Origin of the sequence: Streptomyces sp. NPDC044984, assembly GCF_040646935.1 — a bacterium.
Taxonomy (GTDB): domain Bacteria; phylum Actinomycetota; class Actinomycetes; order Streptomycetales; family Streptomycetaceae; genus Streptomyces.
Genome location: NZ_JBEZBE010000008.1, coordinates 1 through 56395 on the forward strand (window position 1 = coordinate 1; position 56395 = coordinate 56395).

The 56395-nt window shown below is 73.1% G+C and carries 51 protein-coding genes (1 of these 51 cut by a window edge); 27 read left to right on the forward strand and 24 right to left on the reverse strand.

What is annotated here, in order from left to right; all coding sequences use genetic code 11:
• From AB0A94_RS10815 to AB0A94_RS10825, 3 genes are all read left to right on the forward strand, one after another.
• Positions 1–534, forward strand: a 534-nt coding sequence (locus AB0A94_RS10815) for a cbb3-type cytochrome c oxidase subunit I (protein ID WP_361742010.1), incomplete at its 5' end; no start/stop codon positions are given.
• Positions 531–881: a hypothetical protein gene (locus AB0A94_RS10820; RefSeq protein WP_361742013.1), complete on the forward strand. Its 351-nt coding sequence runs from the start codon at positions 531–533 to the stop codon at positions 879–881. The genes AB0A94_RS10815 and AB0A94_RS10820, both read left to right, overlap by 4 nt.
• A gap of 168 nt (positions 882–1049) precedes the next feature.
• Positions 1050–2306, forward strand: a complete 1257-nt coding sequence (locus AB0A94_RS10825) for a YncE family protein (protein ID WP_361742015.1) — start codon at positions 1050–1052, stop codon at positions 2304–2306.
• Between the two features lies 1 nt (position 2307).
• Here the strand turns inward: AB0A94_RS10825 and AB0A94_RS10830 are convergent, their stop codons facing one another.
• The 3 genes from AB0A94_RS10830 to AB0A94_RS10840 all read right to left on the reverse strand — a co-directional run bounded on the left by AB0A94_RS10830 (position 2308) and on the right by AB0A94_RS10840 (position 7020).
• Entirely contained in the window at positions 2308–4281 is a 1974-nt protein-coding gene (locus tag AB0A94_RS10830) for a translation factor GTPase family protein (RefSeq protein ID WP_361742018.1), read from the reverse strand.
• A 163-nt stretch (positions 4282–4444) separates the two neighbouring features.
• Positions 4445–6112, reverse strand: a complete 1668-nt coding sequence (locus AB0A94_RS10835; RefSeq protein ID WP_361742021.1) for a multicopper oxidase domain-containing protein — start codon at positions 6110–6112, stop codon at positions 4445–4447.
• 407 nt (positions 6113–6519) lie between these two features.
• Positions 6520–7020: a metallophosphoesterase gene (locus tag AB0A94_RS10840; RefSeq protein WP_361742024.1), complete on the reverse strand. Its 501-nt coding sequence runs from the start codon at positions 7018–7020 to the stop codon at positions 6520–6522.
• A 210-nt stretch (positions 7021–7230) separates the two neighbouring features.
• Between AB0A94_RS10840 and AB0A94_RS10845 the strand changes: the two genes are divergently transcribed.
• Positions 7231–9168, forward strand: a complete 1938-nt coding sequence (locus AB0A94_RS10845; protein WP_361742026.1) for a glycosyltransferase family A protein — start codon at positions 7231–7233, stop codon at positions 9166–9168.
• Positions 9169–9357: 189 nt separating this feature from the next.
• Here AB0A94_RS10845 and AB0A94_RS10850 read toward each other — a convergent pair whose 3' ends face one another.
• The 4 genes from AB0A94_RS10850 to AB0A94_RS10865 all read right to left on the reverse strand — a co-directional run bounded on the left by AB0A94_RS10850 (position 9358) and on the right by AB0A94_RS10865 (position 14970).
• On the reverse strand, positions 9358–10161 hold the full coding sequence (locus AB0A94_RS10850; protein WP_217134249.1) for a class I SAM-dependent methyltransferase: 804 nt from the start codon (positions 10159–10161) through the stop codon (positions 9358–9360).
• Between the two features lie 360 nt (positions 10162–10521).
• Complete coding sequence (locus tag AB0A94_RS10855; protein WP_361742030.1) at positions 10522–11589, reverse strand: glucose-1-phosphate thymidylyltransferase; 1068 nt, start codon at positions 11587–11589, stop codon at positions 10522–10524.
• A gap of 419 nt (positions 11590–12008) precedes the next feature.
• A complete protein-coding gene (locus tag AB0A94_RS10860; protein ID WP_361742033.1) occupies positions 12009–12428 on the reverse strand; it encodes a CBS domain-containing protein in 420 nt (139 codons plus the stop codon).
• Between the two features lie 100 nt (positions 12429–12528).
• On the reverse strand, positions 12529–14970 hold the full coding sequence (locus AB0A94_RS10865) for a SpoIIE family protein phosphatase (RefSeq protein ID WP_361742036.1): 2442 nt from the start codon (positions 14968–14970) through the stop codon (positions 12529–12531).
• A gap of 230 nt (positions 14971–15200) precedes the next feature.
• On the opposite strand from AB0A94_RS10865, the gene AB0A94_RS10870 reads away from it, so the two are divergent.
• A complete protein-coding gene (locus tag AB0A94_RS10870; RefSeq protein WP_361742039.1) occupies positions 15201–17345 on the forward strand; it encodes a SpoIIE family protein phosphatase in 2145 nt (714 codons plus the stop codon).
• 128 nt (positions 17346–17473) lie between these two features.
• Here the strand turns inward: AB0A94_RS10870 and AB0A94_RS10875 are convergent, their stop codons facing one another.
• Positions 17474–18730, reverse strand: a complete 1257-nt coding sequence (locus tag AB0A94_RS10875) for a S1 family peptidase (RefSeq protein ID WP_361742042.1) — start codon at positions 18728–18730, stop codon at positions 17474–17476.
• A 567-nt stretch (positions 18731–19297) separates the two neighbouring features.
• Here AB0A94_RS10875 and AB0A94_RS10880 point away from each other — a divergent pair.
• The 6 genes from AB0A94_RS10880 (at position 19298) to AB0A94_RS10905 (ending at position 26815) form a co-directional block, all read left to right on the forward strand.
• Positions 19298–19513, forward strand: a complete 216-nt coding sequence (locus AB0A94_RS10880) for a type A2 lantipeptide (protein ID WP_361742045.1) — start codon at positions 19298–19300, stop codon at positions 19511–19513.
• A 111-nt stretch (positions 19514–19624) separates the two neighbouring features.
• Complete coding sequence (locus tag AB0A94_RS10885; protein WP_361742048.1) at positions 19625–20431, forward strand: HlyD family efflux transporter periplasmic adaptor subunit; 807 nt, start codon at positions 19625–19627, stop codon at positions 20429–20431.
• Positions 20428–22650, forward strand: coding sequence for an NHLP family bacteriocin export ABC transporter peptidase/permease/ATPase subunit (locus AB0A94_RS10890; RefSeq protein WP_361742051.1), 2223 nt, complete (start codon positions 20428–20430; stop codon positions 22648–22650). Before AB0A94_RS10885 ends, AB0A94_RS10890 begins: the two co-directional genes overlap by 4 nt.
• A 1-nt stretch (position 22651) precedes the next feature.
• Positions 22652–25474, forward strand: coding sequence for an NHLP bacteriocin export ABC transporter permease/ATPase subunit (locus tag AB0A94_RS10895; RefSeq protein ID WP_361742054.1), 2823 nt, complete (start codon positions 22652–22654; stop codon positions 25472–25474).
• Between the two features lie 124 nt (positions 25475–25598).
• Positions 25599–26609 carry a Ppx/GppA family phosphatase gene (locus AB0A94_RS10900; RefSeq protein WP_361742057.1) on the forward strand — a complete coding sequence of 337 codons (1011 nt, stop codon included), beginning with the start codon at positions 25599–25601 and terminating at the stop codon, positions 26607–26609.
• 29 nt (positions 26610–26638) lie between these two features.
• Complete coding sequence (locus AB0A94_RS10905) at positions 26639–26815, forward strand: hypothetical protein (RefSeq protein ID WP_361742060.1); 177 nt, start codon at positions 26639–26641, stop codon at positions 26813–26815.
• Positions 26816–27117: 302 nt separating this feature from the next.
• On the opposite strand, the gene AB0A94_RS10910 is transcribed toward AB0A94_RS10905, so the two are convergent.
• Both AB0A94_RS10910 and AB0A94_RS10915 read right to left on the reverse strand, forming a co-directional pair.
• Complete coding sequence (locus tag AB0A94_RS10910) at positions 27118–28284, reverse strand: alpha/beta hydrolase (protein ID WP_361742063.1); 1167 nt, start codon at positions 28282–28284, stop codon at positions 27118–27120.
• A 354-nt stretch (positions 28285–28638) separates the two neighbouring features.
• The gene (locus AB0A94_RS10915; protein ID WP_361742066.1) at positions 28639–29247 is read right to left on the reverse strand and encodes a flavodoxin family protein; all 609 of its coding nucleotides are present in this window, start codon (positions 29245–29247) and stop codon (positions 28639–28641) included.
• Positions 29248–29326: 79 nt separating this feature from the next.
• On the opposite strand from AB0A94_RS10915, the gene AB0A94_RS10920 reads away from it, so the two are divergent.
• Genes AB0A94_RS10920 through AB0A94_RS10930 form a run of 3 tightly spaced genes read left to right on the forward strand, consistent with a single transcriptional unit; the run spans position 29327 to position 31194 of the window.
• On the forward strand, positions 29327–30340 hold the full coding sequence (locus AB0A94_RS10920; RefSeq protein ID WP_361742069.1) for an iron-containing redox enzyme family protein: 1014 nt from the start codon (positions 29327–29329) through the stop codon (positions 30338–30340).
• Positions 30330–31016: a HemK2/MTQ2 family protein methyltransferase gene (locus AB0A94_RS10925; RefSeq protein ID WP_361742072.1), complete on the forward strand. Its 687-nt coding sequence runs from the start codon at positions 30330–30332 to the stop codon at positions 31014–31016. Before AB0A94_RS10920 ends, AB0A94_RS10925 begins: the two co-directional genes overlap by 11 nt.
• Positions 30997–31194 carry a CDGSH iron-sulfur domain-containing protein gene (locus tag AB0A94_RS10930; RefSeq protein ID WP_030226631.1) on the forward strand — a complete coding sequence of 66 codons (198 nt, stop codon included), beginning with the start codon at positions 30997–30999 and terminating at the stop codon, positions 31192–31194. The genes AB0A94_RS10925 and AB0A94_RS10930 overlap by 20 nt, the downstream gene beginning before the upstream one ends.
• A 158-nt stretch (positions 31195–31352) precedes the next feature.
• Here AB0A94_RS10930 and AB0A94_RS10935 read toward each other — a convergent pair whose 3' ends face one another.
• Positions 31353–31787, reverse strand: a complete 435-nt coding sequence (locus AB0A94_RS10935; RefSeq protein ID WP_361742075.1) for a subtilase-type protease inhibitor — start codon at positions 31785–31787, stop codon at positions 31353–31355.
• 324 nt (positions 31788–32111) lie between these two features.
• Between AB0A94_RS10935 and AB0A94_RS10940 the strand changes: the two genes are divergently transcribed.
• The 3 genes from AB0A94_RS10940 to AB0A94_RS10950 all read left to right on the forward strand — a co-directional run bounded on the left by AB0A94_RS10940 (position 32112) and on the right by AB0A94_RS10950 (position 34655).
• Entirely contained in the window at positions 32112–32669 is a 558-nt protein-coding gene (locus AB0A94_RS10940) for a hypothetical protein (RefSeq protein ID WP_361742078.1), read from the forward strand.
• 35 nt (positions 32670–32704) lie between these two features.
• Positions 32705–33397: an alpha/beta hydrolase gene (locus AB0A94_RS10945; protein ID WP_361742081.1), complete on the forward strand. Its 693-nt coding sequence runs from the start codon at positions 32705–32707 to the stop codon at positions 33395–33397.
• 88 nt (positions 33398–33485) lie between these two features.
• Entirely contained in the window at positions 33486–34655 is a 1170-nt protein-coding gene (locus tag AB0A94_RS10950) for a lactate 2-monooxygenase (protein WP_361742084.1), read from the forward strand.
• Positions 34656–34822: 167 nt separating this feature from the next.
• Here the strand turns inward: AB0A94_RS10950 and AB0A94_RS10955 are convergent, their stop codons facing one another.
• The 4 genes from AB0A94_RS10955 to AB0A94_RS10970 all read right to left on the reverse strand — a co-directional run bounded on the left by AB0A94_RS10955 (position 34823) and on the right by AB0A94_RS10970 (position 40006).
• Positions 34823–36463 (reverse strand): RICIN domain-containing protein, encoded by a 1641-nt coding sequence (locus AB0A94_RS10955; RefSeq protein WP_361742087.1) that lies wholly within the window; start codon positions 36461–36463, stop codon positions 34823–34825.
• Positions 36464–37018: 555 nt separating this feature from the next.
• Entirely contained in the window at positions 37019–37396 is a 378-nt protein-coding gene (locus AB0A94_RS10960; RefSeq protein WP_217134275.1) for a toxin Doc, read from the reverse strand.
• Between the two features lie 3 nt (positions 37397–37399).
• On the reverse strand, positions 37400–37645 hold the full coding sequence (locus tag AB0A94_RS10965) for a hypothetical protein (RefSeq protein WP_361742090.1): 246 nt from the start codon (positions 37643–37645) through the stop codon (positions 37400–37402).
• A gap of 117 nt (positions 37646–37762) precedes the next feature.
• Positions 37763–40006 (reverse strand): glycoside hydrolase family 9 protein, encoded by a 2244-nt coding sequence (locus AB0A94_RS10970; protein ID WP_361742093.1) that lies wholly within the window; start codon positions 40004–40006, stop codon positions 37763–37765.
• Positions 40007–40238: 232 nt separating this feature from the next.
• On the opposite strand from AB0A94_RS10970, the gene AB0A94_RS10975 reads away from it, so the two are divergent.
• From AB0A94_RS10975 to AB0A94_RS10985, 3 genes are all read left to right on the forward strand, one after another.
• Entirely contained in the window at positions 40239–42614 is a 2376-nt protein-coding gene (locus AB0A94_RS10975) for a SpoIIE family protein phosphatase (RefSeq protein WP_361742096.1), read from the forward strand.
• Between the two features lie 13 nt (positions 42615–42627).
• A complete protein-coding gene (locus AB0A94_RS10980) occupies positions 42628–43275 on the forward strand; it encodes a DUF4232 domain-containing protein (protein ID WP_361742099.1) in 648 nt (215 codons plus the stop codon).
• 295 nt (positions 43276–43570) lie between these two features.
• Positions 43571–44014 carry a nitroreductase family deazaflavin-dependent oxidoreductase gene (locus tag AB0A94_RS10985; protein WP_361742102.1) on the forward strand — a complete coding sequence of 148 codons (444 nt, stop codon included), beginning with the start codon at positions 43571–43573 and terminating at the stop codon, positions 44012–44014.
• An 80-nt stretch (positions 44015–44094) separates the two neighbouring features.
• Here the strand turns inward: AB0A94_RS10985 and AB0A94_RS10990 are convergent, their stop codons facing one another.
• Positions 44095–45024 carry a cation diffusion facilitator family transporter gene (locus AB0A94_RS10990; protein ID WP_361742649.1) on the reverse strand — a complete coding sequence of 310 codons (930 nt, stop codon included), beginning with the start codon at positions 45022–45024 and terminating at the stop codon, positions 44095–44097.
• A gap of 137 nt (positions 45025–45161) precedes the next feature.
• Here AB0A94_RS10990 and AB0A94_RS10995 point away from each other — a divergent pair, with 137 nt between their 5' ends.
• A complete protein-coding gene (locus AB0A94_RS10995) occupies positions 45162–46187 on the forward strand; it encodes a glutathione S-transferase C-terminal domain-containing protein (RefSeq protein WP_361742105.1) in 1026 nt (341 codons plus the stop codon).
• Between the two features lie 77 nt (positions 46188–46264).
• Complete coding sequence (locus AB0A94_RS11000; protein ID WP_361742108.1) at positions 46265–46558, forward strand: DUF4235 domain-containing protein; 294 nt, start codon at positions 46265–46267, stop codon at positions 46556–46558.
• 39 nt (positions 46559–46597) lie between these two features.
• On the opposite strand, the gene AB0A94_RS11005 is transcribed toward AB0A94_RS11000, so the two are convergent.
• Complete coding sequence (locus AB0A94_RS11005) at positions 46598–46990, reverse strand: VOC family protein (protein ID WP_361742111.1); 393 nt, start codon at positions 46988–46990, stop codon at positions 46598–46600.
• Positions 46991–47315: 325 nt separating this feature from the next.
• Between AB0A94_RS11005 and AB0A94_RS11010 the strand changes: the two genes are divergently transcribed.
• Complete coding sequence (locus tag AB0A94_RS11010) at positions 47316–48347, forward strand: 7-epi-alpha-eudesmol synthase (RefSeq protein ID WP_361742114.1); 1032 nt, start codon at positions 47316–47318, stop codon at positions 48345–48347.
• Between the two features lie 43 nt (positions 48348–48390).
• Here AB0A94_RS11010 and AB0A94_RS11015 read toward each other — a convergent pair whose 3' ends face one another.
• Genes AB0A94_RS11015 through AB0A94_RS11035 form a run of 5 tightly spaced genes read right to left on the reverse strand, consistent with a single transcriptional unit; the run spans position 48391 to position 52621 of the window.
• On the reverse strand, positions 48391–49626 hold the full coding sequence (locus tag AB0A94_RS11015; RefSeq protein ID WP_361742117.1) for a cytochrome P450: 1236 nt from the start codon (positions 49624–49626) through the stop codon (positions 48391–48393).
• A complete protein-coding gene (locus AB0A94_RS11020; protein WP_361742120.1) occupies positions 49623–50228 on the reverse strand; it encodes an ATP/GTP-binding protein in 606 nt (201 codons plus the stop codon). The genes AB0A94_RS11015 and AB0A94_RS11020 overlap by 4 nt, the downstream gene beginning before the upstream one ends.
• Complete coding sequence (locus AB0A94_RS11025; protein ID WP_361742123.1) at positions 50209–50580, reverse strand: DUF742 domain-containing protein; 372 nt, start codon at positions 50578–50580, stop codon at positions 50209–50211. The genes AB0A94_RS11020 and AB0A94_RS11025 overlap by 20 nt, the downstream gene beginning before the upstream one ends.
• Positions 50577–50987: a roadblock/LC7 domain-containing protein gene (locus tag AB0A94_RS11030; protein WP_030821389.1), complete on the reverse strand. Its 411-nt coding sequence runs from the start codon at positions 50985–50987 to the stop codon at positions 50577–50579. Before AB0A94_RS11030 ends, AB0A94_RS11025 begins: the two co-directional genes overlap by 4 nt.
• Entirely contained in the window at positions 50984–52621 is a 1638-nt protein-coding gene (locus tag AB0A94_RS11035) for an ATP-binding protein (protein ID WP_361742127.1), read from the reverse strand. Before AB0A94_RS11035 ends, AB0A94_RS11030 begins: the two co-directional genes overlap by 4 nt.
• Before the next feature lie 368 nt (positions 52622–52989).
• Here AB0A94_RS11035 and AB0A94_RS11040 point away from each other — a divergent pair, with 368 nt between their 5' ends.
• From AB0A94_RS11040 to AB0A94_RS11050, 3 genes are all read left to right on the forward strand, one after another.
• The gene (locus AB0A94_RS11040) at positions 52990–53370 is read left to right on the forward strand and encodes an anti-sigma factor antagonist (protein WP_361742130.1); all 381 of its coding nucleotides are present in this window, start codon (positions 52990–52992) and stop codon (positions 53368–53370) included.
• Positions 53371–53500: 130 nt separating this feature from the next.
• Positions 53501–54163 carry a DUF4230 domain-containing protein gene (locus AB0A94_RS11045; protein ID WP_361742133.1) on the forward strand — a complete coding sequence of 221 codons (663 nt, stop codon included), beginning with the start codon at positions 53501–53503 and terminating at the stop codon, positions 54161–54163.
• Positions 54164–54222: 59 nt separating this feature from the next.
• On the forward strand, positions 54223–54771 hold the full coding sequence (locus AB0A94_RS11050; RefSeq protein WP_361742136.1) for a VanZ family protein: 549 nt from the start codon (positions 54223–54225) through the stop codon (positions 54769–54771).
• Positions 54772–54798: 27 nt separating this feature from the next.
• Here AB0A94_RS11050 and AB0A94_RS11055 read toward each other — a convergent pair whose 3' ends face one another.
• Positions 54799–55062 (reverse strand): hypothetical protein, encoded by a 264-nt coding sequence (locus AB0A94_RS11055; RefSeq protein ID WP_361742138.1) that lies wholly within the window; start codon positions 55060–55062, stop codon positions 54799–54801.
• Positions 55063–55116: 54 nt separating this feature from the next.
• Positions 55117–55926, reverse strand: a complete 810-nt coding sequence (locus tag AB0A94_RS11060) for an SDR family oxidoreductase (protein WP_361742141.1) — start codon at positions 55924–55926, stop codon at positions 55117–55119.
• Between the two features lie 320 nt (positions 55927–56246).
• Between AB0A94_RS11060 and AB0A94_RS11065 the strand changes: the two genes are divergently transcribed.
• Positions 56247–56395 carry the start of an HAD family hydrolase gene (locus tag AB0A94_RS11065; RefSeq protein ID WP_361742144.1) on the forward strand. It continues 508 nt past the right edge of the window, so 149 of the gene's 657 nt are visible here — the first part of the coding sequence; its start codon is at positions 56247–56249; its stop codon lies beyond the right edge, outside the window.

Genomic DNA, 56395 nt, shown 5'->3' on the forward strand with positions numbered 1-56395 from the left:
CCGCCGCTGGACTTCCACGTCTCGGACAGCTACTTCGTGGTGGCGCACTTCCACTACGTCGTCTTCGGCACGGTCGTCTTCGCGATGTTCGCCGGCTTCCACTTCTGGTGGCCGAAGTTCACCGGCAAGCTGCTCGACGAGCGCCTCGGCAAGATCACCTTCTGGACGCTGTTCGTCGGCTTCCACGGCACGTTCCTGGTCCAGCACTGGCTGGGCACCAACGGAATGCAGCGGCGGATCCCGGACTATCTGGCGGCGGAGGGCCTGACGACGCTCAACACGTTGTCGACCGTCTTCTCGTTCCTGCTCGGCATGTCGATGCTGCCGTTCTTCTACAACCTCTGGAAGACGGCCAAGTACGGCGAGCCGGTCGGCGTCGACGACCCGTGGGGCTACGGCCGCTCGCTGGAGTGGGCGACCTCCTGCCCACCTCCGCGCCACAACTTCGTGGAACTCCCCCGTATCCGCAGCGAATCCCCCGCCTTCGACCTGCACCACCCCTCGGAGTCCGTGAGGGAGTTGAGTCTCCAGTGACCGGCCGGGACGGCTCCTTCGTGGACATGGAGGCCCTGCTGAACGAGATCGAGGGCCATCTCCTCGTCGACGCGGCCCGCGCCGAGGCCCGCACGGCGGCGGCGGAGCTCACCGCCGGCCTCGACTGGCTGACGGAACGCCAGCGGGAGGAGGTGGCACGACGGTTCACCGAACGGCACCTGGCCCTCAGCCGGGCGTCGTGGCAGCGGACCGCCCGGCGGGGTGAGGAGCTGCGGGCGCAGTACGAGACCCGGTACCGCCATCTGCGGCAGCGGCTGCTGGGCTGGGTGCTCCTGGGCTGCGCCCTGGTCTTCGGGGCCGTCCTCGTCGCCCTGTCGGCCGGTTAGGGAGTCACCCGCGCGCGTGCCGGGCGCCGCGGGTGAGGGCCGCCGCGCCGGACGCCGACGGCATCTGATTTTGTCGTGTACGCGCTCTTGTCGCGGGCGGCCCTCTTCCTTACTTTTCAGTAAGTTGCTTTTCAGGGCACGTGATTCCGGATTGTGGGGAGAGCCGTCATGCCGGTCCGCAGAACCAGGCACCTGTGCGCCATCGCCGCCGCCCTCGCCCTCACCGTCGCCGCCCCCGCCGCGGCCGCCACCGCCGCCGACTTCTCGACCGCCCTGCGCGAGGTGCTGTTCGTCGGCAACAACTGGGACGGCACCGCCGACGTCATCGAGTCCACCGGTGACTTCGCGCGGATCGGCCGGATCGACGTCATCCCGGACAAGGCCGAGCGGATGGCCGAGATCAACGCCGACCCGATCCGCTGGATCTACTTCATGGCGATCCGGAGCGGCGTCGGCGAGGGCCACGACCAGTTCGTCGACGACATGTACTCCACCCCGGACGGCACCTCGGTGGTGGCCTCCCGGCCGAGCTTCGCCGACGTGGTCTCCCTCGACCTCGCCACCGGACGGGTCAACTGGCGCTTCCCGGTGTCGGGTTACCGCTCCGACCACATGGCGGTCTCCCCCGACGGCAAGCGGGTCGCCGTCTCGGCCTCGACCTCCAACACGGTGCACGTCCTGGACATCGCGACCGGTGACGAGCTCGGCTCGTTCAAGACCGGCGACAAGCCGCACGAGAACGTCTTCAGCAAGGACGGCAAGTACATCTGGAACATGTCCATCGGCGAGGTGAACACCGCGCTCGACGCGCCCTGGTTGGACTGGACGAAGGGCGACCGCCGGGTCACGGTCGTCGACGCGACCACGTTCCGGCAGGTCAAGACGATCGACATGCGGGACCGGCTCGACGCGATCGGTCTGGAGGACCACTCGGACGCGGTGCGCCCGGCCGCGTTCTCCCCGGACGAGTCGAAGCTGTACTTCCAGGTGTCGTTCTTCAACGGCTTCTTCGAGTACGACGTCGCCACCGACCGGATCACCCGTACCAAGACCCTGCCGGAGAACCCGGCGACCAGCGACGACCGCACCACCTGGGTCAACGACTCCCGTCATCACGGCATCACCATGAAGCCCGACGGATCCAAGCTGTGCGTGGCCGGCACCATGGACGACTACGCGACCGTCGTCGACCGCGCGACCCTCCAGCAGGGGCCGCTCGTCACCGTGTCCAAGCCGTACTGGGCGACCGTCAGCGGTGACGGCAAATCCTGCGTGGTCTCCGAGAGCGGCGCCGACCGGGTCACCGCCATCGACTTCGCGACCGGCGAGAAGACCGTGTCCGTCCCCGTCGGCGACCACCCGCAGCGGGTGCGCCTCGGCCATGTGGAGGCCGGCTGGCCGGGCGCGGAGGACGGGCCGCGGTGACTCAGCCGGTCACCCTCCGCACCACGTTCAGCAGGTACTCCTTCCGGTTCAGCGGGTTGTGGTCCGTGCGCGGGCGCCGGGGCGGCGTGCCGCGGGTGACGGGCGCGTAGTGCGCGAAGGCGCTCTCCAGCTCGCCCTCGCCCCGGGTCAGTCCCGGCAGCCGCTGCTCCAGCTCGTGCACCCGGGCCGCCGGCACCGTGCCGTCCAGGACGCAGAGTCCGCCCCGGGTCCGCGTCGTACGCGGTACGGCGCCCAGCCCGGACAACACCGGCAGCAGGGCGCCGAGGCTGTCCGCCGGGGCCTCGAGCCGGAAGCGGTGCACCGGCTCGCACACCGCGGTCCCCGCCCGCCGCAGGGCCTCGGCCAGGACGAGCGGGGTGACGCCCCGGAAGTCGGCGCCGGTGCTCGACATGCTCTTGTCGAAGCCCTGGTGGGCGTGGCTCTGGCGGGGGCAGTAACCGGAGTGGGTCATGGTGACCGCGCAGTCGGTGACCTGCCAGCCGTGCAGGCCCTGTCCGAGCGTCTCGCGCACGGTGTCCTCGACCGCCTTGAAGAAGGCGTACGGCATCGCGCCCAGCTCCACCTCCAGCCGGAAGTCCACGCCCGAGCCGAGCGGTGCGGGGTCGACCCGCAGCCCGACCGTGGCGAGGAAGGGGTTGGCGTCCTCGCCGATGGACTCGACGGCCGCCCCGGATCCGGCCGGCCGCTCGATGCACAGCGGTGTCGTCCCGCGGAAGGTCACGTCGAGCCCGTACTCCTCGGCGAGGGTGGCCTGGACGACCTCCTTCTGGACCTCGCCGTAGAGCGACACGGAGGTCTCGCGCCGCCGCTCGTCGTGGCGCAGGGCGATCAGCGGGTCCTGTTCGGCGAGCTGGGTGAGCGCGAGGTGCAGCGCGCCGGGGTCGGTGTCCGGTGCGGGCACGACGACGGTCTCCAGGGTGGGCGGCGCGAAGACGTGCCCGTACTCCTCGCGGGGTTCGCCGATCGCGTCGCCGACGCGGATGTCCGCCAGTCCCCACAGCCGGGCGATCCTGCCCGCCGGCACCGCGTCCGTGCGCGTGTCGGTGCCGCCGTCGAAGACGCTGATGCCGGTGATCCGGCCCTCCGCGGCACCGGCGGGCCCGAACGGGATCCGGTCGCGGGTGCGCAGCGTGCCGGAGAACATCCGCGCGTAGGCGACCTTCTCCCCCGCCGGCCCCCGTTCCACCTTGAACACCGTGCCGGAGACCGGCCCGCCGGGGTCGCCGCCGGCCGGCGGGAGCAGCTCCTCGACGCCGGCCAGCAGCGCGTCGACGCCCGCGCCGGTGAGGGCGGAGCCGAAGTAGACGGGGTGGACGAGGGCCCGCCGGGTCTGCTCGGCCAGCGCCGTCCGCAGACGGGTGTCCGTGAGGGCCCCGTCCACGAACTCGGCGAGCAGTCCGTCGTCGTGGTCGGCCAGGACGTCGAGGGCGGCCGGGGAGAGGGCGGGAGCGAAACGGGCCTCGGGCGTGCCGAGCCGGCCGGTGGTGCCCATGGGCACGATCGCCGGGGTGAGGCGTGCCGAGACCGCCCGGAGCAGCTCCGCCTCCCGGGCCCCGCGCCGGTCGATCTTGTTGACGAAGAGCAGGGTCGGGATGGACAGCCGCCGCAGGGTCCGCATCAGCACCCGCGTCTGCGCCTGCACGCCCTCGACGGCGGAGACGACCAGCACGGCGCCGTCCAGGACGCCGAGCACGCGCTCCACCTCGGCGATGAAGTCCGGGTGACCGGGCGTGTCCAGGAGGTTGACCGTGACGTCGTCGAGCGGGAACGAGACGACGGCGGACTTGATGGTGATGCCCCGCCGCCGTTCCAGCGCGAGGGTGTCGGTGCGGGTGCTGCCGTCGTCGACGCTGCCGATCTCGTCGGTCACGCCGGCCGAGTACAGCAGCCGCTCGGTCAGACTGGTCTTACCGGCGTCGACATGGGCGAGGATGCCGAGGTTGAGCAGGTGCACGAAGCGTCATGTCCTTCGGAGAGCGGGCTGTTCCTTCCTGGGGGGACATGAACGATGCGCGCATTGCTTCTCCTCGGAACGTGGCTGCGGTGTCCCCGGCAGTGCAGCAGACCGGCGGGGACCCCCGCAACGCATTAAGCCGGTACGACGGTGAGCAGGGGCGTCAGACGATCTCGATGTTGGCCATCATGCCCATGTCCTCGTGTTCGGCGTTGTGGCAGTGGAAGAGGAAGCGGCCCCGGTGGCCGTCGAAGCGGGTGATGATGTCCGCCGTCTCACCGGGGCGCAGCGAGACCGTGTCCTTCAGGCCGGCGTCGTGCGGCAGCGGCGCGCGCCCGTCGCGGGAGAGCACCCGGAACCCCGTCTGGTGGAGGTGGACCGGATGGTGGACGTCGGCGGTGAGGCGCCACACCTCGACGGCACCGCGCCAGGTGTGGACGTCGGTGCGCGACGGGTCGAACGGCTCGCCGTTGACGAACCAGCCGCGCCCCTGTTCCGCGTGCCCGGCACGGAAGGTGAACCGGCGGACCGTGGCCACCTGCGCACGCCGCCAGGTGGGCAGGTCGTCGCAGAGCACCTCGGGGATCGTGCTGTGGTCGGACGCCGCGCGTGCGACACGGAACGCCATGACGTCGCGGGTGCGTCCGCTGCCGAGCAGGTTGCGCAGGCGCACCCGGCTGCCGGGCGGCAGGCCCGCGAAGTCGATGACCACGTCGTACCTCTCCGCCGGCGCGATGGGCAGGTCGGTGAGGGTGACGGGGGCGGCGAGCAGCCCCTGGTCGGCGCCGATCTGCACCAGGTCGAGCCGGTGCCCGTCGTCCGTGACGGCCTCCAGCCGGTAGTGGCGGGCGTTGGACGCGTTGACCAGCCGCAGCCGGTGGCGTACGGCGTCGACCTCGTGGACGGGCCACGGCGCCCCGTTGACCACGATCACGTCGCCCAGGACGCCGGCCGCGTAGGGCTCGGTCACCCCGGGCCGGTCGCGCAGCTCCGGATCGAGGGCCGGGTAGGCCAGGGACCCGTCGGCGGCGAACGCCCGGTCGGCGATCATCAGCGCCAGCTCCCGCTCGCCGCGGGGCAGGTCCAGGGCGTCCTCGACCGCGTCCCGGACGATGTGCATGCCGGTCAGGCCCCGCCAGATCGCCGGAGCGGTGAAGTCCATCCGGTGGTCGTGGTACCAGAGCAGCGCGGCACGCTGGTCGAGCGGGTACGTGTACTCCCGTGTCACCTGGCTCGTCACCGCGCGCGGGTCGTGCGCCATGTGCGCCTCGCCGTGGCGGCCGGACGCGGGGTCGGACCAGCCGTCCGGGAGGACGAGGTCGGTGGGGTAGCCGTCGGACCCGGCCGGGGTGCGTCCGCCGTGCAGGTGCACCACGGTCGGCACGGGAAGTTCGTTGCGGTGCCGCACGGTGACCGGCCGACCGCGACGGGACTCGATCGTGGGGCCGGGGTAGGTGCCGTTGTAGGTCCACAGCGTCGTCGTCACCCCCGGCAGGATCCGGGCGGTCACCTGGCGCTGGGTGATCTCGTACCGGTCGGTGTCCCCGGAGGTGTCGGCCGGCGCCAGAACGGGCGGGATCGGCAGGGGCACGGTGTAGGGCTCGGGCAGCGGTAGGGCGCTGCGCAGCTGCTCACCGGTGCTGCCGTGGCGGCGCGGCGCGGCGGCGGCGTCCGTGGCGCCCGCCGCGACCAGCCCCAGCGCGGCGCCGAGCCCGAGGACCCTGCGTCGCGTCAGCTCCGTGCCGGGCGCGGTGTCCCGGAGAAGGGTCCGAGGGGGCTCGGCGCCGTACGGGTCGGTGTGCGGCCCCCGTGGGGTCGACTGGTCAGACATGGGTGCACTCCCGGCGCGACGTGTTCGCGCGTGCGTGGTGGATGGTCGCGGCGCGCAGCACGCCGAGGGGTGCGCGACAGCGGATCGCCGCACAACTCGCCACATATTGCACTTATTCGGACACCGCAACCAGTACCGACACCACTGCCGTCCATCCGTTCACATGGGGCCGGGGCAGTCCGTCCGGCCCCTCCAGCCCTCCGACTCACCTGACTCACTCGGTTCCCACCGGTCACGCCGAGACGACGCCCGGGCACCAGGTCGGAAAACCCGAAAATCAGGTGTGTGAGTTCCGCGGGAGGGGGTAGTCGCCCGGTATCACCTTCGATCGTGGGAAGGAGGTCCGTGAGAGCACAACTACTCGCAGCGTCCGGGCCGCTTCCACCGACACGAAGCGGCCCGGCCCGTCAGCGCGGGGGCAGCCGGTGGAGTTCCACCTCCGTGAGCCGGCCCCCGGCGACCGTGGCGGTCATATAAGTACAGTGGGGTTGCCGGCGACGGTCTGTCGGCGATCCCGGGTTGAGCAGACGAAGTCCCGTGGACGCGGTGGTGTCCCACGGGATGTGGCTGTGCCCGAACACCAGCACGTCAACTCCGGGGAAGCGCGCGGCGCACCGGTTCTCCCGCCCCCGCGCCGGGCCCGTCTCGTGGACCACGCCGAAGCGCAACCCGCCGAGATCCGCGTACGCGGTCTCCGGCAGACGGGCCCGCAACTCGGGTCCGTCGTTGTTGCCGTACACGCCGACGAGTCTGCGGCTGCGGCTCTCCAGGAGATCGAGGGTGGCGGTGTCGACCCAGTCCCCCGCGTGGAACACGACGTCCACGCGCGGGAGTTCGTCCAGCAGGGGGGTGGGAAGCCGCTTGGCGCGCTTCGGCAGGTGGGTGTCGGAGGTCAGGAGCAGTCGCACGAGCGTCAGCCTAGGCGGCGCCGTGTCCCCGGTGGGACGCCACGCCTCAAGTGGCCCGGCGAGCACGCCGGTCGGCGGGTGCCGGCGTCGTCACGGCGGGCTCTCGGCGGCGGGGCGAAGCGGAGGACGCGGCCGCCGTGGCGTTACGATCGGGCGACGCATGTCAAGCCCGCACGTTCCACGGCAGAGACCCGAAGGGCCCAGATCCAGATGCCGGTCAAGGTCAGCGTCATCGTTCCCGTGTACAACCCGGGGATCTACATCGAGGACTGCATCTCCTCACTGCAGCGGCAGTCACTGCCCCCCGACGAGTACGAGGCGATCTTCGTCGACGACGGCTCGACCGACGGGACACCGGCCCGGCTCGACCGGCTCGCCGCCGAGGACCCCCGGATGCGGGTGATCCACCAGGAGAACTCCGGCTGGTCGGGCAAGCCCCGCAACGTGGGGATCGCCGCCGCGCGGGGCGAGTTCGTAATGTTCGTCGACAACGACGACTATCTCGGCGACGAGGCCCTGGAGCGGATGTACGCGTACGGCACGGCCCACGGCGCCGATGTCGTCGTGGGGAAGATGGCCGGCAAGAACCGCGGGGTGCCGGTGGAGTTGTTCCGCCGCAACCATCCGCGGGCGACGGTCGAGAACGCCCCGCTGATCGACAGTCTCACCCCGCACAAGATGTTCCGCCGGGAGTTCCTCGACCGTATCGGGCTGCGCTTCCCGGAGGGGCGGCGGCGCCTGGAGGACCACGTCTTCGTCACCGAGGCGTACCTGCGCGCGGACAACGTGTCCGTGCTCAGCGACTACGTCTGCTACTACCACATCAGACGCGACGACGCCTCCAACGCCGGCTTCCAGCGCTTCGACCCCGTGGGGTACTTCGGCAACCTGCGGGAGGCGCTCGACGTCGTCGAGCGGTACACCGAGCCGGGCCCGGTGCGGGACCGGCTGTTCCGCCGCTGGCTGCGGGTGGAGATGGTGGAGCGGCTGCGGGCGCGGCGGTTGCTGGGGCTGCCGGACGACTACCGCAGGGAGTTGTTCGCGGAGATCCACAAGGTCGTCGTCGAGCGGTTCGGCCCGGGGGTCTCCGCCGGGCTGCAGCCGACGCAGCAGGTCGTCGCCGCGCTGACCGAGGCCGACCGGTACGACGACGTGGTGGGCTTCGCCGCGTGGGAGGCCGGTGTCGCGCCGACGGCGACGCCCACGGGCGTGGAGTGGCACAACGGCTCGCTGCGCATCGGTTTCACCGCCGAGTACACCTCCGCCCGCGAGCCGATGACCTTCCCCGCGGACGCCGCCCTCACCCCGCTGGCCGACACCCCGAAGAACGTGGAGGAGGCGGTGGCGTGGGTCGGCGCTCAGACCGCGGCCCGGTTCGGACAGGCCACCGCGGATCTGCTGCTGCGTGAACGGTCCAGCTCCGCCCAGTACTTCCAGCCCGTGGAGTTCACCCGGGAGACGGTTCCCGTCGACGGCGGTGAGCGGGTGCGGCTGGTGCTGCGGGCGACCGCCACCGTCGATCCCGCCGAACTGCCGGGAGACGGGGTCTGGGACGCGGTCGTACGGGTGAAGCTCGGCGGCTGGACCAAGGAGTGCCGGCTCGGCCCCGCCCCGCGCGCCACCCGTCCCGAGCCGTACGCGGGGGTGACCGGCCGCCGCGCGGTCCTGCCGTACTGGACCGAGCCACACGGCAACCTCTCGCTGGACACGGGTGTCAAGGGCAGGCGGCTCGGTCTGGGCGGTGTGCGACGGCCGGACGTCACCGTCTCCGGGACCCGGCTGCGCGCCCGGATCCCGCTGCACGCGGCCGAGGGCGCCCGGGTGGGGCTCAGGTTCACCGCTTCCGGCAGGACGCTGCACGCGTCCGGCACGCTCACCGGCGAGGCGGACGGGCCGGGCTCCCGGCTGGAGGCCACGCTTCCCGCCCGGCTCCCCCGAGGGGTCTGGCGGGTCGCCCTGAGCCCGGACCCCGATGCCGCGCAACCCGCTTGGAGCGGGCTGCCGTTCGCGCTCCGCGCCGCCGGCGGCGGCGTGCTGGTGGTGACCGTCCCGCGTCCGGGCACCGTACGGAAACTGGTGCGTGCCGCGCGGCGGGTGCTCGGCGCGGCCCGCGCGAAGGTGTCCCCCTTGATCCGCAGGAAGCGGTGACCGCGGGTCGGCTGCCCGGTGTCCCGCCGGGGGCGTGCTCCACGGGTCGCGCTTGACCCGAGGGCACCGGCCCGGTGCTGTCCCCCGAAGGACCGGCAGGCCGGCACCGGGCCGAGGCGGAGTCCCTCGGCCCGGTGTCCTCGTACGAGAGCTGCCGCGCCTGCCGCGAAGGGCCGCGCGGCAGGGGACTCAGCGGCTGACGCCGACCTGTTCCAGGGCGCGGCGCAGGGGCTCCCAGCCCACGCGCCGCGGCAGGCCGCGGTTGCGGGCCTGGGCGAGGGCGCGCCAGAAACCGGCCTGCAGCAGCGCCTCCGGGGGCACCGCCCCGGCCCGCTCCAGGATCGCCTCGGGCACCTTCTGCGGGTCGGGCACCTTGTACTCGGCCATGATCTCGTCGTACTTGTCGTGCAGCACCGTGTTGTCGGGGTCGGCGCCGAAGACCACGAGCTGGCCGGTGGGCTGGGTGTCGACCAGGACGGTCACCAGGTCGGGGCGGTAGCGCGCCAGCACCTCGGTGATCTTGTAGACGTCGCCGGTCCAGGCATTGGTGTGCCGGTCGCGGGCGGCCTCGTCCACGCTGCGCGGCAGCATGTCGTCGAGGACGATCACACTGGCCCAGTCGGAGTGCTTCTCGACGTTCATGAGGTCGCGCAGGGCGTACTCGAACAGGTGCATGCCGTCGATGAACGACAGGTCGAGCGTGGTGCGGCGCCAGTGGCCGATCGGGCTGCGGCCCCGGCGCAGATTGCGCAGCGGGTGCCGGCCGCCCTTGAGGTGGGCCAGCGGGTTGTCGCGGGCGAAGAAGTCGTCGCTGGTGGCCTTCACCAGGTGGACGTCGCACTTCAGCTCCGAGACCACCTTGAAGGCGGGGTCGACCGCGATGCTGGGGACGCGTGACAGGCGCAGGCTGCGGCCGTCGTTGACGCCGATCTCCAGGTAGTTGCGGTTGGCGCTGACCTTGTGCAGCTCCCGAAGGAACTCATGGCGTTTCACGAAGGGGACTCTCCTTGCGGATGCGGGGCAGTGCTTCGTGCAGGGGTGCGCCGGTCGCGCGGCGCGGGCGGGCCGATGTCCTGCCCGCGGTCGTGCGCGAGGGCGCGGTACCGGGGGGCGCGGGAGGCCGGTGGTGGGCCGTACCCGCTCCGAGGCGGGTCGCACCAGGTGGTCCCGCCGGCGCCGGTGGCGACGGTGGGGCGGCGGCTTCTTCCGGACCGGTCATCGTTCGCACGAAGTTAGCGCCGTGGACCCCGTGGAGCCAAACGGTACGCGCGGTCGTGCTCGGGCCGGGCGGTTCCTCCCGTGCGGCCCGCTCACAGCGGCCGCGGGGGATGCGGGGGCAGGTGCCCGGGAGGCTCATGAATGGATCTGCACCTTGCTGTGGTCGCCGAGGACGAGCCGGTGGGCGCTGGGCACGCTGGGCGCGGGTGTCACCTCGACGTGCCGGCCGATCAGCGAGGCCTCGATGCGGCCGACGCCGTCGATCGAGGAATCCCGCAGCACGATGGAGAACTCGAGCTCGCTGTCGGTGATCCGGCAGTTCTCCGCGACGGAGGTGAAGGGACCTACGTAGGAGTCGCTGACGACCGTGCCGGCGCCGATGACGGCGGGGCCGACGACACGCGAGTTGACGATCCGCGCGTTCTCCTCCACGACCACCCGGCCGATGGTCTCCGAACGGTCGTCGACCTGGCCGTCGATACGGCGTTCGACGCCTTCGAGGACGGAGCGGTTGACCTCCAGCATGTCGACGACGTTGCCGGTGTCCTTCCAGTAGCCCTGGATGACGGTGCAGCGCACGTCGGCGCGGGAGTCGATCAGACGCTGGAGGGCGTGGGTGATCTCGAGTTCGCCGCGCCAGGAGGGCTCGACGGCGCGCACCGCCTCGTGGACGGCGGGCGTGAACAGATAGACGCCGACGAGGGCGAGGTCGCTCTTGGGGTGGTCCGGTTTCTCCTCCAGGCCGATCACCCGGCCGGACGGGTCGAGTTCGGCCACTCCGAAGGAACGGGGGTCGGCGACGCGGGTGAGCAGGATCTGCGCGTCGGGCCGGTCCCGGCGGAACTCCTCGACGAGACCGGTGATGCCGCCGACGATGAAGTTGTCGCCGAGATACATCACGAAGTCGTCGTCGCCGAGCCAGTCGCGGGCGATCAGCACGGCGTGGGCCAGCCCCAGGGGCTGTTCCTGGAGGATGTAGGTCACCCGCAGACCGAACTTCGATCCGTCGCCGACCGCGTCCTCGATCTCCGCGGCCGTGTCACCCACGATCATTCCGACCTCGGTGATGCCCGCTTCCGCCAGGGCCTCCAACCCGTAGAAGAGCACGGGCTTGTTGGCCACGGGCACCAACTGCTTCGCAGAGGTGTGGGTGATCGGCCTCAGCCGGGTTCCGGCACCGCCGGACAGCACGAGAGCCTTCATCCGGCTCACCATAGCCGTGTTCCGGCGGACGGAGCATCACCTGCTCGACCCGTGCGTCACGAAATTTCGCGAGACGGCCGATGAGCCGCCTGACCGCGGGCCGGTCCTCACCTCTTACGACATTTCCCTCCGCACTCGCGTTCGGGGTGGTGGAGGTGGTACCGCGGTCCACGGCGGGGAGGCAGGTCCGCAGCGGGTCCTCGCCGCGCGGCCGCCGGGCTCGCGCCCAGCCGGTCCCCGCCCGGCAGGGTCGGGGTCGGTCACTGGTCTCCGAGGTCACGGCTCATCGTCTTCCTTCTGTCCGCTGCCCTTCGGGTCCCCGGTGTCGCGCCGGGCGAACACCCGCCCGCCGTACGGGCTCCCGCCTCCTCAACGCCCCGGCCCGGGCGGGGAGATTCCCGTCCGGGCCGGTGTCCTCGTCAGGTGTTGGGCCGGGCCACGCTGATGTCGCCGAGGGCGGACTCCGGGTCGCGCTCCATGGCGGTGTCGCCCAGCGAGACGACACCGACGGGCCGTCCGTCCTCGACGACCGGGACGCGGCGCACGGCGTGTTCGCGCATCAGCCGCACCGCGTGGTCCAGGTCGTCGTCCGGTGCCACGGTCACCAGGTCGTCGCTGCACGCGCCGGCCACGGTGGTGTCCTCGGGATCGCCGCCCCGGGAGACCGACCGCACCACCAGGTCGCGGTCGGTGACCAGTCCGCGCAGCCGGTCGCCGTCGGTCACCAGGACGGACCCGAGGTCGCGGTCGCGCATGATGCGGGCGACCTCCGCGACGGAGGTCTGCGGCCCTACGGTCACCGGTGCGCCGGTCATGATGTCGCGCACGTGCTGTGCCATGACGTGTCCTCTCTCCTGTTTCCCTGTGGTGTCCCGGGTACCCGGTGGAGCGGTGCGGTCACCGGGCTCGGGCGTTCCCGGCCGGCGGACCCGGCGGCCGTCAGGGCCGCAGCACGAACTCCGCCCACACCTGCTTGCCCCCGCTGACCGGAAGGGTTCCCCAGGTGGCCGACACGGCCTCGACGAGGAGGATGCCCCGGCCTCCGGTGGCCTCCCAGCTGATGCTGGTGGGCTTCACGGGGGTGCGGGGCGAGGCGTCGGCGACCGCGAGGCGCAGCCGGTCGTTGACCAGGGAGATGTCGAGACGGACCTGGCCGTCGGTGTGCACCAGGGCATTGGTGACCAGTTCGGAGACGACGAGCAGGGCGCCGTCGACGTCCGCGGTCACCCCCCAGGAGCGCAGGGTGCGCCGGGTGAAGCGGCGGGCGTGCCCGACCGCCTGGGGCACCCGCCACACCGTCCAGCTCTCCCGCAGCGGGCGGGAGGCCATGCCGTCGTAGCGCATCAGCAGCAGGGCGACGTCGTCGCTGCGCGGGGCCTTGCCGAGCAGGGCGTCCGCGACGGGCCCGAGGTGGGCGGGGTCGGCGGCGGAGAGCTGCCGGGCGAAGCGGTTCATGCCCTCGTCGATGTCGGCCTCGTGGGACTCGACCAGGCCGTCCGTGGTGAGCGCGACCATGGTGCCGGGCTGCAGTCTGAGCGGGCTCATGGGGAAGTCGCTCTGCCGCACCACGCCGAGCGGCGGGCCGCCCTCGGCCTCCGCGATCTCCGTGCGGCCGTCCGGGTGGCGCAGCACCGGCGGCAGATGGCCGGCGCGGACGCACCAGGCGAGGCCCTCCTCCATGTCGACGTCGACATAGCAGCAGGTGGCGAAGAGGTCGGTCTCCATGTCCATGAGGAGCCGGTTGGCGTGGGAGACCACCACGTCCGGGGGGTGTCCCTCGACGGCGTAGGCGCGCAGCGCGGTGCGCATCTGGCCCATGAGGGTGGCGGCGCCGGCGCTGTGCCCCTGGACGTCGCCGATGACGAGGGCGACGTGGTTGTCCGGCAGCGGGATCACGTCGTACCAGTCGCCGCCGAGCTCCAGGCCGGCGGTGCTGGGCAGGTAGCGGGCGACGGCGACCGCGCCGGGCAGCCGGGGCAGGCGGCGCGGCAGCAGCTGGCGCTGGAGCATGCCGACCAGTTCGTGCTCGGCGTCGAAGGCGCGGGCCCGCATCAGGGCCTGTCCGGCGAGGCCGGCGGCGGCGGTGAGCAGGGCGCGTTCGTCGGGGCCGAAGTCGTGCGGGGTGTCCCAGCCGATCAGACAGGCGCCGGCCATGCGGTTCCCGGCCGGCAGCGGCAGCACGGCGAGTCCGCCGGGGCCGACCTCGGCGAGGGCGGTCTCCAGCGGGGAGCCGGCCGGCCAGATACCGGCGCGGCCCTCGCGCAGGGCGGCGGCGAGGGTGGGCATGGTGCGCACCGGCGCGTCGGGCCACTCGGTGCGCCACTCCGCGCGCCACAGCTCCGGCCAGGCCTCCGGTTCGGGCGGGTCGAGGACGGTGACGACGAGCCGTTCGTTCTCCAGCTCGGCGAGCGCGATCCGGTCGGCCCGCAGCGGCCGGCGCAGCGCGGCGACCACGGCCTTGCCGACGTCGCGGACGGTGACCGCGGTGGCGAGGGCGGCGGCGAGGCGCTGGACGCGGGCCACGTCCGTGATGTCGGAGCGCAGGGTGGAGGCGTCGGCGACGGTGCCCACCAGGCGGGCGGGGCGCCCCTCGCCGCCGGGCACCAGTCGGCCGCGCAGCCGGAGCCACTTGGGCGGTCCGGTGGGCTGGAGCACCCGGAACTCCAGTTCGCGGTCGCCGATCGTCATGTGGTCGGCCTCGACGACGGACATCAGTGAGGGCAGGTCCTCCGGCACCGTCAGGCCCAGCAGGGTCTCGACCCGTCCGTCGAAGTCGTCCGGGTCGAGGCCGAACAGCTCCAGGATGTCCTCGCCGACCCGGACCCGCCCGGTGTCCATGGCGAGGCTGAAGCCGCCGGGCCGCAGGTCGGCGGCCTCGGCGGTGGCGGCCGGTGCGGGGAGGGCGAGGGCGTCGGCGACGAGGCCGAGGCAGAAGCGGTCGTCGGCGTCGAAACCGTCGGCGCGTTCGCCGACCGCGAGCAGGCAGCCGCCGCCGCGCAGGGGCAGCGCCGCCAGGAAGAAGTCACGGCTGGGCACGCGTCGTGACTGCGCCTGCGCGGCGAGGTCGTCCGGGCCCAGCCACACCGGCCGCCCGCGGTGGGCCTCGGCCACCGGAGCGCGCCCGGCGACGGGGTAGCTGTCCCGTACCCCGCACAGGGTTCGCGGCACCCCGACGGACTCCGCCAGGTACAGCAGTTCTCCGTCCGCGTCGGCCGTGTACACGGCGGCGAACGCGGCACCGGCGAAGACGAGGGCCTGCTCCAGGATCCTGCGCACCCGTTCAGGTGACTCGGGGTCGGCCGCGATCGCCGTCAGGGCACCTTCCGCACGCAGCGTTCTCGTGCTGCGTCCCGTAGCGCCCTCACCGACCACGTTGGCCATTACAGCGCTTGTGGGACACCCGCGCAGCCCCTGAGCGCGTTCGGCGTCCCCGGAGGTGTGCGGGGCGCGGAAGACCCCGGTCGGCCCCGCGGGCCCGGGTCCGGGGTGTACGGAGGGCCCGTCGCCCGGCGGAGCCCACGGTCTCCCGGCGCTCGTCGTGCGCGACGGCCCGGCAGGGGGGAGATTGGGTCCCGGGACCGGTGGCGCGGCCGTGCGAGGAGGTGGTCGGCGTGTCCGAGGGGCAGTCGTCCGCGCGGACGCCGCCGGGTGGGCGGGCGCCGGTCGGCCGTCCGCTGCTGTCGCTGACGCTGGCCTCGATGATGGACGAGGTGCACGCCCACTCCGGGGCCGTGTATCTGCTCTCGCCGGACCAGCCGGTGCTGGAGATGGCGGTGATGGCGGGGCTGCCCCGCGCCTTCGCGGCCCCGTGGGAGCGGGTGGGGCTGAGCGCGCCGATCCCGGTCTCCGACGCGGTGCGCGAACGACGGCTGGTGTGGGTGGGCGGCGAGGAGGAGATGGCCCGCCGCTATCCCCGGATCGCCATGGTGCTGCCGTACCCCTTCTCGCTGGCCGCGCTGCCGGTGGCGACCGCGGCCAAGGCGTACGGCGCGGTCTTCGTGACCTGGCCCGGCACGCACCCGCAGGAGCTGTCCGACTGGGAGCGCGCTCATCTGACCGCCGCCTGCGACCGGCTCGCGGTGCGGCTGGAGCGGGCCGCCGAGCAGAGCCTGCCGCTGGCACCGGAGCCCGATCTGCTGGCGGCGCCGCTGGTGGGCGGCATGGCCGGCACGCTCGGCACGGTGGAGGCGGCACGGATGGTATCCCGGCTGCCGTACGGCCTGTGCTCGCTCGATCTGCACGGGCGGGTCGGTTTCGCCAACGCCGCCGCCACGGAGCTGCTGGGCGTTCCGGTGAACCGGCTGCTCGGGGCCCAGATGTGGGCGTCGGTGCCGTGGCTGAACGACCCCGTGTACGAGGACCGGTACCGGGCGGCGCTGTTCAGCCAGCACGTCACCTCGTTCGTCGCGCTGCGCCCGCCGGACGAGTGGCTGTCGTTCCGGCTGTATCCGAGCACCACCGGACTCAGCGTGCGGATCAGCCGGGCGCGGGCGGTGGCGGAGATGAACCGCGCGGCGCCGCGGTCCGGACAGGGGCAGCCGCGGCTGGTCACCATCACCCAGGTGCTGGGCCTGGCCGGGGCGCTGACCGAGGCGGTCGGGGTGCAGGACGTGGTGCAGCTGGTCGCGGACGAGATCGTGCCGGCGGTCGGCAGCCAGGGGCTGGTGATGCTCGGGTCCCGGGCGGGCCGGCTGCGCATCCTCGGCCACCAGGGGTACGCGGACGCGCGGGTCGTGGAGCGGTTCGACGGGATGCCGCTGTCGGAGCCGACTCCCGGCAGTCAGGTGCTGCGGTCCGGTGTGCCCGCCTTCTTCGAGAGCCGGGAGGAGGTCGAGCGCCTGTATCCGGCGCTGCTGGTGAACCCGTCGGAGTTCGCGGCGTGGGCGTATCTGCCGCTGATCGCCTCGGGGCGCCCGGTGGGGACGTGCGTGCTGTCGTACGCGGCGCCGCACCACTTCGCGACGGAGGAGCGGGCGGTGCTGACCAATCTGGCGGGCCTGATCGCCCAGGCGCTGGAGCGGGCCCTGCTCTACGACGCCAAGCACCGGCTCGCGCACGGGCTGCAGGAGGCGCTGCTGCCGCACACGCTGCCGTCGCTGGCGGGGATCGAGGCGGCGGCCCGCTACCTGCCGGCCACTCAGGGGATGGAGATCGGGGGCGACTTCTACGACCTGGTGCCGGCGCAGGGGACGGCGGCGGCGGTGATCGGGGACGTGCAGGGGCACAACGTGACGGCGGCCGGGCTGATGGGGCAGGTCCGTACCGCGGTGCGCGCGTACACGGCCGTCGGGCAGGCACCCGAGGAGGTCATGCGCAGCACCAACCGGCTGCTGCTGGAGCTGGGGGCGGACCTGTTCGCCAGCTGTCTGTACCTGCGGCTCGATCCCGCGCACGGGCGGGCCGTGATGTCCCGCGCGGGCCACCCGCCGCCGCTGCTGCGCAGGCCGGACGGGCGGGTGCGGGTGCTGGACCTGGCCGGGGGGCCGCTGCTGGGCATCGACGGTTCGGCGGTGTATCCGTCGACCGAGGTCGGCCTCTCCCCCGGTTCGCTGCTCGTCCTCTACACCGACGGCCTGGTGGAATCCCCCGGCGCCGACTTCGAGGACGCCGTCGCCGACCTGTGCCGCCGGCTCACCGGCCTCGGTGACCTTTCCCTGGACGATCTCGCCGACGCCCTGGTCCGGCACGGCGCGGACGCGGAGAACCGGCTGGACGACATCGCCCTGCTCCTGCTCAGGGCGCTGCCGGACGGCTGACACGGCCCGGCCTCGGCGGCGGCCGTCGGGGCGGCCTGCCCTCGGCGTCACCGCACGGGCAACGGCCCGGCCCCGCCACAGGCGGGTGGCGGGGCCGGGCCGGAGGGTGTACTCGGGTCGAGAGGGCGTCAGTGGGTCCCGGCCGGGCCGGAGTCGTCCTCCGCACCCTGGTCCGCCGCGTCACCGGCTCCCGCGCCGGGCCGGTCGCCGGCGCCGGCTTCCCCGCCCCCGGCTTCCTGGCCGCCGGCGCCCGCGTCGCCGGCACCCTCCGCGCCGAGGGTCGCGCCGACCGCTTCCAGGGCCGTGGTGACCGGCTGGAAGAACGTCTCGCCGCCCGAGGTGCAGTCGCCGCTGCCGCCCGAGGTCAGGCCGACGGCGAGGCCGTCCCGGGTGAACATCGAGCCGCCGCTGTCACCGGGTTCCGCGCAGACGTTCGTCTGGATGAGCCCGGTGACCGTGCCCTCCGGGTAGTTGACCGTGGCGTTCAGGCCGAGCACCTGGCCGTCGGCGAGCCCGGTGGTGCTGCCCATCCGGAACACCTCCTGGCCGACGGTGGCCTCCGCGGCCCGGGAGATCGCGAGGGTCTGGTCACCGAGGTTCACCTCGCTCGGCGCCGGAGTGGCGGGATCGTCGTACGTGACGAGTGCGAAGTCGCCCGCACCGGGGAAGACCGCCTGGTCGACCGTGGCGATCGGCTGCCCTCCCTGCGTGTCGGACCACTGATCGGCCCCGACGGCACAGTGACCGGCCGTCAGGAACGCCGGACTGCCGTCGCCCGCGGTGACGTTGAAGCCGAGCGAGCAGCGCGCGCCGCCGGAGAAGACGGCGTCACCGCCGGACACGAACGTCTTGAAGGTGCCCGCGGACTTCTTGACGGTCGCCATGCCGGGGCCGAGGCTCCGCACGGTCGACTCCAGCCGGTCCCACTTGTCGCCGGTCACCGTGCTGTCCGCGGTGACGAGGATCTTGTTGGTGCGCGGGTCCACGGCCCACGAGGTGCCCGGGATGGTCGCCTCCGACTTCAGCGTCCGCGCCCCGGCCTCCAGCTCGGTCATGCTGTTGCCGACCTCGCGGACGGCCGCGCCCGCCTTCTTGGCCTGCACGATCACGTTGTCGTCGTCGCCCGGTACGACGTTGACGACGAGCTGCTTGTTCTCACCGTCGTAGTAGGAGCCGGCGAACGCGTCGCCGAGGAGCCCGGCGAGCCGTGAGGCGAGATCCGAGGCGTCGCCCGCCTTCAGGGTCCTCGGCGCCGCCGCCGCGTCGTCCGGCGCTCCGTCCTGCGACGCGTTGGCGTTCGGGAGCAGGATCGCGGCGGCGCCGAGCGCCACCACGCCGCCCGCCGCCATCGCGGCCTTGCGCTTCGGAATTCGCTTGTGACTCAAACTTCTCGACCTCCTGGGGGACCGGAGTCGCGCCGGTGTTCGGCTGCTGTGGGGCGCCTGGACGGCTGTTGGTACGCACGGGTCGCGAGGGGCGTTCAATCCCGTCCGGTCGATCACGTTCCGCGATCGTCCGTGAGCGTTCGGTCGCGACCGTGCGGCGGAATCCCGGCTTCAGTGAATCTGCACATCGCATGCCCAACCCGGTCACCGGAACCGGGGTTCGTCCACGGGCCGGCGGACCGGGGTACGCCTTTGGGGCCGGTGTGCCGGATTCCGGCCACCGGGGCGCAAGTGGCCGGACGGGTCGATGCGGTGGGGCATGTGAAGAAGTCGCCGCCGGGCCGTGTCCGCGTCTGCACGCTTGACCCCCCGTGGAGCACAAGTTGCCTGGTGAGACGTTTGATTGAGTGGAAGCCCGTACCCGCCGCGTGCTTTGATCCATCGCACCGCAAGGCCGTTCCGGGCTCCCGGCGACGGGCGTCCGGCGCCCGCGGTCGCGGCCTTCATCTGTCCCCGGAGGGGGGCCGCTCCCCCTTGTGAAACATCCATACGAAGGGAAGTTCCATCATGAACTCCACCCCCCAGGTCGAGACCATCGAGATCTCCGACGCCGACCTCGACAACGTCTCCGGCGGCCTGTCCGTGAACGCCGTGAACACCCTCACGGGCGCGGTGGACGGCATCGCCCCGGTCTCCGGCCTGGTCGACACGGCCGTCGGCACCGTCGAGGGTGTCACCGGCCTGAACACCGCCCCGGTCACGAACCTGGTCGCCGGTCTCTGATCGCGCCCCTGTGCCGCGAAGTCCCGGAGCCACTCCCCGGCTCCGGGACTTCGCGGCGCCTCCACAGCCCCCGCGTCATGCCGCACAGTTCACACAGGTGAGGGAAGACCCGTGCAGTTCCGCCAACAGGCCCTCGCCAGGCTCCAGTCACCGGAGGAACTCGACCTCCCGGTGCGCTTCGCGCGTCCGCAGGGCTGGCTGGTGCTCTCCGTGACGGTGGTCGCGATGGCGGCCGCGTCGGTGTGGGCGGTGACCGGCTCGGTGTCCTCCACGGTCAGCGCGCCCGCCGTCCTCACGTACGGGCAGGGCAGTTACGTCCTGCAGAGCCCCGTCGCCGGCCAGGTCACCGCCGTCCTCGCCGAGGAGGGCGAGCGGCTGCCCGCCGGCTCCCCCGTCCTGAAGGTCGGCACCGAGCAGGGCGACAAGGTCGTCCGCAGCCTCGACGCGGGCCGCGTCACCGCGCTCGCCGCCAGCACCGGGCAGATCATCTCCACCGGCGCGAACGTCGCCGCCGTGGAGAAGGTCGCCCGTGCGGAGGCCCCGCTGCAGGCGACGGTGTACGTCCCCGCCGAGAGCGCCGCCGGCATCCCCGCGCACGCCTCCGTGGACCTGACCGTGCAGTCGGTGCCGAGCCAGGAGTACGGCGTGCTGCACGGCGAGGTGAAGTCGGTGGACCGCTCGGCGCAGTCCCCCCAGCAGATCGCCGCGTTCCTCGGGGACGCCCAGCTCGGCGAGCAGTTCACCGAGAAGGGCAGGCCGGTGGCGGTCACGGTCGAGCTGGAGAGGTCGTCCGGCACGAAGAGCGGTTACGCGTGGTCCTCCGCGGAGGGCCCGCCGTTCGAGCTGACCTCGATGACCCTGGCCACGGGTTCGATCCGGCTGGCCGACCGGCGCCCCGTCGACTGGCTGCTGCCGTGAGCACCGCCCGGGAGACCCGCGGCCGGCGCCGGGCCGCCCCGCCGAAGCGCACGGTGCCCACGTCCCGTGCGAAGACGGTCCGCACCCCCACCGTGCTCCAGATGGAGGCCGTGGAGTGCGGCGCCGCCTCGCTGGCGATGGTGCTCGGCCACTACGGCAGGCACGTCCCGCTGGAGGAGCTGCGCATCGCCTGCGGCGTCTCGCGGGACGGCTCGCGCGCCAGCAACCTGCTGAAGGCGGCCCGCGGTTACGGGCTGACCGCCAAGGGCATGCAGATGGACCTGGCCGCCCTCGCCGAGGTGACGGCGCCGGCCATCCTGTTCTGGGAGTTCAACCACTACGTCGTCTACGACGGCATGGGCCGCCGGTTCGGCCGCCGCGGGGTGTACGTCAACGACCCCGGCAAGGGGCGGCGGTTCGTCCCCCTGGAGGAGTTCGACGGCAGCTTCACCGGTGTCGTGCTGGTGATGGAGCCCGGCGAGGACTTCACCCGGGGCGGCCGCAGGCCGGGCGTGCTCGGCGCGATGCCGGCCCGGCTGCGCGGCACGGCGGGCACCATGCCCGCGGTGGTGCTGTCGAGCCTGCTGCTGGTCGCGGTCGGCGCGGCGGTGCCGGGGCTCAGCCGTACCTTCATCGACGAGTTCCTGATCGGCGGCCGGACCTCGACGCTGGACGTGCTGTTCACGTCGATGGGCGCCTGTGTGCTGCTCACGCTGGTGCTGACCTGGCTGCAACAGGCCAACCTGCTGCGCGGCCGGCTGATCTCCTCCACCCTGTCCAGCGCCCGCTTTCTGCGCCATCTGCTGCGGCTGCCGGTGACGTTCTTCTCCCAGCGCAGCCCCGCCGACCTGGTGCAGCGGCTGCAGTCCAACGACGCGGTGGCCGAGACGCTGGCCCGCGACCTGTCGGCGGCGGGCGTGGACGCGGTGGTGGTCGTGCTGTACGCGGTGCTGCTGTACACGTACGACCCGCAGCTGACCTTCGTGGGCATCGGCGTGGCGCTGCTGAACATCGTGGCGATGCGGATCGTGATCCGGCTGCGCGCGACCCGTACGGCGAAGCTGCGCGCGGACAGCGCACGGCTCACCAACACGGCGTACACCGGTCTGCAGCTGATCGAGACGCTCAAGGCGACCGGCGGGGAGGACGGCTACTTCCGCAAGTGGGCCGGGCAGCACGCCACCACGCTGGAGGAGCAGCAGCGGCTCGGGGTGCCGAGCGCCTGGCTCGGCGTCGTCGCGCCGACGCTCGCCACGCTCAACAGCGCGCTGATCCTGTGGATCGGCGGCATGCGGGCGGTCGAGGGACACGTCTCGGTCGGTCTGCTGGTCGCCTTCCAGGCGCTGGTCGCCCGCTTCACCGCCCCGCTGACCCGGCTCAACGGCGTCGCGGGCCGGATCCAGGACTTCGCCGCGGACGTGGCCCGGCTGAAGGACGTGGAGAACTTCCGGGCGGACCCGCTCTACGGCCGTCCCGGTGCCGGCGAGTCGACGCGCCGCCTGCACGGCCACGTCGAGCTGCAGAACCTCACCTTCGGCTACAACCCGCTGGACAAGCCGCTGCTGACCGGCTTCGACCTCACGGTGGGTCCCGGGCAGCAGGTGGCGCTGGTGGGCGGCTCCGGCAGCGGCAAGTCCACGGTGTCCCGGCTGATCTCGGGGCTGTACGCGCCGTGGGAGGGCGTGATCCGGATCGACGGGCAGCGCATCGAGGACATCCCGCGCGGGGCGCTGGCCGCCTCCGTCTCCTTCGTCGACCAGGAGGTGTTCCTCTTCGAGGGCACCGTCCGGGACAACGTGGCGCTGTGGGACCCGTCGATCCCGGACGAGGCCGTGGTGGAGGCGCTGAAGGACGCGGCGCTGTACGACGTGGTCCTGCGCCGGCCGGGCGGCATCCACAGCCCGGTCGAGCAGGACGGCCGGAACTTCTCCGGCGGTCAGCGCCAGCGCCTGGAGATCGCGCGGGCGCTGGTGCGCCGGCCGAGCATCCTGGTCCTCGACGAGGTGACCAGCGCGCTGGACGCGGAGACCGAGCTGGTGGTGATGGACAACCTGCGCCGGCGCGGCTGTGCCTGCGTGGTGATCGCGCACCGGCTGAGCACGGTGCGCGACAGCGACGAGATCGTCGTCCTGGACCACGGCACGGTCGTGGAGCGCGGACGGCACGAGGAGCTGGTGGCGCGCGGCGGCGCGTACGCGGCGCTGGTCAGGGAGCGATGAGATGACGACCGTGCACGAGGGTCAGGGCGGCGACCTCGTCCTGGGCGCGCTCGGGTCGCTGGGCACGCCGATCGACTGCTCCGGGTCCGGCCGGCTGGACCTGGAGGGGCCGCAGACGCTGTGGCTGATCGTGTCCGGTGCCGTGGACCTGTTCGCGGTGGACGCCGAACGGCAGGGCCACTGGCACCATCTGGGCCGGCTGGAGGCGGGCTCGCTGGTGCTGGGCCCGGTGACCGGCCCGGCGCACACGCTGGTGGCGCGTCCGCTGCGGAACTGCGTGGTGCGCCGCATCGCCCTGCGCGAGTTGTACCAGCCGGCGAGCACCCAGACCTGGTCGTACGACGAGTACGGCAACCCGCAGTACGTGCCGCCCACGACGAGCCCCCTGGAGTACGCGCTGGCGCTCGGTGCGGGCCGCGGTCTGGCGGTGCTGTTCCAGGCTCCGATGGCCACGGAGCGGGCCACCGCGCCCAGCGACGACGACGTGTTCTGGATGCAGGTCCCGCCGGGCAGTGTGCAGTACGGCTCGCTGTACGGGGCGGAGGCGGCGGCCGACCTGCTGATGGATCCGGCGCTGTGGCAGAGCATGGTCGACCAGCAGTACCGGCTGATGACCACGCTGGACCGGTGGATCGAGCAGCTGGAGCACACGCACGAGACGCGGACCGCCGAGGGCATCGCGGCCGGTGAGGCGGTCCGTGACCGGGCCGACCGGACGCTGCTCGCCGCGATCGGCAAGCGGTCGGGGCGGCGCACGACGGCGGCCGACGCGGACGCCACGTACGCGGCCTGCGAGCTGGTGGCCCGGGCGGCCGGGATCACGCTCGCCGCGCCCGCGCAGTCCGGTACCGGCGGGGACCGGCTCGATCCGGTCGAGCAGATCGCCCTGGCCTCCCGGGTGCGGACCCGTGTCGTACGGCTGGACGGCCGCTGGTGGCGGGACGACGTGGGGCCGCTGGTGGGTCACCGGGCCCTGTCGGGGGCGCCGGTGGCGCTGCTGTGGCGGCGCGGCGGCTATGTGGCGGTGCATCCCGCGACCGGCCGTGAGACGCCGGTCGAGAAGGCGAACGCCGGGGAGTTCGAGCCCCGCGCGGTGATGTTCTACCGTCCGCTGCCCGAGCGGCGGCTGAGCCCGCTGCGGCTGCTGCGGTTCTGCATGACGGGTACGCGGGGTGATCTGACGGGTCTGCTGCTGAGCGGTCTGGTGACGGTGGCGATCGGGGCCCTGGTGCCGCTGGCGACCGGCAAGGTGCTCGGCGAGTTCGTGCCGAAGGCGCAGACCGGGCTGATCGTGCAGACGTGCCTCGCGGTGATCCTCAGCAGTGTGGTGGCCGCCGCGTTCATGCTGCTGCAGAACCTCACCCTGCTGCGTCTTGAGGGCCGGGTGGAGGCCACGCTCCAGCCGGCCGTGTGGGACAGGCTGCTGCGGCTGCCGACCACGTTCTTCACCGAGCGTTCGACGGGTGAGCTGGCGAGCGCGGCCATGGGCGTCAGCGCGATCCGCCGCACGCTGGCCGGGGTGGGTCCGACGGTGGCCCAGTCGGTCACCGTGGGAGCGATGAACCTGGGGATCCTGCTGTGGTTCAGCGTGCCGATGGCGCTGGCCGCGATCGGGATGCTGGTCGTCGTCGCGGGCGTGTTCCTGGGCCTCGGACTGTGGCAGGTGCGCTGGCAGCGGCGGCTGGTGGTGCTCACCAACAAGCTGAACAACCAGGCCTTCCAGACGCTGCGCGGGCTGCCGAAGCTGCGGGTGGCGGCGGCGGAGAACTACGCGTACGCCGCCTGGGCGTCGGAGTTCGCCCGCAGCCGCGAGCTCCAGCAGAAGGCCGGCCGGATCAAGAACCTGACGGCGGTGCTGGGCGCGGTCTACCTGCCGCTGGTCACGCTGGCGATGTTCATGCTGCTGGCCGGTCCGGCGCGCGGCTCGATGACGGCGGCGGAGTTCCTCACCTTCAACACGTCGGTGACGATGGTGCTGACCTCGGTCACCCAGCTGACCGGCGCGTTCGTCTCGGCGGTCGCCGCGCTGCCGCTGTTCGAGCAGATCAAGCCGGTGCTGGACGCCACGCCCGAGGTGCGCGCGGCGAGCACCCGGCCGGGCCCGCTGTCGGGTGCGGTCGAGGCACGGCGGCTGTCCTTCCGCTACTCCGACGACGGTCCGCTGGTCCTGGACGACGTGTCCTTCGAGGCGCGGCCGGGCGAGTTCGTGGCGGTGGTCGGCCCGAGCGGCTGCGGCAAGTCCACCCTGCTGCGGCTGCTGATCGGCTTCGACCGGCCGGTCTCCGGCAGTGTGCTGTACGACGGTCAGGACCTGGCGGCGCTCGACCGGTCGGCGGTGCGCCGGCAGTGCGGTGTGGTGCTCCAGCACGCGCAGCCGTTCACCGGGTCCATCCTGGACGTCATCTGCGGGAGCGAGCCCTACACGCCTCAGGAGGCGATGGCGGCGGCGGAGATGGCGGGGCTGGCCGAGGACATCAGGCGGATGCCGATGGGGCTGCACACCCTCGTGTCCGGCGGCGCGGTCTCCGGCGGCCAGCGGCAGCGGCTGATGATCGCCCAGGCGCTGATCCGCAGGCCGCGGATCCTCTTCTTCGACGAGGCGACCAGCGCCCTGGACAACGAGACGCAGCGCACGGTCATCGAGAGCACCAAGGCCCTGGAGGCGACCCGGATCGTCATCGCGCACCGGCTGTCGACGGTCCTCGACGCGGACCGGGTGGTGGTGATGGACGGCGGCAAGGTGGTCCAGCAGGGTCCGCCCGCCCGGTTGCTCACCGACACCGGCGGGCGGCTGCACGAACTGGTCCGGCGGCAGCTGGCGTGAGGTGTCGGGCAGCCGTGACCCACATGTCAACGGGTGGTAACCGTCCGGTCACGCCTGGGACGTGTCTTCGCCATATGCGGGGGCCCGCCCGTTGCTCCGCGCGGTAAGTGGGTACCCACGGGCCATGCGGACCAGCGTGATGGATGTGGGATCGAAGACCGTCAGACTCGTCGTGGCGGACACGGCGGGCGGTGCGCCGCTGCCGGTGCACACGGCGAAGTGGCCGCTCAGGCTGTCCGAGCAGGTCATGCCCGGGGAGCCGGTGCCGGAGCAGGCCGTGGAGCGCCTGGTGGACGCCGTCGCCGCGGCGGACAGGACCGCCGCGCGGTGGGGCGCGTCGGGCCCCCTGGCGTTCGCGACCGCCGTGGTGCGCGGCGCCCCGAACCGGTGGGAGGTGCTGAGCACGGTCCGGGCCCGGACCGGTGTCGACCTGTGCACGCTGCCCGGCGAGGTGGAGGCCGAGCTCACGTTCCTCGGGGCCCGGCGCTGGATGGGCTGGCGCTGCGGGCCGCTGGCGCTGCTGGACATCGGCGGGGGTTCGCTGGACGTCGCCTTCGGACGCGGCCGGCTGCCCGACTTCGTCGCCTCGCTGCCGCTGGGAGCGGGCCGGCTCACCCACGAGTACTTCGGGGACGCGGACCCGCCCTCCCCGGAGCAGGTGCGGGCGCTGCGCCGGCGGGTGCGCCACCAGCTGCGGGACGTGGCGGCCCGGATCCGCTGGGAGGGGCCCCGTACGGCGGTGGCCACCTCCCGCACCTTCCAGCAGCTGGGGCGGCTGTGCGGAGCCGCGCCCGGACGGCACGGTCCGTTCGTGGAGCGGGAGTTGTCCTGCGCCGACCTGCGGGGGGCGATCGACCGGCTGGCCGCCCTGCCCGCCGCCGAACGCGCCCGGCTGCCCGGGATCTCCGCCCCGCGCTCCGCGCAGAGCCTGGCGGGTGCGGTCGTGGGGCACACGGCGATGAAGCTGACCGGCCTGGGGACGGTGACGATCTGCCCCTGGGCGCTGCGCGAGGGGGTGCTGCTGCGCCACATCGAGGACGGCCCGTCCTGGTGGGCGGAGATCATCCGCCTCAACGAGAAGGAGACGGCGGCCGCCGGCCCCGTACCGCTGCGCGTCGCCACCACGCGCGGCTGACCCGGACGTACGACGAAAGGAGAGAGCCCGTGTCCGAGCGGGACGACCGAGAGAAGCCCGAGACGGCCGTCGAGGAGGTGCTGCGCGAGGTTGAGGAGGCCGAGCGGCGCACCGAGGACCCCGCCGAGCGGCGCCGCCACCGGGGCGAGGCCGGGGACGCCATCACCCCGAACACCGAGGCGCAGGAGGAGTCCCGGGGCGACTAGGTCCCGTCCGGCCGGTCCCGGACCGCGGGAGGACGTCGTTCGGGACCGGTGCCCGAAGGGGCCGTGCCGCGCGGACCGCCGGCTCCGCTCCGGCCGCGTGAACGCGTGCGGGACGGCCCCGGGCGCGCCGTCGCGATGTCCCCGGACCGGCGCGGGGGCGGCGGACGCGGCCGTCCGCGGACTCGGACGAGGAGGGCCGGTCCCGGGCATCGTGCCGGTGGTACCGGGCGTGCGGTCCGTCCGGGTCCGCGGCGCCGGGCGCCGTCGCAGGCGCCGGGAGGCGCTGCTCGGGTGGACCCGCCTCAGCCTTCCGTGTGGAAGACCACCTCCGGGTGTTCGGCGGTCGGCCCGTCCAGCAGCTTCCGGTCCACGCCCTTCAGGTGCAGGTCGAAGAAGGCTGTCACATATGCGCGGGTGATCTCCTGAGACCGCTTGCCCGACAAGGGCTCCTCCGGCGGCAGGAGGCCGAGCTGGTCACCGAGGACGGGCACGTCCGTGAAGGTGAAGTGTCCCGCGCCGGTGACGTCGATCCAGCGCTTCCAGCCGTCGAGGAGCGGCCAGTCGCGGGTCCAGGAGCGGTCGTCGTCGCCGGTGCCCAGCATCATGAAGGGGCGCCCGCCCAGGCCCTCCGCCGGAACCGGTTCCATGAAGGAGCCGTCCATGTCGGCCCCGGCGCGGACCCGCCGGTCCCCCGCCATGGTCGTCGCGGCCGAGGCGCCGCCGATGGAGTGGCCGGCCATGCCGATCCTCGCGGGGTCGATCATGCGGGCGAGCCGCCAGGCGGGGTGCCGGTCGGCGAGCAGCCGGTCGAGGAGGAAGGACACGTCCTCGGCCCGGCCCCTGGGCACCACGCCGTACCCACCGGGGGCGATCTTCTCGCAGGCGACGCAGTCCAGGAGGCGCCCACCGGGAAAGGCCGTGCCGACCGACTCGTAGGCGTGGTCGACGGCGGCGACGACGTACCCCTGGCTGGCCAGTTCCTCGGCGAGCAGGGTGAGGGTGGAGCGGTTGGCGGTGAATCCGGGCGACAGCACGACGAGCGGGTACTTCCCGCGTGCGGGCGGGGCGGCGGGGCTGGCGTGGGTGCGGGTGCGGCTGAGCGTCCCGGCGGACACCACGTCGGTCAGTTCCCGGTCGTCGATGAAGGCCTGGGCCTCGGCGGCGGTCATGTACGGAGCCGTCCGGCCGCCGCCGGGCCGTGCCGGGTAGTACATCGACACCATCAGCTCACGCGCCCCGGCCTCCGGCACCCAGGGATCGGGGCGGTTCCGGTCGACGAGGTGCAGGGTGTCACGGCCCACCGCGTACGCCCCGGTTGGCGGGGGGAGTTCGAGGCGCGCGCGGGCGGTCTCGGCGGCCGGCGGCACCGCCGTGGACGCGGGTGACGCGGCTTGGGCCACGCCCGTGCCGAGGAGGGCGAGGGACAGACCGAGTAAAGCGGCGGCTGCGCCGCGGGGCAGATGGTTCATACCGGTGAGGCTAGGCAGCGGATCCCGCCCGGGGCGTCCGCCCACGGCCTGAACGGTGTCGGCCCCCGGATGTACGCCGGTGTCCGCCCGTGGGCGGACACCGGCGCTTCCGCGTCCCCCCGGGGTGCGAGCCCGCACGGCAGGAGTCCCGTGAGGCGGCAACCCCTGGCGAGGCCGGACGAGTTGTCGGGGAAGCCGCCGGTCGGACCCGCCCGGGCCCGGGCGGGCACCCGCACCGGTCGAGGAGCCTCCTTCCGCCGTGCCCCGGGCCGGGCGGGCCCGCTGTGCGGGCAGCCGGCCGAGTGCCGTCACGCCCCTACGGCGGCGGAACCGGCCCGGGTCACCGCGGGTTCCCTACTGCGGCGGCGGGCCGAGGGGGCGCGCCGCCAGGGCCCGGGCGACGCCCAGCAGGTTGGCGGCCATGGCGCGGCCCGTCCTGCGGGACCAGTCGTGGCCGCTTCCGCCCTCCAGGAAGCTCGGTCCGGGGCCGGGGCCCTGGTTCCAGTAGGTCCACGCCTGGCCGGGGATGGTGTAGCCGATGTCCTGCAGACCGCCGGTGATCTCGCTGATCACATGGTGCGCGCCGTCCTCGTTGCCGGTGACGACGACCCCCGCGACCCGGTTGTAGGCGACCGGCCGGCCGTCGTCGTCCGTCTCGGAGAGCATGGCGTCCATCCGCTCCAGGACCCGTTTGGCGACCGACGACGGCTGCCCGAGCCAGGTCGGCGAGGCGATGACGAGGATCTCGGACGCGAGGATCCTCTCGTGGACGCCCGGCCAGGCGTCGCCCTCGTGCACGGCCTCGCTGACCACGCCCGGAGCGATGTCCAGGTCCACCGCGCGGACGACGTCGACCTCCACGCCGTCCTTCTCCAGCTGCTCGGTGACGGTCCCGCACAGCGCCTCGGTGTTGGAGGTCTCCGGTGACTTCTTGAGGGTGCAGTTGATCACTAGTGCCTTCATGTGGACACGGGATACCCCGCGGGCGGCCGGTTGCCACGCGACCACGGATGCCCGTGGGCCGTCCGGGTACCCGGGGCGCATGGAGCACACCCGTGAAGAACCCCGGCTGCCCGCACCACGCGGCCCCCTGAGCAGCGCCATCGAGGACCATCTGCGGGCCACCGGCCCGCTGCCGCCCGACGAGGAGATCGCCGCCGCCCCCGTGTACGGCGACGACTTCCAGCTCGCCCTGTACCTGTGCTACGAGCTGCACTACCGCGGGTTCGCGGGCGTGGCGGCGGACCGCGAGTGGGACCCGGAGCTGCTGCGCGTCCGCGCCGCCCTGGAGGACCGCTTCCTCACCGCGCTCCGCGCGGACGCCCGGCGGCACGACGGCGTCGAGGAGGCGCTCGCCGGCATCCTGGTGGAACCGGTGGACGGTGCGGGCGTCAGCCACTTCCTGCGCGACAAGGGCGAGCTGTGGCACCTTCGCGAGTACGCCGCCCAGCGGTCCCTGTACCACCTGAAGGAGGCCGACCCGCACGCGTGGGTGCTCCCCCGGCTGTGGGGGCGGGCCAAGGCGGCGATGGCGGCGGTCGAGTTCGACGAGTACGGCGGCGGCCGCGCCGACCGGGTGCACGCCCGTCTCTTCGCCGACCTGATGACGGACCTGGGACTGGACACGACGTACGGCCGCTACCTCGACGCGGCCTGCGCCGAACTGCTCGTGACGGTGAACCTGATGTCCCTCTTCGGGCTGCACCGCTCCCTCAGGGGCGCGCTGGTGGGCCACTTCGCGACGGTCGAGATCACCTCGTCGCCCGGCTCGCGGCGGCTCGCCGAGGCGATGCGCCGCACGGGCGCGGGGCCCGCCGCCGAGCACTTCTACGACGAGCACGTGGAGGCGGACGCGGTGCACGAGCAGGTGGTGCGCCACGAGGTCGTGGCCGGTCTGCTGGAGGTGGAGCCGCACCTCGCGGCGGACATCGCCTTCGGTGTCGACGCCACCGTGTTCGCCGAGGACCGCCTCGGCGACCGGCTGCTCGCGGACTGGAGCGCCGGCCGGTCGTCGCTGCGCACTCCCCTGTCCCAGGAGTTCACCCATGCTTCTTGACGGCGGGGGTACTCGGCGGTCCGTGAGTCCACTGGCGCCACCGGGCGTGTACGCCCCTCAGGAGGACACCGAGTTGCTGGCCGGTGCCCTGTCCGACGAGCCCGTTCCTCCGGGCGCGGACGTTCTCGACGTGGGGACGGGATCCGGCGCGCTGGCCGTCGGGGCCGCCCGGCGCGGCTGCCGGGTGACCGCGGTCGACGTCTCGTGGCGGGCGGTGTGCGCGGCGCGGCTGAACGCGCTGCGGGCCGGCGTGCCGGTCCGGGTCCGGCGCGGCAACCTGTTCGCGCCGGTGCGGGGTGAGTCGTTCGACCTGATCCTCGCCAATCCGCCGTACGTTCCGGCGCCCGGCGGCGCCTCGCTGCCGCGGGGTGCGGCCCGGGCCTGGGACGCGGGCGGTGACGGACGGCTCGTCCTGGACCGGATCTGCCGGGAGGCGCCCGCGCTGCTGCGGCCGGGCGGCGTCCTGCTGCTGGTGCAGTCGGCGCTCAGCGACCCCGGGCTGACGATCGGACAGCTGCGGGCGGCCGGGACGAAGGCCGCGGTGATCCGGCGCCGGCGCATCGCCTTCGGCCCGGTGGTACGGGGCAGGGAGCACTGGCTGCGGGAGCGGGGGCTGCTGTCCGGGTCCGAGGACAAGGAAGAACTGGTGGTGATCCGTGCCGAACTCCCCGTCTGACACCCCGCGTCGCGTCACCGTCCGGCGCAAGGGGCCGCTGCTGGTGGAGGGGCCGGTGGAGGTCGAGCTGGAGGACGGCACGGTCGTCGCCTCCGACCGCTTCCGGGTGGCCCTGTGCACCTGCCGCCGCAGCCGGCGGTATCCGTGGTGCGACACCAGCCACCGGGACCGGGCGTGAGTCCTGGGGCCGAGGGCCCGTGAGAAGCCCGGAGGCCGGCGGGCGGCCCCACTCCGCCCGCCGGCCTCCTTGCGCGGGATCGCACGTTCCGCGAGAGGGCCGGTACTCCCCAGTCCGCCGGCCGCCGCGCGGTCACGGGAAACCGTGCGATCCCGGTCTCAGAACGCGAAGACGCTCGAACCGTGAGCGTTCATCACGCACGCGTTGGAGAAGATCCGCTCGTAGGAGACGCGCTGCCCCTGCCACACCCCGTCGACGGTGACGAACACCGGGTCGTACTGCTTGGTGCAGAAGACGCCCTCGCTCATCGTCAGGGCGTCGAGGTCACCGCTGACGCGGTCCATCTCCGCACAGGCGTCCTCAGCGGCCGGGTGGGTGCCCGAGGGGCCCGGGGCACAGGTCAGGGTGACCGCGCGTTCCGGCGTCACGGTCGCCGCGCTGTCGCCGTGGCCCAGGGTGAGCACCAGGGCCGAGGGGGCGTAGAGCGCGGACGGGTCGGTTCCTTCAGCGGCCGGCGCCGCCCCGGACAGGGGTACGCAGACGGCTGCGGCCGTGAGGCCGAGGGTGGTGGCCCAGCGCGCGGTGTTCCGCATTGTGTGCATCCTTCCGCTCGTGTCGACGAGTCGCCGGCTCGTGCTCGGTCGGTGCCGAACCGGCGTGCCGGAGTCTGCCGAGTCCGCGCCGGAACTTCACATCGGGCATGCGGATTTCGGTAACCTTGCGTATTGAATCAGTGGCGTGAAGTCACGGAAGGTGTGGGGTGCCGCCCTGTAACCGCACGGACTCCGAGCACGCGAAGTGGCCAGATGGCCGGAATGCGGCTGCTCGTCAATCGGCCTGAAACATTCCGATTCCGCTCTCCGCGGACCGTTCCGCGACGCCTTGTGTTCATGGACAGGGCGAGTAATCGTCATTACATGATTACGGCAGAGCAGCGAGAGCAACTGCGGGGCTGGTTCACCGGCCGGATCCCCGACGGTCTCTTCGAGGAGCTGACCGAGGTCACGGTCGACCGCGAGGAGATCATCGTCATCGGCCGCATTCCCGGCCCCCGGCCGGCGGAGGGCGCCTCGCCGGCCGAACGGGAGGCGGCGGTCGAGGGCCGCGTCCAGGAGTTCCGGGAACGCACCCGGGACGACCGGATCGCGGTCGCCCGGGACGCCGAGCACCGCTTCGGCCGGAAGGTGTCCTGGGGCGTGGAGTGCGACGGGCACCGCGCCCTCTTCACGCATGTGGCCGCGCCCGTCATGACCCGGCTGCGCCAGCCGGAGCGGCAGGTCCTCGACACCCTCATCGCGGGCGGGGTGGCCCGCAGCCGCAGCGAGGCGCTGGCCTGGTGCGTGCGCCTGGTCCAGCAGCACACCGACGACTGGCTCACCGAGCTGCGCGAGTCGCTGGAACACGTCCGGCGGGTGCGGGACCGGGGGCCGGACAACGAGCCGGAGGAGGCGGAGCCCGGCGCCGACGGCGGGTGAACGGCGTTGTCGGTGGCGTTCGTTACGGTGCGGGCATGACTCGATTCATCTTGGTGGCCGGCGCCTGGCTCGGGGCGTGGGCGTGGGACGAGGTGGCGGCCGAACTGCGCGCGGACGGACACGAGGCGCATCCCCTGACGCTGTCCGGGCTCGCGGAGAGGCAGGGGGTGCCGGCGGGGCAGTGGACCCATGTCCAGGACATCGTGGACGAGGTGGGGCGGCTCGACCTGCGGGACGTCGTCCTCGTGGGACACAGCTACTCCGGCGTGCCGGTCGGCCAGGCGGCCGAGCGGATCGGCGAGCGGCTGCGGCGCGTGGTGTTCGTCGACGCGAACGTGCCCGTGGACGGGGAGTCGTTCCTGTACGGCTGGCCGAGCGACGGCGCCCGACGGGCGATCGACGCCCATGGCGGGTTCTGGCCGCCCCCGGAGGCCGACGACTGCGCGGGCCAGGACCTGACGGACGAACAGACGGCCCGGTTCACCGCCGGATCGACCCCGCACCCGGGCGCCACGCTCACCGAACCGGCCGTGCTGGAGCGACCGCTCGGCGAGCTGCCGGCGACGTACGTCAAGTGCCTGCTGGACGGGGAGGAGCCGCTGCCGTCGGTGGCGGAGGCACTGAAGAGCGAGAACTGGGAGCTGGTGACGATGGACACCGGGCACTGGCCGATGTTCTCCCGGCCGCGCGAACTGGCCCGGGTCCTGCGGACGGCCGCCGCCCGCTGATCCACGGCCGCCCGGCGCTGGACGCACCCCGCACATACCGGCCAGTATGCTCCGGAACGGCGTGGCTCGAGGAGACAGGGCGGGGCGGATGGCGAAGCACTGGGCCGACTTCCAGTACGAGATCTACTTGAACGGGATGACGAGGGCCGTGCCCCGGCTGCCGACCGATCTGACCCGGCTGGAGGAGCTGACCGAGCAGCGGCTGGGCCCGGGGCCCGCCGGGTATGTGGCGGGCTCCGCGGGCGACGGCAGCACCGCCCGCGCCAACCGGGCCGCGTTCGAACGCCGCCGGATCGTGCCGCGCGTGCTGCGGGACGTGCACGAGCGTGATCTGTCGGTCGAGGTGCTGGGCCGCGCGCTGCCGGCGCCGTTGGCGCTGGCGCCGGTCGGGGTGCTGTCGATCATGCATCCGGACGCCGAGCCCGCCGCCGCCCGGGCGGCGGCCGCGCAGGGCGTGCCGTTCGTGCTGTCGTCCGCGTCCAGCACGCCGATGGAGCAGGTCGCGGAGGCGATGGGCGAGGGGGAGCGCTGGTTCCAGCTGTACTGGCCGAAGGACGTGGAGGTGGCCCGGAGCTTCCTGGACCGGGCGAAGGCCGCCGGGTTCACGGCGCTGATCGTCACCCTGGACACTCCCCTGCTGTCCTGGCGCCCGCGCGACCTGGACCAGGCGTATCTGCCGTTCCTGCACGGGGTGGGCACCGCGAACTACTTCTCGGACCCGGCGTTCCGGGCAGGGCTGGCCAAGCCGGTGCACGAGGACCCGGACGCGGCGGTGATGCACTTCGTCGGCATGTTCGCCGATCCCGCCAAGTCCTGGCCGGATCTGGCGTTCCTGCGGGAGAACTGGGACGGGCCGATCGTCCTCAAGGGCGTGCTCCATCCCGATGACGCGCGGCTCGCCGCCGACGCCGGGATGGACGGCGTGGTGGTGTCCAACCACGGCGGGCGTCAGGTGGCCGGGGCGATCGCCGCGGCGGACGCGCTGCCCGGCGTGGCCGAGGCCGTCGGTGACCGGCTCACCGTGCTCTTCGACAGCGGGGTGCGCACCGGCGACGACGTCTTCAAGGCCCTCGCCCTGGGCGCGCGGGCGGTCCTGCTGGGGCGTCCGTACGTCTACGGGCTCGGCCTCGACGGACAGGCGGGGGTGGAACACGTGATCCGCTGCCTGCTCGCCGAACTCGACCTCACCATGGCCCTGTCGGGCCACGCCACCCCGTCCACGATCGGTCCCGACGCCCTCACGGGGGCAGCGGGCTGACCCGCCCCGGCCCGCACCGCTACGGCGCGTGCCGGCGGTCGGGGCAGGGGTCTTCCGGGCCGAAGCCCTGCACGGGCCCCGCACCGTCGCGGTGCGGCGCCACCACGGCACGTCCCGGGCCGGGGCGAGGCGGCCTCCCGGGCCGGATCCCCGCCCCGGCCCGGGGGTCACGTCACCGGCTCGGTCAGCTCCACGTGCCGGGCCGCCGGGGTGCCGGCGCCGCTGATGGACAGGGAGCCCGTGGCCGTCCGTACCGGTTCGGGGGTCCAGCGCTGGTTCACGGTCCGGTCGCGTACCTTGACGACGATGTCGGCGTTCGCGTCAGGGGTCGCCGGGGTGAGGGCCAGTTGGACGTCCCAGCGGGGCGCCAGTTCGCCCTGCACGGTGAGGTCGTACCGCACGTCGTCGACCCGCCGGTCGCCGGGGTCGGCGCAGGTGCCGAGGACGACGACACCGGCGTCCTTGTGCGAGTCCAGGCACAGACCGGGGTCGGCCACGCTGCGCAGCAGCCCGTCCTCCTCGTACGTCCACTGCTGGGTCCACGCCGAGGAGCAGTCCGCAAGGCGGGTCCCGGAGCCGTCCTGCGGCTCGCCCCGGGTGTCGAGGCACAGGCCGGAGGCCACGTTGCGCAGCCGCGTCCGTCCCGGTGCGGTGGGAAGCCCGGCGGCGCCGGGCGGGGACGCGGACGGCACGACCGCGCGGCCGCCCGCCGCTCCGGTGGAGCCCGTCGGGTCGGCGGCACCGCCGTCCGGGGTGGAGGGCCCGGCGATGAGCACGCTCACCAGCACTCCGGCGGAGACCGCGCCGATGCCGGTGAGCAGGGTCCTGGTGGAACGCACCGGGTCCGGGAACGCGATGCCCGTCAGCCGTCCGGGCACGGGGATGCGGGAGAGCACGCGGTGCCGGCCGCTGCCGGGCCGCCCGTCTCCGCCCCGGCGCCGGCGGGCGGTGCGTCCGCCGCGTGGGCCGGCCGTCAGGCGCCCCGGGCGCGAGTCGAGGTAGCGCCGGGCCCCCCACCCGAGCACCGCCTCGGCGAGCAGCGTGCCCAACCCGCCCTCGAAGTGGCTGAGTTGTTCGGCCGCGTTCCGGCAGTAGCGGCACTCCGCCAGATGCTGGCGGACGTCCGGCAGCAGGGCCCCGCCCCGCCGGATGGGGACGTCGAGGAGGCGGTTGTAGAAGCGGCAGTCCTTCGTCGGTGCCAGTTCCTGATGGGCGTGGACACATCCTTGACGGAATTTTTCACGTGCCTGTTCGAGTGCGCCCGACGCGATGTCGGGGTCCATGCCGAGCAGACCGGCCGGCACGGAAATCGGCTCGGCCTCGACCTCGACGTGCCAGAGCAAACAGCGCGCGGGTGCGGGCAGCGAGCGGAATGCCCGCTGGGCGAGTGCGCGGTTTTCCGGAGTCATGGTGGTCGCCGCGCGCATGCCGCGCCCGCCCGCCGGTTTCTGCAGCTCCGGCATAACTCCGGTTATTCGATCGTCCGCGGCCCACTCGCGGACCGTGTCCCGCACGCCCACCAGCAGCACCGGCCGGAGCGCGACGGCCGATTCGCCGACGGCGACCCGGTCCAGGACCCGGTGCAGGGCGGCCGCGGTGACCATGGCGGCGAGCTGCCCCGACGAGGCGAGGCAGACGGCCGCGTAGTCGTGCATCGACTGCCAGTGCCGTGCCGAAAGCAGCGCGACGGAATGGGCGGCCTCACCTTCCGGACGGCCCCGCAACCGGACGGCGAGGAACTCGTCGGATTCCCCCCGGTCCCCGCCGGGCGGCGGATACGGGGGGCGAGGGGGGTGGGGGGTGTGCACTGAGATGGTTCCTTCCCACAGCGCATGTGACATTCGAGGGTTTCCGACGCCGAAAAGGAGACCGCTTGGTGCATACCTCTTTGGCGCGGCACGGGGGGAGGAAATTCACCGACGGCGAATCACCCGGTTCACCGACTCGCGTGCGCCCCCGGCCTTTACCCCCCGCACGGGTGGCTCACTCTCGCACAACCCGCGCTCGGCCAACAAGGCGCCCGGGCAACATCCGCGCGTTGACAAAATGTCAGAAAGGAAACACGGTCCGCCGCTCTCACCGCGGCTTTCGGCCTGGGTTTTCGCGCCGTTCACAGCCGGGACGCCCCAGGGGGCGCCCGGGCCCCTTCCGCACCCCGTGCGGACTCCGCGCTCGCTCCGGAGCCCCGGCGCACGCCGGAGCGTGGTCAACCGGTCACGGCCCTTCCCGGAGGTCACGCGCAGAGCCGGCGGCCCTTCCGCGCGCCCGGCCGCCGGCCCCGGTCCTCCCGCCCCCGGCCGGCGGCCCGAGGGGCCCGAGAGCCCGAGAGCCCCGGCATCCCGCGCGGCCCGTCCCCGCGCGGTTCAGATCTGCCAGGAGCGCAGCCGGTCGGCCGCGCTGTACACGTCCGCCTCGCCGGAGATCAGGTCGCGCGCCAGATCGACCAGGGCGCCGTAGGGCGGGTCGATGCCGACCCCGCTGACGAACATGTACGCGACCGCCGTGGCGCAGGCGAAGCGGGCGTTGGCCGAGGGCAGCGGCCGGAGCACGGCGAGGGTGTGCAGCAGGGCCGCCGCCCGCCAGGCCGGATCGGAGTCGACGCCCAGCCGGGGCGGGTCCACGCGATGACGGGCAACGGCCGCGACGAGGGCGGAGAAGTCGTTGACGACGGGCTGGTCCGGGAGGACCTCCTCGTGCCGCTGGAGCAGCCAGGGCACGTCGATGTGGAGCACGGGTGCCATCGGTCAGGCGGCCCGTCCCGCACCACTGGCGGAGGGTTCGTCGTCCGGGAAGGCCGCGGCGAATTCGTCGGCGTGGGAGGCGAAGAACCGGCGGAAGGCTTCCGCGCCCTCCTGCAGGGCGCGGTGGCGTGCTATGTCCGCCGCGGCCGCCTCCCGCACGAGCGCCTTCATGGACGTACCGCGCTCCTTGGCGATCTGCCGCAGGTCCTCGAGCTCGCGGTCGCTGAACTCCACGTTGAGAGCTGGCATGCTCTCACGGTACCGCGCGGGTACTGAATCGTAAATACATGCAGGTCAGACCGTACAGAAAGGGGTACCGACGGGGATCGGTGACCGAGTGGCCGTCGGCCCCCGCCGGTACGGGTGTCAGCCCTGATCGGCCACGAAGGAGGCCATGCGGGTCAGGGCCGCGTTCCAGTTGATGGTGTGTTCGTTGGTGGACCAGGACTGGATGTCGTCGATGAAGCAGAACTGACCGACGCAGCCCTGGAGCTTCGACTGGGCGAAGGGGTCCTGGATGCTGGAGTTGGGTCCGCCGGAGAGCGTTCCGGCGGGCGGGTTCGGCAGGTTCGGGTCGAGCTGGCGGGCGTACCAGCGGCTGTGCTGGTTGTGCGCGTTGACCTCGCCGTAGCCGGTGACGTACGACATGTTCAGGGCGTTGCGGCCCAGGATGTAGTCCATGCTCTGCAGCGCGCCGTCCCGGTACTTCGAGGCGCCGGTGAGGTCGTAGGCGGTGGCGAGGACGACCGCGTTGTTGAGGATCTGGTGGCTGGAGCCCCAGTCGTAGACGTTGCCGGCCGGCGCGTACGGCATGCCGTACGGGTGGGCCTTCAGCGTGGCCAGGTAGCCGTCGGCGCCCTTGATCACGGACTGGCGGACCTTGTCGCGGCCGGGCAGCCGGTTCGGCACGGTGGCGAGGTCGAGCCGGCCGGCCGCGGCGGTGCGCGCCCAGTCGAAGCCGAGCGGGCCGAAGATGTCGGCGGTGTGCACCGGGGAGTTCAGGACGTGGTCCCCGAACTGGCGCTCGCCCGTGGTGATGTAGAGCTCGGCGGCGGCCCAGTAGAACTCGTCGGCCACGGTGTCGTCGGGGTAGGCACCGCCGCCGATGCCGTCGTCCGGGTCGGCGAGGACGTCCGGGTGGGCGAGGGCCGCCGACCAGGCCTTGCGGGCCGCCGCCAGGGTGGTGGCCGCGAACTCCCTGTCGTAGGAGCGGTAGAGCCGTGCCGCCTGGGCGGCCGTGGCCGCGAGGTTCAGGGTGGCGGCGGTGGTCGGCGGGTGCAGTTCCCGCTTCTGGGGGTCGTCACTGGGCAGCAGCGGCAGCCCGGTCCACTGCTCGTCGTGGATCTTGTGGTGGGCCATTCCGGCCAGCGGCTCACCCTCGGGGACCTGCATCTTCAGCAGGAACTCCAGTTCCCAGCGGGCCTCGTCGAGGATGTCCGGGACCTTGTTGCCGCTCTCCGGGATGTTCAGCGTGCCGTCGCCGAGCTTGTCCGCCTCGCCGGTGCGGGCGTGCTTGGCGCGTTCGTAGGTGCTGAGTACCTCCCAGGTGCTGATGCCGCCGTTGACGACGTACTTGCCGTGGTCGCCGGCGTCGTACCAGCCGCCGGTGACGTCGAGGGTGTAGTCGCAGACGCCCGGCTGGCAGGGCACCTGGCCGTCGCCCTGATTGGGGGCCGTCCCCACGTGTCCGGCCGGACGGCCGTAGCCGGGGCGCAGGTCGTCGCGGATCTCGGTGCCGCTGCGCTGGGTGTAGTAGTACTTCGCCGAGTCCAGCCGCAGCCGTTCGTACGCGCGTCCGTCGATGTCGAAGGGCCGGCTGGTCTCGCCGTCCACGACCAGGGTGTAGCCGGTACCGCGTCCCCGGTAGGAGCCGAAGTCGAGGGAGTGGACGTTCTGCCCGGAGGAGCCGTCCACGCCCCGCGGCACGGTCCAGCCCTTGCGGACCACCCGGCCGTCGTCGTCCTTCAGCCGCCAGGGCAGCCGCTCGCCGGCGTCGGTGACCAGGGTGGCGTTCTTCGGCCCGGAGGGCAGGTAGGCGACCTGGTTGACCCGGACGCGGGGCCCGGTGTCGGGCTCGTACGGCTCGGGGGCGACGCCGCCCAGCAGGGACACGTCGTCCACGCAGAACCGCCAGGGGTCCGCGCTGCCGCCGAGCTGGAAGCCGACCTGGCCCTGAGCGATGTCGACGGGCGAGGTGAAGGTGTACGAGTAGGTGTCACCGGAGACGCTGAGCTGCGGGGACACCTCGTAGTAGGTGTCGTACGGCGCCGCCTGCAGGCCGACGATCGCCCGCACGACATGGCCCGCGGGCGAGCCGGTCGCGCTGAAGGAGAAGCGGTACGACTCCCCCTTCACCAGGGTGATGTCGTTCTGGCCGACGGCCGCGTCCCAGCGGTTGGCGGTGCCGCCGGGGACGTCGGCACACAGGCGGCCGTCGGACGGGCCCGCGGTGACGTTGGCGGAGGCCCACCAGGGGTCGGTGCCGGTGTCGAAGGTGCCGTTGCGGACCTGCTCGACCTCGTCCGCCCCGGCCGGGGCGGCGGGCAGGGCGGTGAGCGCGGTCGCCAGCAGTCCGGTCAGGGACAGCAGAGCGGTTCTGCGTCTGTTCACGTCTGGGCTCCTCTTGGGGAGGTGCGGGGCGCGGAAACACAAATGGGAGCGCTCCCATTTCCGTACGCGGACCATGGTTGTGGCAGGTGTGACACTCCGTCAACGGTTGGGACAGGACTGGCGAGGGTCATCCGGAGCGGAGGTTCGCAGTCCGCGACGGGCCGCGACCCACTAGGCTGGAACTCAGGCGATACACCGGTTCACGGTGAGTGTGCGCGATGGAGTGGCGACGATGAGGCCGGACGACCCGTTCGACGATGCCGTGACGGCCCGGGCCGTCATCGCCGCCGACGGCACGCTCGCGCGGTGGAGCGAGGGTGCGCGCCTGCTGCTGGGACACACGGCCGAGGAGGTCGTCGGCCGCCCGGCCGCCGACCTGCTGGCCGAGGGCTCCGGTCCGCCCCGGCTCCCGGCCGCCCGCTGGAGCGGCACCCTCGCCCTGCGGCACCGCGACGGCTCAGCCGTCACGGTGTGGCTGCTCGCCCACCACAGACAGGCGGACGACGGTCCGGGAGAGTGGCTCGCCGTCACCCCGCTGGACGCCACGGACCAGGAACTGCCCGACGATCCGCTGGTCAGGACGGCCGTGTTCCAGTCGCCCTGCGCCACGATGGTCTTCGACGAAGGGCTGCGCCTGCGCGGGGTCAACGACGCCATGGCCCACCTCCTCGGGCTGCCGGCCCCCCACCTGCGGGGACTCAGGCCCACCGACATCGGCGGCCGGCCGCAGCACACCGAACTCGAGCGCCAGCTGCGCCAGGTGTTGCGCACCGGCCGGCCGGCCGAGATGCAGACGTACATGAAGGCCACCGGCGAGAACCGCGCGCACGCCTGGCTGGCCCGGCTCGCACCGCTCACCGACCGGTCCGGCCGGGTGCGGGGCGTGTGCGCGACGGCCCACGACTTCACCGAGCAGTACCGGGCGCGGGAGCGGTTGCAGCTGGTCAACGAGGCCAGCATCCGCATCGGCACCACCCTGGACGTCACCCGGACGGCGCAGGAACTGGCCGAGGTGTGCGTGCCCGCGCTCGCCGACTTCGTCAGTGTGGACCTGCTGGAGCCCGAGGAGCCCGGAGCCGAGCCCGTCGGCCCGCTGACCACGCCCGTCTCGCTGCGCCGGGTCGCCCACCAGTCCCTGACGCCGGGCAGCCCCGAGGCGGTCGCCCGCACGGGCGAGATGGTCGTCTACCCGGCCGCCGCGCCCCAGGCCGACTCGCTGATCGCCGGCCACAGCATCGTGGCCTCGGTGCCCTCCGGCGATCTCGACCCGTGGCTCGCGGTGGACGAGACACGCGCCCGGCAGGTCCGGGAGTTCGGCGTCCACTCCATGCTGTCCGTCCCGCTCCAGGCGCGCGGTACGACCCTCGGGGTGGCCGCCTTCACCCGCTTCACCCGTCCCGAGCCGTTCACCCACGACGACGTGCTGCTGGCCGAGGAGGTCACCGCGCGCGCCGCCGTCTGCATCGACAACGCCCGCCGCTACTCCCGCGAACGCGAGACCACCCTCGCGCTCCAGCGCAGCCTGCTCCCCCGCACCCTGCCGCGCACGGGCGCCGTGGAGGCGGCCACCCGCTATCTGCCGGCCGCGCGCTCCGGTGTGGGCGGCGACTGGTTCGACGTGATCCCGCTGTCCGGGATGCGGGTGGCCATGGTCGTCGGGGACGTCGTCGGACACGGCATCCAGGCGTCCGCGACCATGGGCCGGCTGCGCACGGCGGTGCGCACCCTCGCCGACATCGACCTGGCACCCGACGAACTGCTCACGCACCTCGACGACCTGGTCCTCCACCTCTCCCACGAGTCGGGCGGCGACCCCGCGTCGGGCGAGGTCGGCGCGACCTGTCTGTACGCGGTGTACGACCCGGTGTCGCGGCGCTGCACCCTGTCCCGGGCGGGGCACCCCGCACCGGTGCTGATCCCGCCGGGCGGTCCGGCCCGGCACCTCGACCTGCCCTCCGGGCCGCCGCTGGGCCTGGGCGGGCTGCCGTTCGAGTCGGTCGAGCTGGAGCTGCCCGACGACGCGGTGCTGGCGTTCTACACCGACGGGCTGGTCGAGTCCCGCGGGCGGGACACCGAGGTCGGTCAGGCCCTGCTCCGCGAGGCGCTGTCCAACGCCGCAGGACCGCTCGACGAGACCTGCGACCGGGTCCTGCACACCGTGCTCGCGCCGGGCGGCGCGACGGACGACGTGGCCCTGCTGCTGGCCCGTACCCACGGTCTGCCGGCCGCGCAGGTCGCCACCTGGGACATCCCCGCCGACCCGGCACTGGTCGCCCCCGTCCGCAAGCAGGTCCTCGACCAACTGGCCACCTGGGCGCTGACCGAGGCGTCGTTCACCGCGGAGCTGGTGGTGAGCGAGCTGGTCACCAACGCCATCAGGTACGGCGCCCCGCCCATCCGGCTGCGGCTGATCCACGACGCCTCGACGCTGATCTGCGAGGTGTCCGACACCAGCCACACGGCGCCGCACCTGCGGCGGGCCAAGACCTGGGACGAGGGCGGCCGGGGCCTGCTGCTGGTCGCCCAGCTCACCCAGCGCTGGGGCAGCAGGCACACGGCCGACGGCAAGACCATCTGGGCGGAACTGGCCCTGGTGGACGAGATGTGACAGGCGGTGGACCATGGCGAACGGGTCGCGGCACGCGGGCATGTCGGTGGTGGGCGCGCTGGTCCTGTCGGGCGCGCTGGTCTCCTGCGGCACCGAGGACGGAACGGCGGGCTCCACCCCGCGGCCCTCCGCGTCCGCCGGACGGACCGCCGGGGACTCCCCGCGCGGCGCCGTCCCGAGCGACGCCGCCCGTTCCGCGGACGACCGGTCCCCGACGTCCGCCGGGCCCACGGACCGCTCGGCGTCCCGGTGCCGCACCGCCGAGCTGAGCGCCGCCGTCGGCCGGATGGACCCGGGTGCGGGACAGCGCAACTTCCCCGTCGTGCTGACGAACGTCTCCTCCCGCACCTGCACCCTGTACGGCCATCCGGGCGCCGCCTTCGTGGACGCGGCCGGCGAGCAGCTGGGCCGGGACCCGAAGCGCACCCCCGGTGACCCGGAGACCGTCACCCTGGCGCCCGGCGCCAGTGCCTGGGCAGGGCTGCGCTACGCGAGCACCGGTGTCAGCGGGGCCCGCGCGGCCGTCCCGGCGGCGCTCCTCGTCACCCCACCGGACGAACGCGACCCCCTGAAGGTGCCGTGGAAGGCCGGTGCGGTCCCGGTGTCCGGCAACGCGTCCTCGGTGTTCCTCACGGTGCTGGAGCCGGGCACCGGGCCCTGACCGGACGGGGGACGTACGGCTGCCGGCGCTCCTCGTCGGCCGGTTCGGGTTCGACGGCGGCCACGGCGTCCTCGGTGTGGTGGGCCCGGAGGCGCCGGCGACGGGTGCGGTGAGCGTGTCCTGGTGGAGCGGCCGGGCGAGGGCGGCTCGGGCGCGCGGTCCTCCTCCCGGTACAGGTGCCGCCGAAGACGTCGGACGGCGAGGCCGGGGCCCGGTTCGGATGAATCCGGCGTGCGGTGGTGTTGCAGGAGTGACCGACTCGACCGCGGTACACGAGAACGACGGGATGGATGCCATGCCTCTCCAAGGCGAGTATGACCCCAGTCCCACGCAGTGGGTGCGCAACCAGGTGGAGTTGTACGAGAGTTCCGGCGGCACGAAGGGGACGACCCTGCAGGGCAGGCCCGTCATCGTGCTGACCAGCCGGGGCGCGAAAAGCGGAAAGCTGCGCAAGACCCCGTTGATGCGGGTCGAGCACGAGGGGCGGTACGCGGCGGTCGCCTCGCTGGGCGGCGCCCCCCGGCACCCGGTCTGGTACCACAACGTCAAGGCCGACCCGCACGTCGAGCTCCAGGACGGACCGGCCAAGTGGGACATGACGGCCCGTGAGGTCACCGGGGAGGAGAAGGCCGAGTGGTGGAAGCGCGCCGTCGCGGCCTTTCCGCCGTACGCCGACTACCAGGAGAAGACGGACCGTGAGATCCCCGTCTTCGTGCTGGAGCGGCGGGAGCAGGGCTGACGGACACGGGTCCGGCGGGGGCGGAGGGAGAAATCCCCGCCCCGGTGCGCATGAGGCACCGGCCGCCGGGCATCCGTGCCTCAGGCCCCGCCGCGCTCCCCCGTCGCGGCGGGGCTTTCCCATGCCTCCCGCGCCTCCGGGTCCCCCCGCTCGGTGACGTCGAGGAAGATCTGCTCCGCCTCGGGCACCGCACGGGCGACGGCCCGCTTGATGCGTACGGCGACCTCCTCCACCCGCTCGCTGTCCATACCGGGCACCAGGTCGACGCGGGCGGCCACCAGGGCGGTGTCCAGGCCCGTCTTCATGGTGAAGAGCGCCTCCACGCTGTCGATCTCGGGCTGCTCGCACAGCAGTTCCCGGATCCGGTTGCTCGCCTCCGGGTCGGCGGCCTCGCCGATCAGTTGGTCGCGGGCGTCGCGGCCGAGCCGGAAGGCGACGTAGACCAGCAGCCCGCCGATGGCGAGCGAAGCGGACGCCTCCCACACCACCTGTCCGGTGACCATGTGCAGCACCATGCCCACGGCGGCCAGGGTGACGCCGACCACCGCGGTGCCGTCCTCGGCGACCACCGTGCGCAGCGCCGGATCACGCAGTCCGCCGCCCAGGCCGCCCTGCCGGCGCACCTGGTACAGGGCGCGCAGCAGCGAGCCGCCCTCGGCGAGCAGGGCGACGCCGAGCACGACCAGTCCGGCGACATAGCCGTCCAGGTCCTCCTCGCCCCCGCTCCTGAGTGCCTCGACGCCCTGGTAGAACGAGAAGCAGCCGCCCATCACGAAGATCCCGACGGCCGCAAGCAGCGACCAGAAGAACCGCTCCTTGCCGTAGCCGAACGGGTGACGGCGGTCGGCCGGGCGACGGCTGCGCCGCAGCGCGGCCAGCAGGAACACTTCGTTCAGGCTGTCGGCGACCGAGTGCGCCGCTTCCGACAGCAACGCCGGGGAGGACGCGGCCAGTCCGCCGATGGCCTTGGCGACGGCGATCACCAGATTGGCCGCGAGCGCCACCAGCACGGTGATCCGGGTTCTGCGATCCGATCGAGTACTCACCTTCGGCCGATTGCCCCGGTCGGCCCAGGCCATACCGTGCCGTCGGCGGAAAACGGGGAACGCGGTCACAGGGACATCCGAACGGCGACTAGGAGGGCACCATGGGCCGTGACGACGGGGGCGACGGCAACAGTTCGTACGGCAGGAAGAAGTTCAAGAGGTCGAAGGCCCACTTCGCGGACCGGATCACGGCGGACGGGCGGGACGGGTGGCCGGTGGAGGCCGGGCGGTACCGGCTCGTGGTGAGCCGCGCCTGCCCGTGGGCGAGCCGGGCGCTGGTGTCCCGGCGGCTGCTCGGGCTGGAGGACGCGCTCTCCCTGGCCGTCACGGACCCGGTCCAGGACGACCGGAGCTGGCGCTTCACCCTGGATCCGGACGGCCGCGACCCGGTGCTCGGCATCCGGTACCTGAGCGAGGCGTACGACCGGCGCGAGACGGAGTACCCGGGCGGGGTGAGCGTGCCGGCGGTCGTGGACGTGCCCAGCGGGAAGCTGGTCACCAACGACTACCAGCAGATCACCCTGGACCTCGCCACCGAGTGGACGGCCCTGCACCGCGAGGGGGCGCCCGACCTGTATCCGCGGGCGCGGCGCGAGGAGATCGACGCGGTGACGGACGACGTCTTCCAGGACGTCAACAACGGCGTGTACCGGGCGGGCTTCGCCACGGACCAGGAGGAGTACGAGGCCGCGTGCACGGCCCTGTTCCGGCGGCTGGAGCTGCTGGCGGGGCGGTTGGAGCGGCAGCGGTACCTGGTCGGCGACACCATCACCGAGGCGGACATCCGGCTGTTCACCACGCTGGTGCGGTTCGACGCGGTGTACCACGGCCACTTCAAGTGCAACCGGTGGAAGCTGACGGAGAACCGGGTGCTGTGGGCGTACGCCCGCGACCTGTACCAGACGCCCGGTTTCGGCGACACCGTGGACTTCGACCACATCAAGCGGCACTACTACCGGGTGCACACCGGCATCAACCCCTCCGGCATCGTGCCCCTCGGTCCCGACCTGTCCGGCTGGACCGCGCCCCACCACCGTGCGGAGCTGGGCGGCCGGCCGTTCGGGGACGGCACCGCGCCCGGTCCGGTGCGGGCCGGTGAGGAGGTGCCGGCACGGGGCCGCCCCTGACCACCCCTGACCGCCGGTCCGTCCGCCGGCACTCCACCCACCGACGAGAGACGACGCAGCCGAGCTAGGAGATCCACATGGCGAAGAAGAAGCTCCCCCTGGCGTACAAGCCGATCGGCTTCGTGCTGGGCTGGACCAGCGGCACCATGGCGGGAATGGCGTTCCAGAAGACCTGGAAGGTGATCCGGCACGAGGACGACGCGCCGGACGCGCTGGACCGGGACCGCCGCTGGGGGGAGATCCTGCTGGCCGCGGCGATCCAGGGCGCCATCTTCGCGGTGGTGCGCAGTGCCGTGGACCGGGCCGGCGCCAAGGCCATCGAACGCTCCACCGGCACCTGGCCGGTCCCGGACAAGGGCGGCCGCGACTGACGCGTCCGTACGGCCGGCCCGCCGTCCCCCGACGGCGGGTCAGCCCTGTTTGGGCGCCGTCGACGTGCCCCGGCGGACGGTGAAGGAGTGGCCCGCCGGGTCGGCGTAGCCGCGTTCCCCGGTGGGTCCCGAGGTGTCGCCCGTCTCCATCGGGCGCCCGCCGAGGCCCACGATCAGGCGTTCCACCGTGTCCAGGTCGTCCACCACGAACTCCAGGTGCGCCTGGAGGGAGTTCTCCGGACGGGGCCAGCTCGGGGCGGTCGCGTTCACGTCGCGGCGCAGCGCCAGGCGGAAACCGTCGGCGGCCCGGATCTCCACCCGGTTGACGTGGGCGTCGACGTCCCGCGCCCCCAGCAACTCCTTGTAGAACTCGGCGAGTTTCTCGGGTTCGGCACAGTCGAGCACCACCACTCCGGCCGTCACCAGGGTCATGTCTCCTCCTCGGGAGTCCGGGGGCGCGGGGCGCTCCCGCCCCGCCCTGTACGTGACACCTGTCCCCGCTCGCCGGATTCAACCGGGCTCCGTGGCAGGTGACTTCCGGGGGACGCGTGAGCGTACGCGCGCCAACTGCCGCGTGCAGTAACGAAGATCACCGGCCGTCACGGTGCGGATTTTTCGATCTTGGGGCATCCTCATAGCGCTTGTCGATTCAACTTCCGTAAGAGGAAGTCGAGTTCGAGTGCGCGGGCGGCCGTCGTCACGGCCGCCCGCTCGCAGGGCGGGGGGACTCTGCGTTCCGCCTCCCGAAAGGAAACACATGTCCCAGGACGTACGGTTCGATCTCCCCTTCGACACCCCCGTCAACGACCATCTGGAGTACGCGCGGGCGCGCCATCTGCGCTGGGTGTGGGAGATGGGGCTGGTGCGCAGCCGGGCCGGCTTCGAGGAGTACCGGTCCTGGGACCTGTCCCAGGCCGCCGCCCGTACGTATCCCCACGCCTCGGCCGAGGACCTGGTCGTCCTGATGAACTGGTTCTCCCTCGCGTTCCTCTTCGACGACCAGTTCGACCCCGCGCGGCCCGACCGCGCCGAGCGCATAGCCGAGGTGGCCCGGGAACTGATCGTGACCCCGCTGCGGCCGGCGGGGAGCGCCCCCCGGGTCGCCTGCCCCATCACCCTGGCCTGGGCCCAGGTCTGGGCGCATCTCTCGGATGGCATGTCCCTGACCTGGCAGACCCGGTTCGCGGCTTCCTGGGGGCGGTTCCTGGTGGCGCACTGCGAGGAGGTCGACCTGGCCGCCCGGGGGCTGGCCGGGACGCTCGGCCTGGACGAGTACGCGGCCTTCCGGCGCCGTACCGTCGGCATCCACCACAGCATCGACGCGGGCGAGCGCAGCCGCGGCTTCGAGGTCCCGGCGCAGGCGATGGCGCATCCGCTGATGGAGCGCCTGCGCGATTTGGCCGCGGACACCATCGGGTTCATGAACGACATCCACTCCTTCGAGCGGGAGCGGCGCCGCGGTGACGGGCACAACCTCGTCGCCGTCCTGCACCGGGAGCGGGGCTGCTCCTGGGAGGAGGCCGCCGCCGAGGCGTACACCATGACGACCGCGCGCCTGGCGGAGTACGTCGAGCTGGAGGCGCGGGTGCCGCGGATGTGCGACGAGCTCGGGCTGGACGCGGACGAGCGCGACCGGGTGCGCCGGGGCGTGGAGGCCATCCAGCACTGGATCAACGGCAACTACGAGTGGGCGCTGACCACCGGCCGGTACGCGGCGGCGAAGGAGGGCCCGGTGGCCACCGCGGAACAGGCCGGGCGGGGCTCCGTGGACGATCTGCTGACCGTGTGAGACGGCCGTGCTGCCCGGCCGCCGCCGGGGCCGGGCAGCGGCGTCACCCGCCGAACTCGACGGGCAGGGCGTCCAGCCGGGACTCCCAGGTGGAGGCGGTCGAGCTGAGCTCCTCCGGTTCCACCGCCAGCCGCAGTCCGGGCAGCCGGTGCAGCAGGACGTCGACGGCGATCTCGACGAGGGACTGTCCGATGTTCTGTCCGGGGCACTCGTGCGGACCCGAACTGAAGGCCAGGTGTGCCTGGTTGCCCTGGACGGACACCCCGGCGTCCGGACGGATCTCGGGGTCCCGGTTGCCCGCGGCGAGCCCCAGCACCAGCAGGTCGCCCTCCTGGACGCGGTGACCGCCGAGTTCCAGGTCGCTCGCGGCGAAGCGGCCCGGCAGGACGGCCAGCGGCGGGCTGTCCCACATGACCTCCTCCACGATCTCGGAGACGTTCAGCCGGCCGCTGATCAGCCCGGAGAGCCGCGAGGTGTCGCTGAGGACCAGTTGCAGCACCCGGGCCAGCAGGTTGCTGGTGGTGGTGTGCGCGGCGATCAGCACCAGACGCAGATGGCTGACGACCTCGTCCTCGTCGAGCCCTGCGCGGTGCTCCAGCAGGGCGGTGGCGAGATCGCTGCCGGGCTCGGAGCGTTTGCGCACGACGAGTTCGCCGAGGATCTCCTGGATGCGCGCGTCGTGGGCGACGGCGTCCTCGCCGCCCTTGAGAACCTGTGCGCAGGACTCGACCAGGTCGCGCCCCTCCGCCTCGGGCAGCCCCAGCAGGCGGCTGAGCACCAGCATCGGCAGGTAATCGGCGTAGTCGTGCACCAGGTCGGCGCGCCCGGTGTCCGCGAACGCGTCGATCTGCTTGTTGGCGTAGTGCGTGGCGTGCCGGCGGATGCCGCGGCCGGCCGCCGCCTGGAGGGCGTCGGTGACGGCCGCGCGGAGCCTGCGGTGCGGTTCGCCGTCCTGGGAGACGCAGTCGGGACGCCAGCCGAGCATCGGGACCAGCGGTGAGTTCTCGTCGACACGGCCGTCGATCCGGTCCCGCCAGATGCGGGCGTCCCGGGTGAACTGGCGCGGGTTGTCCAGCACCCGGCGGGCGTCCCGGTAGCCGAGCACCAGCCAGGCCGGCACCTCGCCCTCCAGGAGCACGGGCGCCACCGGGCCGTGCTCCTCGCGCAGCCGTTCGTACACGCCGGCCGGGTCGGTGGCCGCCTCCGGCCCGTACAGCCGGACGGGCTCCGCGCCGTGGTGGGCGACGGGGCAGCCGCGGGGGGTGTCCGGGTCGTTCATCGGGACTCCCCGGCGACGACCGAGCGTTCCTTCAGGTGCCGGATCAGGGCGACCAGCACGTCACGGCTGGAGGCACGGTCACGGGCGTCGAAGGACACCACCGGGATGTGCGCGGGGATGTCCAGGGCGTCCCGTATCTCCTCGACCGGGAAGTCCTTGGAGTCGGGGAAGACGTTGAGGGCGATGACGAAGGGCACCTGCTGCCGCTCCATCTCCTCGATCGCCCGGAAGCTGGAGGCCAGCCGCCGGGTGTCCACCAGGACGACCGCGCCGAGCGCCCCCTTGAACAGCCCGTTCCACAGGAACCAGAACCGCTCCTGTCCGGGCGTGCCGAACAGGTACAGCACCAGGCTGTCGTTGAGGCCGATCTTGCCGAAGTCCAGGCTGACGGTGGTCTGCGACTTGTCGGCGACCCCGATGAGGTCGTCGACGCCGGCGCTGGCCTGGGTGAGCGTCTCCTCGGTGGTGAGCGGCCTGATGTCACTGACCGAGCGGACCATGGTGGTCTTCCCGGTGCCGAAGCCGCCGGCGATCATCACCTTCACCGAGCGGATGTCCCCGCCCCCGTGCCGGCCGGGCCGGTCAAAGCCTTTCAAGTCCACTGAGTACCTCCTCAAGGAGCGCGAGGTCGGGCCCGCGCCCGGCGACGTGTGCCGGGACGGGGTCACGGGCTTCGACCCGGCCCGCGTCCAGCAGGTCCGACAGCAGCACCGCGAGAATGTTGAACGGCAGCCCGAGGTGGGCGCCGAGTTCGGCGACCGAGAGCGGCTCACGGCAGCGCCGGACGATCTCCTCGTGCTCGTGCTGCAGGCCCGGGACGGAGCCCGGGCGGGAGACGACGAGGGTCGCCACGTCGAGTCCGGCCGCCGAGCCGCCCGGTCCGCTGCGCCCTCCGGTGAGGACGTAGTAGCGCTCGAGACCGGACGGGTCCGCCGGCCGGCGGGGAGCACTCATCCAGAGTGCTCCTCCAGGCGCGGAGTGGTCCCGAGGAGCTCGCCCATTCTGCGGGCGAGGTCCCTCATCTGGTGTCCGAGCAGTCCCTGGTCCAGGCCCTCCCGGGCGAGGACGCCGAGGTAGGTCTCCACGCCGGCGCGGACCACGAAGAGGTGGCCGCCGTCGACCTCGATCATCGCCAGCCGCAGCTGTCCCGCGTAGGCGGGGAACTGCTCGGCGACCGGCTGGGCCAGGGCCTGCAGGCCGGCCACCACCGCCGCGAAGCGGTCGACGTCGTCGGGGTCGTCCGCCCCGTAGGAGGTGATGGCCTTGCCGTCGCTGGAGGCCACGAGGGCGAAGCGGATCTCCTGGATGCTCTCGACGAGGTCGCGGAGCGCCCAGCTCACGTCGGTTCCCTGCTGCGTCATGTGGTCTGGTCGCTCTCTTCGGTGTGGTGCTCGGTGGACTCACGTCCGGTGGGGGTGTCACGGACGCCGGGCGTCCGGGGCGCCGGGTCGCCGGCGCGTCCGGCGGTGGCGAAGGCGGCGAGGCCGGTGAAGGAGGCGTCCGGCGGTACGGCGGCCACGGCGGCGCCCGTCGTCGGCCCGGCCGGTGCGAGGGGCTCCGGGGCGTCCGCGCCGGTCCGCCTGGAGCGGCGGCGGGGCAGTCCGCCGGGGGTGGTGTCGGCGGGCTCGGCGGATGCGTCCGGGGCCGGTCCGGCGGTGGTGGCCGACGACGCCGGGCCGGGCTCGGTGGGGAGCTCCGCCGCGGTGGTCGCGGGCAGCGGGCTGAAGTACTTGTGCGGTACGACGACCACCACGGAGGTGCCGAGCCAGGGGGAGTCCGCGAAGGTGACGCGGATGCCGTAGCGGCGGGCGAGGATGCCGACGACCCGCAGACCGATGTTGGCGTCCTCGGTGATGCCACCGATGCCCGCCCCGGGCGCGGTGCCCGCGAGGGCGTGTTCGGCCGCGCGCTTCTTCTCCTCGCTCAGGCCCTTGCCGGAGTCCTGGATCTCGATGCCGACGCCGTTGGGGACCTCGCGGCCGGAGACCATCACGGGTTCCGAGGGCGGTGAGTAGCGGGCCGCGTTGTCGAGCAGGTGGGCGAAGATCAGCGTGAGGTGGTCCACCAGTCCGCCGTCCACGCCGAGTTCGGGGAGCCGGCTCAGCTGGACGCGGTGGAAGTCCTTGATCCGGCCGATGCCGCCGCGCACCACGCTCAGCAGCCGCTGCGGCTCCTGCCACTGCCTGCCGGGCCGGTCGGAACCGCCGAGGACGCCGATGCTGGCGGCCAGGCAGTCGGCGGGGCCGATCTCCTGGTCGAGTTCCATCAGCCCCCGGGCGACGGCGGGCAGCCGGCCGTGTTCGCCCTGCATCTCGTGGAGCCGGCCGCGGAGCTTGCTGGTCAGTACGTGGATGCGGTTGCCGATGCTGATGACGGCCTGCTCGGCGGAGGTGGAGCGGTCGAACTCCTCCTCCAGGCCGATCAGCGCGGTGCGCAGCAGCTTGCGGAGTTCGGTCTGGAGGGCGGCGCCGACCTTCGCGCACTGGTCGACGCCCGGCAGCAGGTCGTCGATGGCGTCACCGGCGCGCAGCCGTCCGATCGCCTCCGGGAGCTGCTCGTCGGCGAGGCGGGCGACCGCGGACAGCTGGTGGGCCAGCTGCTCCCGCCGGGCCTCGGCCTCCTCGGCGAGCCGCGCCTCGTAGGTCCTGGCCTGTCCGGCCAGCCGCTCCTCGAACTCCTGCTCCCGGGTGGTGCGTTCGGCGGTGAACCTCCGCTCCTGGTCCGCCATGTGCTGCTGCCACCGCCGGGTGTGCTCGGCCTGCGAGGCGCGGTGGGCGTCCTCCGCGCGCAGCAGCCGGATCCGGTACCGGAGCATGAGCCGTACGCACACGGAGCAGGCGGCCGTCGCGGCGGCGCCGAGGACGGCCGTGCCGATCCGGTCCGGACTCATCGACGCGGCGGCGACCGTCCCGCCGCCGAGGCCGAGCGGCATCAGCCACCAGCCGTACCGGGCGACAGGGGCCCGCGCCGCCGGTGGCGGAGTGGCGAGTTCCATCTGCATCCTTCGAAGCAACATGGGGGGGTGTGCAATGGGGGGTGTGCGACGGGGACCGCCCTCATGCGTACGCACCACGAAGCGACCCGTCGCGAGGTCGGTCAACTCGCGGCGCTGACAAGGAGCTTATCGGGTCGGCAGCCCTGTGGATCAAGTTCGTCCGCTGCCTGAAGTGAGGGTTCCGTCACGCTCCGACGAGGGCTTCCGGGACCGACCGACCGGTTCGGAAGAACTCGGTCGCAATTGGAAGACATATGTCAATCGAACATGCTCAAATGCACTCGACCGAAGGTAACTTGCAAGGAGGGGGCCGGTGTTGGGGCCGGTCCGCTCCCCGTTGCACGGAGCAGGCTGGAGGCGATGACGTGGTGCGGTACGAACCTGCACCGCTGACCCGGCACCTGCGCGTCCGCCACGACCGGGGACACACGGTGCTGGAGTTCCGCGGTGAGATCGACATCGCCGCGGCCGCGGAGATCGCCCCGCACCTGGACACGGCGACCGCCGAACCGGACGCCCGGATCGTGATCGACCTGACCCACGTCGAGTTCTTCGACCTCTCCGGGCTGCGCCTGCTGTACCGGGCCCGGCAGCGGATCACGGACGGCCCCGACCGGCTGCGCCTCGTGTGCACCCACCCGCTGACCCTGCGCATGCTGCGGATCACCGGCACGTCCCGTCTGCTGCCGCCGTGGCCGACCCTGGACGCGGCCCTGGAACAGCCCGGGACCGCCTCCGGCCCGGTCTGACCACCGGGTCCGCGACCCGGCGCCCACCGTGCGCCCCTCCGTGCTCCCGGTGCGGTCGCCCGTTCCTCGACTCCCTTGTCTGACCCGGGAACCGGGGGGCATGCGGTCAGGAGGAAGGAGGGCCGTCGCCATGACGACTCCCGTGAAGGGACCGACCGCGCGCCTGCCCGGATGGGCGAAGGCGCTCGGCGCGGTGGTGCTGCTGCTCGTCGTGCTGTTCGCCGGGCTCCGGATGAGCGTGCTGCCGGGCCTGAAGGACCTGTTCGGCACGGAGACCGAGGACCGCTCCGGACCCGCGCTCCTGGAGTCCGTCCAGGACATCAGCCGCTACGACGCCGCCTCGGGCAACTTCCAGGTGGTGGTGGACCTGGAGAAGGACGCGAAGTTCCTGCCGGACGCCGTCCGCGGCAGCCGCACGTTGTACGTGGGCGCGGGGAGCGTCGACGCCTACGTCGACCTCGGGAAGCTGGACGAGGACGACGTACGGGTCGACGACGACCGCACGTCCGCCACGCTGCGGCTGCCCCACGCCCGCCTGGACAAGCCGGCCCTGGACCCCGAGCGCTCCTACGCCGTGTCCAAGCAGCGCGGGCTGTTCGACCGGCTCGGCGACCTCTTCTCGGACAACCCGGGCAGCGAACAGGCCGTCCAGAAGCTCGCCGTGCGGCACATCGGCGACGCGGCGAAGGAGAGCGGACTCGTCGCCCGGGCCGAGACCAACACCACGGAGATGCTCGAAGGGCTGCTGCGCTCCCTGGGGTTCGAGGAGGTGCGGGTCAGCTACGGCGACTGACCCGCACAGCCGGGGGTAACCGGCGTACCACACAAGGAAGTTGACTACTGGAGGACCGAATGGCCCGCGCCGTCCCACGTCCGCGTTCCCTGCTCCACCGGCGTCCGCGACCGTCCGGGCGCGGCACCGCGGAGGACGCTCCGGAGCGGCGCCCGCTGCCGCTGATCCCGCGGTTGCTGGCGATGCTGTGCGCCTTCGTGTTCATGGTCGCCTTCGCCGTGGTCCTGGCCCGGCTCACCCTGCACCCCTCCCCCGCCTCGGAGGCGCTGACCCACACCAATCTGCGTCCGGGCCACTCGCTGCGGGCCTACCTGGACCAGCCCGCGCTGCGTGACGCCGTGCGTCAGATCGGCGGCAACATCCTGCTCGGCGTGCCCTTCGGCGTGCTCGCGCCGGTCGTCGCACCGCGCACGCGCGGATTCCTGCGGGTGCTGGTGCTGACGGCCGTCGTGATGCTGCTGGTGGAGTTCGCGCAGGGCGCCCTGGTGACCGGACGCGCCTTCGACGTCGACGACGTCATCCTGAACACCGGCGGGGCGCTGCTCGGGTACCTGCTCGTGGGCCGCCGCCTGAGCCGGGCCGTGCACGCGCGCCGCCCGAAGGCCTGACCCCCTGAGGCGTCCCTCCCGCGGGGGTCAGGGCCGTTCGTGCGTGTGCGGGGCCCCGCGCAGGGTCCAGGTGAACTTGTCGCCGCCCACCCAGCGGACCACGTCCGGGTCGTCCAGGTCATGGACCGTGATCCCGAACGCGGCGGCGGCGTGCAGCACGTCGGTGACGGTCTTCGCCTCGCCGACCACCTGTCCGTCGATCTCCACGATCCGGAACGGCGGAGTCCCGGGCTGTACCCCGAGCACCATGATCCGCGGATGCGACATGTACGGGCTCGCGCTTTCGGTCATGCATCGAGGGTAGAGCGCGAACGGTGCGAGCGCGGCGTGCGGGCGCGCCCGCGTTCAGGGCCGCCGCCAGTCGTCGCCCGTCAGGTGCGACCCGGCCTGCGGACCCATCCGGAGCATTCCGCCGTCCACGCTCCAGGAGGCACCGGTGACGTAGGAGGCGTCGGGTCCGGCGAGGAAGGCGATGACCGCGGCGACCTCACGGGCGTCACCGGGCCGTCCGAGGGGGACGCCGGGGCGGCTCTCGGTGTGCGGGTCGGTGTCCTCCTGGCCGGTCATGGGCGTGGCGATCTCGCCGGGGGCGACCGCGTTGACGGTGATGCCGTGCTCGGCGAGCTCCAGCGCCATCACCTGGGTGAGCAGCCCGAGGCCGCCCTTGGCGGCGCAGTACGGTGCGGCGCCCACGCGGGGCTGGTGCTCGTGCACGGACGTCACGTTGACGATGCGGCCCCCGTCGCCCTGCCGGATCATGTGCCGCGCCGCCTTCTGCCCGCACAGGAACGGGCCGATCAGATCCACGTCGAGCACTTCGCGCACCTTCGACAGCTCCAGGTCCAGGAAGGGCGTCATCGTGCCCGTGCCGGCGTTGTTGACCAGCACGTCGACACGGCCCAGACGGTCGCACAGCTCGTCGACGGTGTCCGCGGCGGCGGGCAGCCGGGTGAGGTCCAGGTGCGCCACCTCGGCCCGCCGCCCGTGCGCCCGGCACTCCCGCGCCGTCTCCTCGGCGCCCTCGCGGTCGCCGTGCCAGGTGATGCCCACGTCCATGCCCTCGGCGGCCAGGCGTACGGCGGTGGCCCGGCCGATGCCGGAGTCCGCGCCGGTGATCACGGCGACCTTGCTGCTCGGGGTGGTGGGGACGGACATGCGGACCTCCTGGTCGGCGACGGTGGGTGCGAGGCATCGCAGTACCCCGGCGGGCGCGGGGCCAACCTCCGCGTCCGCCGTACGGCCGTACGCGCCCCGGGAACTCCGGAGCGAGGACGGCCCGCCGGGCGGCGGCCGCGGTGCGCGGCCCGCGCTCCGGCGTCCTCGGGCACCGCGCCGGAGCACCGGGGGCCGTCGGGCCGGGTGGTCACCGCCCGGCCCGTGGACGAGCCGCCGGCGTGGCCCCGGAGCGGGAGGCGCCCTCCGGAGTGACGGACGGCCGGGGTGGTACCCGTACCGCTCCCGAGGAAGGAGCGCGTATGGAACGGGCGGCCGTGTTCGACGTCGACGGCACTCTGGTCGACACCAACCACCTGCATGTGACGGCCTGGTGGGAGGCCTTCCGGCAGGCGGGCCACCGGGTGCCGATGCACGCCGTCCACCGGGCCGTGGGGCTGCCCTCCTCCGG

Coding starts and splice junctions, on each gene's coding strand:
- AB0A94_RS11015 (WP_361742117.1), bottom strand. CDS start 49,626: ATGAACGACCCGGACACCCCCCGCGGCTGCCCCGTCGCCCACCACGGC.
- AB0A94_RS10915 (WP_361742066.1), bottom strand. CDS start 29,247: ATGAAGGCACTAGTGATCAACTGCACCCTCAAGAAGTCACCGGAGACC.
- AB0A94_RS10880 (WP_361742045.1), top strand. CDS start 19,298: ATGAACTCCACCCCCCAGGTCGAGACCATCGAGATCTCCGACGCCGAC.
- AB0A94_RS10900 (WP_361742057.1), top strand. CDS start 25,599: ATGCGGACCAGCGTGATGGATGTGGGATCGAAGACCGTCAGACTCGTC.
- AB0A94_RS11060 (WP_361742141.1), bottom strand. CDS start 55,926: ATGTCCGTCCCCACCACCCCGAGCAGCAAGGTCGCCGTGATCACCGGC.
- AB0A94_RS10950 (WP_361742084.1), top strand. CDS start 33,486: ATGGCGAAGCACTGGGCCGACTTCCAGTACGAGATCTACTTGAACGGG.
- AB0A94_RS11030 (WP_030821389.1), bottom strand. CDS start 50,987: ATGACGCAGCAGGGAACCGACGTGAGCTGGGCGCTCCGCGACCTCGTC.
- AB0A94_RS10935 (WP_361742075.1), bottom strand. CDS start 31,787: ATGCGGAACACCGCGCGCTGGGCCACCACCCTCGGCCTCACGGCCGCA.
- AB0A94_RS10845 (WP_361742026.1), top strand. CDS start 7,231: ATGCCGGTCAAGGTCAGCGTCATCGTTCCCGTGTACAACCCGGGGATC.
- AB0A94_RS10995 (WP_361742105.1), top strand. CDS start 45,162: ATGGGCCGTGACGACGGGGGCGACGGCAACAGTTCGTACGGCAGGAAG.
- AB0A94_RS10910 (WP_361742063.1), bottom strand. CDS start 28,284: ATGAACCATCTGCCCCGCGGCGCAGCCGCCGCTTTACTCGGTCTGTCC.
- AB0A94_RS10860 (WP_361742033.1), bottom strand. CDS start 12,428: ATGGCACAGCACGTGCGCGACATCATGACCGGCGCACCGGTGACCGTA.
- AB0A94_RS11050 (WP_361742136.1), top strand. CDS start 54,223: ATGGCCCGCGCCGTCCCACGTCCGCGTTCCCTGCTCCACCGGCGTCCG.
- AB0A94_RS11000 (WP_361742108.1), top strand. CDS start 46,265: ATGGCGAAGAAGAAGCTCCCCCTGGCGTACAAGCCGATCGGCTTCGTG.
- AB0A94_RS10985 (WP_361742102.1), top strand. CDS start 43,571: ATGCCTCTCCAAGGCGAGTATGACCCCAGTCCCACGCAGTGGGTGCGC.
- AB0A94_RS10825 (WP_361742015.1), top strand. CDS start 1,050: ATGCCGGTCCGCAGAACCAGGCACCTGTGCGCCATCGCCGCCGCCCTC.
- AB0A94_RS10835 (WP_361742021.1), bottom strand. CDS start 6,112: ATGTCTGACCAGTCGACCCCACGGGGGCCGCACACCGACCCGTACGGC.
- AB0A94_RS10865 (WP_361742036.1), bottom strand. CDS start 14,970: ATGGCCAACGTGGTCGGTGAGGGCGCTACGGGACGCAGCACGAGAACG.
- AB0A94_RS10855 (WP_361742030.1), bottom strand. CDS start 11,589: ATGAAGGCTCTCGTGCTGTCCGGCGGTGCCGGAACCCGGCTGAGGCCG.
- AB0A94_RS10980 (WP_361742099.1), top strand. CDS start 42,628: ATGGCGAACGGGTCGCGGCACGCGGGCATGTCGGTGGTGGGCGCGCTG.
- AB0A94_RS10975 (WP_361742096.1), top strand. CDS start 40,239: ATGAGGCCGGACGACCCGTTCGACGATGCCGTGACGGCCCGGGCCGTC.
- AB0A94_RS11025 (WP_361742123.1), bottom strand. CDS start 50,580: ATGAGTGCTCCCCGCCGGCCGGCGGACCCGTCCGGTCTCGAGCGCTAC.
- AB0A94_RS10920 (WP_361742069.1), top strand. CDS start 29,327: ATGGAGCACACCCGTGAAGAACCCCGGCTGCCCGCACCACGCGGCCCC.
- AB0A94_RS11055 (WP_361742138.1), bottom strand. CDS start 55,062: ATGACCGAAAGCGCGAGCCCGTACATGTCGCATCCGCGGATCATGGTG.
- AB0A94_RS10945 (WP_361742081.1), top strand. CDS start 32,705: ATGACTCGATTCATCTTGGTGGCCGGCGCCTGGCTCGGGGCGTGGGCG.
- AB0A94_RS11045 (WP_361742133.1), top strand. CDS start 53,501: ATGACGACTCCCGTGAAGGGACCGACCGCGCGCCTGCCCGGATGGGCG.
- AB0A94_RS11010 (WP_361742114.1), top strand. CDS start 47,316: ATGTCCCAGGACGTACGGTTCGATCTCCCCTTCGACACCCCCGTCAAC.
- AB0A94_RS10960 (WP_217134275.1), bottom strand. CDS start 37,396: ATGGCACCCGTGCTCCACATCGACGTGCCCTGGCTGCTCCAGCGGCAC.
- AB0A94_RS10925 (WP_361742072.1), top strand. CDS start 30,330: ATGCTTCTTGACGGCGGGGGTACTCGGCGGTCCGTGAGTCCACTGGCG.
- AB0A94_RS11035 (WP_361742127.1), bottom strand. CDS start 52,621: ATGGAACTCGCCACTCCGCCACCGGCGGCGCGGGCCCCTGTCGCCCGG.
- AB0A94_RS10965 (WP_361742090.1), bottom strand. CDS start 37,645: ATGCCAGCTCTCAACGTGGAGTTCAGCGACCGCGAGCTCGAGGACCTG.
- AB0A94_RS10940 (WP_361742078.1), top strand. CDS start 32,112: ATGATTACGGCAGAGCAGCGAGAGCAACTGCGGGGCTGGTTCACCGGC.
- AB0A94_RS11005 (WP_361742111.1), bottom strand. CDS start 46,990: ATGACCCTGGTGACGGCCGGAGTGGTGGTGCTCGACTGTGCCGAACCC.
- AB0A94_RS10895 (WP_361742054.1), top strand. CDS start 22,652: ATGACGACCGTGCACGAGGGTCAGGGCGGCGACCTCGTCCTGGGCGCG.